Below are 57,671 nucleotides of genomic sequence, written 5' to 3' on the forward strand. Positions count from 1 at the left end.
TGTGAAGATGCAGTGTATCCGCGGCTAGACGGAAAGACCCCGTGAACCTTTACTATAGCTTTGCACTGGACTTTGAATTTGCTTGTGTAGGATAGGTGGGAGGCTTTGAAGTGGGGACGCCAGTTCTCATGGAGCCATCCTTGAAATACCACCCTGGCAACTTTGAGGTTCTAACTCAGGTCCGTTATCCGGATCGAGGACAGTGTATGGTGGGTAGTTTGACTGGGGCGGTCTCCTCCCAAAGAGTAACGGAGGAGTACGAAGGTGCGCTCAGACCGGTCGGAAATCGGTCGTAGAGTATAAAGGCAAAAGCGCGCTTGACTGCGAGACAAACACGTCGAGCAGGTACGAAAGTAGGTCTTAGTGATCCGGTGGTTCTGTATGGAAGGGCCATCGCTCAACGGATAAAAGGTACTCCGGGGATAACAGGCTGATACCGCCCAAGAGTTCATATCGACGGCGGTGTTTGGCACCTCGATGTCGGCTCATCACATCCTGGGGCTGAAGCCGGTCCCAAGGGTATGGCTGTTCGCCATTTAAAGTGGTACGCGAGCTGGGTTTAGAACGTCGTGAGACAGTTCGGTCCCTATCTGCCGTGGACGTTTGAGATTTGAGAGGGGCTGCTCCTAGTACGAGAGGACCGGAGTGGACGAACCTCTGGTGTTCCGGTTGTCACGCCAGTGGCATTGCCGGGTAGCTATGTTCGGAAGAGATAACCGCTGAAAGCATCTAAGCGGGAAACTTGCCTCAAGATGAGATCTCACTGGGATCTTGAATCCCCTGAAGGGCCGTCGAAGACTACGACGTTGATAGGTTGGGTGTGTAAGCGCTGTGAGGCGTTGAGCTAACCAATACTAATTGCCCGTGAGGCTTGACCATATAACACCCAAGCAATTTGCGCGTAAGAAGCCAAATTGTGGTGGTGAAGACGAAATAACCGAAAGTTCGTAAGACCACAAATTCACATATCCGAATTCGCTGGGCTGTCCATCTGGACATTCTGGCAACAGAATTTCTTGACGACCATAGAGCATTGGAACCACCTGATCCCATCCCGAACTCAGCAGTGAAACGATGCATCGCCGATGGTAGTGTGGGGTTTCCCCATGTGAGAGTAGGTCATCGTCAAGATTCATTTCGCAAAACCCCTATCTGCGCATGCAGGTAGGGGTTTTGTCTTTAAGTAGGAACTACAGAGATTCGCAGGTACGTCCGAGGGACGGGCCAGCACACAGAATTTCTTGACGACCATAGAGCATTGGAACCACCTGATCCCATCCCGAACTCAGCAGTGAAACGATGCATCGCCGATGGTAGTGTGGGGTTTCCCCATGTGAGAGTAGGTCATCGTCAAGATTCAAATCCAAAGCCCCTGTCTGCGATGCAGACAGGGGCTTTGTCTTTTCCGGGGGGCGCACTTTCAGGCGAGCGCGCTTCCCGTGTAGGAGCGGCCTTGTGTCGCGATCGGACGCGCAGCGACCACCCTAGAGTCAGAACTGATAGCTGACCGTGGCACTGATATTGCGCTCTTCACCCATGTAGCAGTAGTTCAGGCTTGCACACGAGGTGATGTAGCTTTCATTGGTGAGGTTATTGGCGTTCAGGCGTACATCCATCCCCCGGAGGCCGATCTTGCCAAGGTCATAGCCGATCGAGGCGTCGAACAGGGTATAGGAGGGCACCTTCATGCTGTTTTCCGCATCCACCCAGCTGTACCCCACATACCGCACCCCACCGCCCAAGCGCAGGCCATCCAGGGCCCCCTGGTGGAAGTTGTAGTCAGCCCAAAGCGAGAACATCTGTTTCGGTGCCTGGGTTGGCGAATTGCCCTTGTTATCCAGGTTGCCAGACACCAGGCTGGGCATCGACTTTGCGTACTCGATATCGGTAAAGGTATAGCCGCCCAGCAGCTTCAAGCTGTCGGTCAGTTGCACATGGGCCTCCAGCTCCAGCCCTTGTGAGCGCACTTGCCCTACAGGGCGATAGAAGTCCTCGTCAGGCTGCTTCGAGGCCAGGTTCTCCTGCTCGATGCGGAAAACCGATGCGGTGAACAGGTTGTCGCTACCCGGCGGCTGATACTTGATGCCAGCCTCCCATTGAGTGCCCTCGGTCGGTGCCAGAGGGCGGCCTTGCTGGTCGGATACGGTATTGGGGTTGAACGACTCCGAGTAGCTGACATAGGGCGCAATACCGTTCTCGAACAGGTAGAGCACACCTGCGCGGGTAGTGAACCTGGAGCGCTGGTCACTGACCTTGGTGTTGCTGTCGCGATTCTCCTCGGACACCTTCACCCAGTCCTGGCGCAGCCCCAACGAGAAGCGCCATTGGTTCAGCTCCACCAGGTCCTGCAGGTAAACGCCCGTTTGCTGCAAGCGCCGCTGGTAGCGGTTCTCGCCCAGCACCTGAAGGTTGCCGTTGCCGTACTGCGGGTTGCCTGCATCCAACGGATCGACTGTGCCATAACGCCAGGCCACGTCAGCCTTGCGTCGCTGGTAGTCGGCGCCCAGCAGCAAGGTGTGTTTGGCGGCCCCGGTGAAGAATTCCGCCTGCAGCATGTTGTCGATGATGTACGAATGCAGGCGTTCGTCGCCGCCGGTATAGGCGCGGTTGAGGATATTGCTGTCGGCATCCGCCCAACCGGCGGAATACACCTGGTCCATCGACACGTCGGAATCCTGATAGCGGAAGTTCTGGCGTGCCGTGAACACATCGTTGAAGCGATGCTCGAACTGGTAGCTGAAGGACTGTTGCGTACGCTCGTAGTTGTCGATACCCGGCTCGCCTTCGAAGAAGTGGTCCGACAGGCGCAAGCCGTTGCGTTTGTGCAGCATGCCATCTGCTGGGTTACCGCCGTGATAGCCGCCGTTGGGGTCGTGTTGCAGGTAGGCCTGCAGGGTCAGCGAAGTGTCTTCGCTGAAGTCGATGCTGACGGCCGGCGCGATGGCGTAGCGTTCTTCCTTGTTGTGGTCGAACTGCGTGTCGGAAGCATCCGCCAGGCCTGTCAGGCGATAAGCGATACGTTTGTCGTCATCCACGGGGCCGCTGAAGTCGAAACCCATGCCACGCTGGCCTTGGGTACCGATGGTGGCCTGGACTTGATGGTAGGGGGTAAACAGCGGCTTCTTGGTGGTCAGCGCCACCAGGCCTCCTGGCGAGCTACGGCCATACAGTACCGAAGACGGTCCCTTGAGAATATCGATGCGCTCCAGGAAGTATGGGTCCACCTGCATGGTGCTGTAGGTGCCGTTGTCTCCCATCGACTTGAGCCCGTCGACGTAGATGTTGTCCACCGAGCCGTCGTTGAAGCCACGCATGGCCCCATAGTCATAACGATGGGTCGCCCCGTAGGGGTTGGTCAGTACCCCAGGTGTGTAGCGCATGGCTTGGGCAACGGTTTGTGAGCCTTGGTCGTCCATCTGCTGTCGGGTAACCACCGAGACCGATTGTGATGTCTCGACCAGTGGCATGCTGGTCTTGGTCGCCACTTGGCTATGGGTAGCGTTGTAACCCTCCGTGCTGCCCAGTGCATTGCCGAGGGTGAAGCTACGGATATCGGTGTCTGGCAATGACAATGCAGCGCCTTGGGGTTGTGCCTGCAGCACGTAGCTCCGGCCGTCCTGGCTGACGGCTTCCAGGCCGCTGCCATTGAGCAACTGGTGCAGTGCCTGATCGGTTGGGTATTGCCCCTGCAGGCCGTTCGACTGCAAGCCTTGGGTGAGCTGGGGTGTGCTCGACAAGGTAATGCCAGCCTCGCGGGCGAACTGGTTGAGCACGTCATCCAACTGGCCGGCTGGGATCGCATAGTGGTGGCTCATCTGGGCCGTTTCAGCTGCCATGGAAAGTTGCGTGACGGCTGTAAGGCCCAAGGCGGTGCCAAACAGGGCAGCCCGGACTGCTTTGCGCAAAGGCGCTGAGTGCAAGATAGGTCGAAAATCATTCGCGTTGAAGGTGCGCGTGTGCACGGGGGCGGTAGGCATGAGGGGTCCGTTGAAGTATGAGGGCAGGAGGTGTCGCTTACTGTCCTAGCCGGACCGGCATTCAAAACCCGTCAAAAAAGTTATTGGGGCCGCTACGCGCCCCATCGCCGGCAAGCCAGCACCCACAGGTATTGCATAGCCCTCAGGCCTTGTGCGATCCCTGTGGGTGCTGGCTCGCCGGCGATGGGCTGCATAGCAGCCCTGAACGCAATAGCCCCATCAGTTCAGGCCAGCCCCTCCACGCGAACCCACCAGCGTGTACGTTGACGAAGCCGCACGGGCAGCGTCCGTGGTAGCAGTTGCAGCAGTTGCTCCGGGTCTTCGAGGCGGAATACACCCGACAAGCGCAAATCGGCAATATCGTCGCTGCAGCCCAGATAGCCATGGCGATAACGGCTGACCTGCGAGAGGAAGTCGAACAGGCGTATGTCCCGGGTGACGATCAGGCCCTCGGTCCAGGCCATCGCATCCATGTCCACCTGCTCGAGCCGGTGTGTACCCTGTGCATCCAGGCGCCAGTTCTGGCCGCTTTCGATCCATTGCAGCGGGCCAATGCCAGGCCGGTGTATCGCCACCCTGCCATGGCTGACACTGACCTGCGTGCAGTCGCTGTCCTGGCGCGCCACAAAGCGCCCTTCGAACCCTTCCAGTAGCGCGTCACGAGTTTGTACAAGCAAGGGACGCTGCGGGCTGCAGGCAATCATCAGTTCCCCCTGCTTCAGGCGGACCAGGCGCTGCTGGTCATTGAAGGCCAGGTCGACGGCACTGTGGGTATTGAGTTGCATAAGCGAGCCATCGGGAAGTGCAAAGCTGCGTCGTTCGCCCGTGCCGGTGGCGTAGTCCGATGTCCAGGCGTTGACCGCATCGAGGTCTTTTCCCAGCCATGCCGCCGTCCCCACCATGGCAACGCCACCAAGCAGCTTCAACGCCTGCCGACGGTGCAGCCGGCGCTGGCTGGTCTCCAGGGTCTGCAAAGCCAGCCCGGCGCCAGGGACGGCACGCAGGTCGAGGTCCTGATGCAGGTGAATCACCCGTTGCCAGGCCTGTTCGTGTTCGTGGTGGGCAGCGCGCCATTGCCTGCACTGTTGCTGCAAGGCAGGGTCATGCCCGCTCTCCCGCAGCCTCAGCATCCACTGGATGGCCTGTTTGACCGCTGTTGCGCCAGGCTGTGCGGCGGTCATCATGTCAGCACTCGTCGGTGTAGCGCAGCAGGTAGCAATGGTAGAGCGCGTCGGCGATGTAGCGCTCCACGGTACGTACCGAGATGCCCATCTGGTCGGCGATGGCCTGGTGCTTCAGCCCCTCGCATTGGGCCAGCAGGAATGCGCGGCGTACTTTGGGCTTGAGGCCTTCGAGCATGCGCGCGATGCGCTCCAGCAATTCCAGCAGCAGCTCACGGGTTTCGGCCGAGGGGGCCTGTGCTTCCGGCAACTGTGCCAATGCCTCGAGATAGGCCCTGTGCAGTTCCTCGCGCCGCCAGTGGTCGATCACCAGCCCGCGCGCGACCGTCCGCAGGAAGGCCCGTGGCGTGTTCAGTTGCAGGTTTTCGCGACGCTGCAACAGGCGCACGAAGGTGTCCTGGGCCAGGTCTGCGGCATCGGCGGCGTTGCCCAGCTTGCTGCGTAGCCAGGCATGCAACCAGCCGTGGTGGTCACTGTAGAGCGTTTGCACGGAATCGTTGCTGGGCATGGGTGAGGGCGCTGCCATCAATGGACATGAATGATAATTAGTCTCATTGTTGGCGGGGTCCGATCATTTTGCAACCCAGCCGACTGCACCATGCGTGCAGTCACTACCCGCTAGCGCCCCAGTTGCGTATCCAGATACTTGCGGATTACCCGCGATGCGTTATTCAGGTGCCGTTCCAGCACCGCTACCGCTTCGTCCACCAGCTTGTCGCCAGCCGCATCCGCCAGTGCGTTGTGATCGTCCTGGGTGAGCTTGCCCAGGCCCATGGACGAAAGATGAAACCGCAGGAAGCGCTCTTCCTCATTCAGTTCGTCCTCGATCAGGCGCAGAAGCTTCTTGTTCGGCGCCTTGTTGTACAACGACATGTGGAACAGGCGATTGAGGCGGCCGATTTCAGCGTGACGGGTTTCATTTTCCAGTTGCTGGATGTACCCGCGGGCGCTGGCGATGTCGCTGGCATCGAGCAGCGGAATGGACTGGCGCAGCGCCTCGGTCTCGAGCAGCACGCGCAGGGCATAGGTGTCCACCGCGTCCTCGCCGATCAGCGGCGCAACCACCGCACCCTTGTGCATCTCCACTTTCAGCAGCGATTGCGCTTCGAGCTGGCGCAGGGCCTCGCGCACGGGCATGCGGCTGACACCGAACAAGGTGGCGAGCTCTTGTTGTCTTACGGCAGTACCTGGAGGCAAGCGGCCATCAAGAATGGCACTGCGCAGGCGTTCTTCGATCACGCCACGGGCCTGGTGCGGCAACAGCTGCTCGCTGGCCAGCACATTGCTCAATTTGATTTTCTCGGCCACGCGACGTCTGCCTCAACGATGACTAAAGTTGGATCCAATGACACTAGTAACAGCTCTTTGGGGTGTCAAACCTTTACCGGTAATGGAACCGGCGCCCCAAAAGCGCGGCTATGGTGGATGAAGTCGCCGGGCAAAGGAAGCGGCCTATGGAAGGTTATAACCAGAAAGTGTAGGTCGGGTGACCGGCGGGTGCATGATTGCAGGGTGCCATTGTCTTTTGCCGTGGCAAGCCGCACCATCGCTGCTTTCGACTGGCCTGAACAGGGCTTCGCAGTGGCGATATCCTGGATGCTCAAAACCGTTGTGCAACGTGTCGGCCTTGCTGCGCTGCTTGGCAGCCTGCTGCTGGGCGGCTTGCACGCGGATTGGGACTTTTCCCAGATCAGCCGCAAGTCGCAGGCCCTTTATGGCCCCTTGGGTGCCGGACAGGGCCGGATCGATGCCTGGCAGAACCTGATGGCCACGCAGAAGCAGGGTACGGAGCTTGAGCGATTGCAGGTGGTCAACCGCTTCTTCAACCAGCAATTGCGCTATGTCGAGGATATCGACCTGTGGCATGAGGTCGATTATTGGGCCACGCCGGTGCAGGCGCTGATCAAGGGCGCAGGGGACTGCGAGGACTACGCCATCGCCAAGTATTTCAGTCTGCGGCGCATGGGCATCCCCAGCGAAAAGCTGCGCATCACCTACGTCAAGGCGCTGCGACAGAACCGGGCGCACATGGTCCTGACCTATTATTCAAGCCCACAGGCACAACCATTGGTGCTCGACAGCCTGATGGATGCCATCAAGCCGGCCAGCCAGCGTACCGACCTGCTGCCGGTGTACGCCTTCAATGGTGAGGGCTTGTGGCTGACGGGTGCCGCGGGCAACAAGAAGGTCGGCGATACCAAGCGGTTGTCACGCTGGCAGGATTTGCTGAAGAAAATGCAGGCCGAAGGGTTCCCGGCCGAGCCGGTCTACTGAAGGAGCACAGATGTCACTGTTCAAACAATTGCTGTTGGCCATTTGCCTGTTCCTGGTGGTCGCCTTCAGTGGCAGTTTCATGGTCAGCCTGGAAAGCTCGCGCAGCCAGTACGTCAACCAGTTGCGCTCGCACGCCCAGGATGCGGCGACCGCGTTGGCGCTGTCGCTGACGCCGAATATCGATGACCCGGCGATGGTCGAGCTGATGGTCAGTTCGATCTTCGACAGTGGTTACTACGCAAGCATCAAGGTTGTCGACCTGGGTTCCAATGCTGTGCTGGTGGAGCGCCACGCCGAGCCGGACCCCGGCGGTGTGCCGCGCTGGTTCGTGCACCTGATCGGCTTGGAAGCCGCCGGTGGCGATGCCATCGTCAGCCGCGGCTGGCAGCAGGCCGCACGCGTTGAAGTAATCAGCCACCCGATGTTCGCCATTGCCAAACTCTGGCAGAGCGCCCTGGGCAGCCTGGGTTGGCTGCTGCTGTGTGGCGCGGCCAGTGCGGTACTCGGCGCCTTGCTCTTGCGTCGCCAGTTGCGGCCGCTGGACTACATGGTCGAGCAGTCCCACGCCATTGCCCGCCGCGAATTCCTCAGCCTGCCCGAGTTGCCGCGCACGCCGGAGCTGCGCCGGGTGGTACAGGCGATGAACCAGATGGTCGAGAAGCTCAAGGCACTGTTTACCGAGCAAGCCGAGCGCAGTGAGCGGCTGCGTGCCGAGTCCTATCAGGACAGCCTGACCGGGCTGTCCAACCGCCGTTATTTCGAGATGCAGCTGAACACGCGGGTGAGCAATCTGGAAGAAGCGCGCGCCGGCTACCTGCTGTTGCTGCGGGTCCAGGGGCTGGCGGCGTTGAACGCCCGTCTTGGCGGCCAGCGTACCGACCAGTTGCTACAGGCCGTGGGTGAGCAGTTGCGTCGCACCTGTGCCAGCTACCCGGAAACCAACGACCTGATTTCCCGCAGCCGTGGGGGCGAGTTCGCCGTGCTGGCGCCGGGTATGGTGCATGAAGAGGCGGTACAGCTTGCCCAGGCCCTGGAAGCGACGCTGCACAGCCTGCACGAAACGGGCGCCAGTGATATCGACCCGGTGGCTTGTATCGGCCTGGCGCCGTTCAGCCCCGGTGATTCACCGCAGGCATTGCTGAAGCTTGCCGACGAGGCCCTGGCCCGCGCCGAGAACCAGCCAACACCGGGTTGGGTATGCCTTGAACAAGGCGTGGCTGCAGTTGCCGCGGATAGCCAGCATGTCTGGCACGAGCGGCTGGACCAGGCGTTCGACAATGGGCATTTCGAACTGTTCTTCCAGCCAGTGGTGGATTGCGCTTCTGCGCAACGGGTACTGCACCACAAAGTGATTTCGCGTTTGCAGGATGGCCAGGGCGAGGCGCTGCCGGCCGGCCGTTTCTTGCCCTGGCTGGAGCGCTTCGGCTGGATGCCGCGGCTTGATGTGCTGGTGTTGGAGAAGGTGCTGGCGCACCTTCGAGGGCATGACCAGGTGTTGGCACTGAACCTGTCTGCCGCCACCCTGGCCGACCCCAAGGCCCTTCAGCGTGTTTTCGAGCTTCTGGGCCAGAACACGGCGCTCGGCCCGCGGCTGGTTTTCGAAATTGGCGAGGAGCAGTTACCTGAGCAGGCGGCCCTGGAGCAACTCACCCGGCGCCTGCACGCGCTTGGCTTCGGCCTGGCGCTGCAACGCTTTGGTGGGCGTTTCAGCATGATTGGCAACCTGGCGCACCTGGGCCTGGCGTACCTGAAGATCGATGGCAGCTACATCCGCAACATTGATCAAGAGCAGCACAAGCGGCTGTTCATAGAAGCGGTCCAGCGCGCCGCGCACAGCATCGACCTGCCGCTGATTGCCGAGCGGGTCGAGACGGAAGGTGAGCGGTTGGTGTTGCGGGAGATGGGTGTAGGCGGGATTCAGGGGCAGTTGGTTGGTGAGCCTGCCCCCTGGCGCTGAGGGCATGCGGTCCCTTGTAGGAGCGGCCTTGTGTCGCGAAAGGGCTGCAGAGCGGCCCCAGGATTTCAGCAAAGATGCATAAATCGCTGGGGCTGCTGTGCAGCCCTTTCGCGACACAAGGCCGCTCCCACAGTGTGGGTCGCGGCGATGAGTGTGCTTTTTAACGCTCGCGCAACGCTTCCGAACGCGCCTTCATGATCGGCTTGAGCAGGTAGCTCATGATGGTCTTCTTGCCGGTCATGATATCGACCGTCGCCACCATCCCCGGAATGATCAGCAGCGGCTTCTCGTCAGTGCCCAGGTGACTGCGGTCGGTGCGCAGCTTGATGAGGTAGTAGGTGGTCTTCTTGTCTTCATCGGTGATGGTGTCGGCACCGATCTGCTCCAGCTTGGCCTTCAGCCCACCGTAGATGGTGTAGTCATAGGCCGTGAACTTGACCGTCGCCTCCTGCCCAGGGTGCAGGAAAGCGATGTCCTTGGGCAGGATCTTCGCCTCGATGACCAGTGAGTCGTCCAGCGGCACGATTTCTATGATGTCGCTGCCCGGCTGGATTACCCCGCCGATGGTATTCACCAGCAGTTGCTTGACGATACCGCGTACCGGTGAAGTAACCATGGTGCGGTGCACGCGATCATCCAGCGCCTTGCTGGTCGCCGTGGCCTTGTTCAGCTCGGTGCGCGCTTCGTTCAATTGGGTCAGCGCTTCGCTGCGGAATTTGCCACGGGTCTCTTCGATCTTGCTTTGCACCTCGCGAATGGCCGCCTCGGCACGCGGGATGGCCAGCGCCGTGGAGTCCAGCTGACCGCGGTTCTCCACTTCGGCGCGGCGCAGGCGCAGCACCTCAACCTGGGAGATCGCACCGGTGGCCACCAGGGGCTCGGACATGCTGATCTCCTTGCGCAACAATTGCAGGCTGTTGGCGTACTGGGCACGTTTCGAACTGTATTCGCGCAGTTCCTGCTGGCGCTGTACCAGCTGCTGTTGCAGGCCACCAATCTCGTCCTGCAGTTGCTGGCGCCGGCTCTGGTACAACGACTCTTCACTGGCCGCCTGGCTTGGCGCGGCCTTGCGCAGCGCTTCGTCGATCTTCAGCGGGCTGTCCTCGACCTCGGCACTCAGGCGCTCGACGCGCAAGGCCATGGCCAGGCGGTCGGCCTCGGTTTCACCCACGTTGGAGGCGAAGCGGGTTTCATCCAGGCGCAGCAATGGCTGGCCCACTTCGACGATCTGCCCTTCCTTGGCGAAGATCTCGGCGACGATGCCGCCCTCCAGGTTCTGGATCTTCTGCACCTTGGACGACGGAATGGCCTTGCCTTCACCCCGCGTAACTTCGTCGATGGGCGCTACGCTGGCCCACACGATCAGGAACACGAAGAACAGGATCACGCCCCAGATGGTCAGCCGCACGACCCGCGGCGCATCCTCGATCAGGGCCTTGTTGACCTCTGGCAGCGGCTGGCCGCCCAGTGAATCGGAACCCTTGAAATAGCGCCGCAGGCCGTCCTTGAATTGCCCCACATCCAGCTTATGCAACACTGATCTGCCCCTTCTTCAGTGCATCCATGACCGCGGCTTTCGGGCCGTCGGCGACAATCTGCCCGCGATCGATCACGATCAGCCGGTCCACCAGCGACAACAGCGAGGCACGGTGTGTGACCAGCAGCATCGTCTTGCCTTCCACCACCGCCTGCAGGCGCTGCTTGAGGCGTTCTTCGCCGGTGTTGTCCATGGCGCTGGTCGGTTCGTCCAGCAGCAGGATCTGCGGGTTGAGCAACAGCGCGCGGCCCAGGGCGACGTTCTGCCGCTGGCCACCGGACAGGTTCTGCCCGCGTTCACCCACCTGCAACTCGTAGCCGTCCGGGTGCAACCGGGCGAACTCATGCACACCTGCCAGTTCGGCAGCTTGCAGAATCAACTCATCCTCGATGTAGCGAGCCCCGCTGACCAGGTTATCGCGCAGAGTACCGGCCAGCAGCTGGATGTCCTGGGGCACGTAGCCGATGTTGTGGCGCAGTTCGCTGACGTCGATCTGGCGAATGTCCACGCCATCGACCAGCAGCGAGCCGCTATCGGCCTCGTACAGCCCGACGATGAGCTTGGCCAGCGAGCTCTTGCCCGAGCCACTACGGCCGATAATGCCCACCTTCTCGCCGGGGCGGATGGTGAGGTTGATGTTCTTCAAGGCCTGATTCTGTTGGTTCGGGTAGGTGAAATCGACCCCCCGGAACTCGACGCTGCCCTGCAGCACCTTGCGGCTCAGCGGGCGTTCTTCGAAGTTGCGTTCTTGCGGCAGTTCCATCATGTGGTCGGTGGAGACCATGGTCACCTTGGCTTGCTGGTAGCGGGCGAGCAGGCCGTTGAGCTGGCCCAGCGGGCCGAGGGCACGGCCGCTGAGCATGTAGCAGGCCACCAGGCCGCCCATGCTCAGGTTGCCGTCGATGATCAGGTACACGCCGACGCAGATCATCGCCACGCCTGCCAGTTGCTGGATCAGCAGGGTGATGTTCATCGCCAGGCTCGACAGCACCTTCACCCGCAGTTCCAGGCGGCTGAGGGTACCCAGGGTCTGCTCCCACATGTACTGGCGTTCGCTTTCGGCGTTGTTGACCTTTACCGCATCCAGGCCGGCAAGGGTCTCGATCAGGCTGGACTGGCGCTCCGAGGCCAGGGCCATGGTCCGTTCCATGGTCGCCATCAGTGGCCGTTGCAGGGCGTAACCGATGCCCAAGGCCAGCGGGAAGGCGATGATCGGGATCCACACCAGGTGCCCGCCAATGATGGCGATGACGATCAGGATCAGAACGGTGAACGGCAGGTCGATCAGGCTGGTCAGGGTCAGCGAGGCGAGGAAGTCACGCAGGCCCTGGAATTCGTGAATGTTCTGGGCAAAGCTGCCGACCCTGGCCGGGCGGTACTTCATCGACATGCCGACGATACGTTCGAACAGCGTTGCCGAAATGATCAGGTCGGTCTTCTTGCCAGCCAGGTCCAGGCACAAGCCGCGCAGGCCCTTGAGGATCAGGTCGAAGATGTAGGCACCGGCGATGCCGATGGCCAACACCCAGAGGGTCGAGGTGGCCTGGTTGGGCACCACCCGGTCATATACGTTCATCACGAACAGTGGCGCGGCCAGGGCGATCAGGTTGATCACCAGGCTGGCGGCGATGGCGTCGATATATAGCCACTTGCTGCGCAGCAAGGTATCGCGGAACCACGACTTCGCCCGCGGGATGAGGTTGCCGTGGTTGACGTCGAACTTGTGCTGCGGCTGGGCGAAGAATACCCGGCCACTGTAATCGCTTTGCAGGGCTTCGCGGCTGACATGCACCTCGCCGCCATCGCTCTCGCTGAGCAGCAGGCGCGCGGTGTCTTCGTTTTCCCAGCCCAGCAGCACGGCGCTGCGGCCTTCCTTGAGCAGCAACATGGCTGGCATTGCGATGCTCGGGATCTGCTCCAGCTTACGCTGCAGCAGTCGCCCCTGCAGGCCGGCCCTGGCAGCAGCGCGGGGCAGCAGCTCGGGGCTCAGGCGCTGGGCCGGCAGCGGCAGGCCGGTGGTCAGCATGACCCGGCTCGCGGGTTTCTGGTGCAGAACACACAGGCTCAACAGACTATCCAGCAGGGGATCGTCATGCTGACTGCGTGGATCGTGGCTGAGTTGGACTCGACTGACTTCGGATTCCACGCGGCTCTTCATCCTTGTGGTGGGTGGGGTGGGTGTGCCGCCGTTCAGGCTGGCTCACCCTGGCGTTCAATGGCGCTGCCAGGCAGTGGTCATGAGGCTACGGCACCCTGGCGCTTGGGCAACCGGCCAATGGTCGCCTTGAATCGGTATTGAGTAAACAATTCTACGGTCTTCATTCCTGGCAGACGATGCTGAGCGGTGGATGTTTCATTTTTGATCCAGTCAGCATCCAGCCCGAATTAATTTGCAGCATAGCCTGCCATCCGTCTGGCGGCAGAAGAGTTGTCGGTATCGACTTGTAGCTTGTCAATAAACAGGCGCTTATTTGTTGACGTCATTCAGTAACTAATTAGGCAAAATTTATTATTGGAAAGCAGGTCGCTGACAGGCTTTGGCTCGACAATCGACTACGTTTTCTCATTTTCGGGCTGGCAGTATTTGCGCAGTGGTTCGCTATCTCTTTGATCTACGGCAAATCGGGTGCCGGATTGTGCAGCAGGGCGGGCTGCTGGCGCCGTGAGCTATCGTATGGCCGTGTTTTTGCCTGGCTTCCCGATCACTATCTGGCTGCCTTCAGGCAAGGTTTGTGCTTGTAACCAAGCAATGATCCGAGCGAGCGAAAAGTGACTTGGTTATTGACGCATGAATCTTTGACAGCTACCGATGAGCGGTTGTCCTGTCGCATTCTTTGCGGTTACCTAGGCACGAGGAAAGCAGCTGAAAGTCCTCACTGAAGACGCTTTGGATGATGTACGACACTTATCCTCAAGAAACGCATGGTTAAGATTCGAATATCAATGTGACATTACATTGCTGATTGTTTAGGATGGCAATGTATAAGGTCAATAGTTTGGCATTTGGTCAATTCCAAAAAGTTATAGACGGGATATTGACGCCAGTAAGCGTCAAGAGATCATCGACATAGTTCCGCCTGAAGTGGTCTGCGAGTGCCGCTCTGGCAGGGAAGTACCCATCGGGTCACACGGAGAGTCCAATGAGCAGCGTTGTAGCCATCGTCAAAAGTATTGTCGGCCAGGTTATTGCGGTATCCCCAGAGGGCATTCGGCGTGTTCTGATTGAAGGGGACCGCCTGCTGGCCGGTGAAGAAGTGCTCACCGGCCCGGGTGGTGCAGTTACTTTGGAGCTGGCCGATGGCCGTCTGCTCGACCTGGGTCGTGATAGCCAGTGGAGCGCCGATGCGCCAGACAGCAGCACCGACCTGAGCCAGGCGACCGCACAGGCCGCGCCGTCGGTGGAGGAGCTGCAACAGGCGATCGCTGCCGGTGTCGACCCGACTACCGAGCTTGAAGCGACTGCGGCTGGCCCATCGTCGGCGGGCGGTGGTGGCGCACTGGGCGGTGGCCACAGCTTTGTCATGCTCGAAGAAACCGCGGGCCGGGTCGACCCTACCGTCGGCTTCCCGACTGACGGGCTGGGCTTTGCTGCCGTGCTCGATGGCGAAGAGGTTGGCGTGCTGGATACCACCAGCAACAACCAGGTAACTACGCCGACGACGGATACCAGCGTTGCTACCGACCTGGTTCTAGTCGCTACCCCGTCCATCAGCGAAGCGGGTGGCGTAATCGTTTATACCGCTACGGTTGGCCAGGCACCGAGCACCAACCTGGTGGTCACCCTTTCCAACGGGGCCGTAATCGTCATTCCGGCCGGGCAGACCTCGGGCAGCGTCAACGTCGTGGTTCCGGCAAACGATACCCCGTATATCGACGGGGACCAGATTTCGGCGACCGTAACGAGCACCACCGGGGGCGGTGGGCTGACGGTGACCGTGCCGCAAACGCCGGCGGTTACCCAGGTTACCGATACCATCGACACTACCACCGCGACCCTGACCGCTTCGCCAAGCGTGACTGAAGGTGGCGTCATCACCTACACCGTGACCCTGAGCAACCCAGCGCAGACCCCGGTGACCGTGACCCTGTCCAACGGCCAGACCATTACCATCGAAGCTGGCAAGACCCAGGGCAGCGTTGACTTCCAGACCCCGGCCAACGACGTCTATAACAACGGCTCGACCGTCAGCACCACGATTACCGGTGCGACCGGCGGTAACTTCGAGCAGTTGGTGCCGAACCCGACCCCGGCTCAGACCACCATCAACGACTCGGTCGACACCACCACCGCGACCCTGACGGCGAACCCGTCGGTGACCGAAGGCGGCGTCATCACCTACACCGTGACCCTGAGCAATCCGGCTCAAACCCCGGTGACCGTAACCCTGTCCAACGGCCAGACCATTACCGTCGAAGCCGGTAAAACCCAGGGCAGCGTCGATTTCCAGACTCCGGCTAACGACGTCTACAACAACGGCTCGACCGTCAGCGTCACCATCGAGGGCGCCACGGGCGGCAACTTCGAGCAACTGACCCCGAATCCGACACCAGCCTCGACTGTGATCGGTGACAGTATCGATACTGTCACCGTAAGCATCGTCAGCAATGGCAATGTGACCGAAGACCAGCAGCCTTCCTTCACCGTGAAAGTAAGCCAGGCACTGGACCGTCCTCTGACTGTCACTTTGTCCAACGGCGACACCGTGACCATCGAAGCTGGCAAGACCGAAGTCGAGTACAAGACCTCGGCCCAGGGTGATGACGTAATCAAGGACGCTGGCTCTGTCACCCTCAGCGTCACGGACGCTACCGTATCGGGTGCCACTTTCGAGAAGCTGGACCTTGGTGGGCCGGCGACCGTTGAAATCTCGGACACCATCAGTGAAGTCGTCGCTACTCTGACCGTCGACAAGGCCTCCGTAACCGAGGGTGGCCAGGTGACCTACACCGTCACCCTGACCAACACACAGGGCCTGCCGGTTACTCAACACGGCGTATTGACCTTCACTCTGAGTGATGGGACGAAAGTCACCATCCCGGCCAACAACGCGTCGGGTACCGCGACCATCACGGTCGCCGATGACGTTTATGTCGGTGGTCAGGCGGCTATCGCGAACAAGCTGGAATCCGTATCGGGTGCGGACAGCTTCGAGAAGCTGACGCTCAGCGGTGATACCGTCACCACCTCCGTAACCGACGAGCCAGGCTCCGGCATTCCGGGTACTGGTAACCAGGGCGATCTGGTACAGGTCACCATCACCGCCGACCAGCCCTCGGTGGCTGAGAACCTCAAGCCGACCTTCACCGTACGCATCAATGCCCCGTTGGAACACGACCTGGTCGTGACCCTGAGCAACAATGCCCAGGTCACCATCAAGGCTGGCGATACCAGCGCGCCGTATACTCACGACGCGCAGGGCGATGATGTCTATAACGACGCCGGCCAGATCAGTCTGGGCGTCGAGTCGGCGGCAGATGTCGACGGGCGAGTCTTCGAGAACCTGCAGCTGGGCGGTCCCGCTTCGGTCGAGGTGACCGATACCATCAGCGAAGTGGTGGCCAAGCTGACGGCCACCGAGTCCGTCACCGAAGGTGGCGAGATCACCTACACCGTCACGCTGACCAGCAAAGACGGCTTGCCGCTCAACAGCCACTCGACGCTGTACTTCACCCTCAGTGATGGCAAGACCGTTGTTGTGGTACCGGCCAACAGCACCACCGGTTCGATCACCGTGACCGCGCCGGACAACGTATACGTGGGCGCCAATGCGCCAGTGGTCAACGCGATCGACTCGGTCAGCGGTGCAGACGCGTGGAAGTTCGAAAAGCTGACCTTGGACAAGACCGAAGTCAGTACCACGGTGACTGACGAGCCCGGAACCCCAGGCCCTGGCGGCGATATCGTCAAGGTCACCATCGAGGCCAATCAGGATTCGGTCTTCGAGAACCAGAACCCGACCTTCACCGTGAAGATCAACACCGTTCTGGCGCACGACCTGGTCGTGACCCTGAGCAACAATGCCCAGGTCACTATCAAGGCGGGCGAAACCAGCGTGCAGTACACCCACGCCGAGCAGGGTGAAGATGTTTATCAGGATGCTGGCGAAATCAGCGTGGGCCTCAAGTCGGCGGCCGATACCGCAGGCAGCAGCTTCGAAAACCTGCAATTGGGCGGCGATGCGTCGGTGAAAGTAACCGACACCATCAACGAAGTGGTGGCCAAGCTGACGGCCTCCGAGTCCGTCACCGAAGGTGGCGAGATTACCTACACCGTCACACTGACCAGCAAAGACGGCCTGCCGATCAATAGCCACTCGACGCTGTACTTCACCCTCAGCGACGGCAAGACCGTTGTTGTAGTGCCGGCCAACAGCACCACCGGCTCGATCACTGTGACCGCGCCGAATGACATCTATGTAGGCGCTCAGCCTGTCGTCAATGCGATCGACTCGGTCAGCGGTGCCGACGCGTGGAAGTTTGAAAAGCTTACCCTGGACAAGACAGAGATCAGCACCACCGTCACAGACGGACCAGACTCTGAGGACACCACCTTCCTGACCCTGTCTGCTACGCCGACAGTGGCCGAAGGCGGCAAGATCACCTACACCGCCACCTTGACCAACAAGGCGGGCACCGACCTGGTGATCAAGCTGAGCAACGGTGAAACCATCACCATCGCCGCTGGCTCGAAAGAAGCCTCGATCACTATCGATGCACCAAGCGACGACGTCTACGTCGATGCCGAAGACTTGAGCGTAACCGTCACCGGCACCACCGGTGGCGACTTCGAGAAACTCGACGTCAGCAGTACTGCGGCCGTGACCAAGGTCACCGACACCATCGACACCACTACCGTCACCCTGACCGCCACGCAAAGCGTGGTCGAGGGCGGCGTGGTGACTTACACCGCGTCGGTCAACCACAAGGTCACCGGTTCCGATCTGGTGGTGAAGTTGGCCAACGGCCAGACCATCACCATTCCGGTGGGCGAGTCGTCGGCTTCGGTACCGTTCACCGCGCCGAACAACGTCCATAACACCAACCTGGACCTGACCAACAAGATCACCGACATCTCGGGCGGCAATTACGAGAAGACCGTGGCCGTTGGTGAACCGGTGACCACCGTCACCGACAACCCGGCGACCCCGGATGTCACCACGCTCACCCTGACCGCGACGGATACCGTGGCCGAAGGCGGCAAGATCACCTACACGGCCACCCTGACCAACAAGGCCGGTACTGACCTGGTGATCAAGCTGAGCAACGGCGAGAGCATCACCATTGCCGCGGGCTCGAAGGAAGCCTCGATCACCATCAATGCCCCAAGCGATGACGTGTACCTCGATGCCGAAAGCCTGAGCGTGACCGTTACCGGCACCACCGGTGGTGACTTCGAGAAACTGGACGTCAGCAGTACTGCGGCCGTGACCAAGGTGACCGATACCATCGACACCACCACGGTGACCCTGACCGCCACGCAAAGTGTGGTCGAGGGCGGCGTGGTGACTTACACCGCTTCGGTGAACCACAAAGTCACCGGTTCGGACCTGGTGGTGAAGTTGGCCAACGGCCAGACCATCACCATCCCGGTGGGCGAGTCGTCTGCTTCGGTACCGTTCACCGTGCCGAACAACGTCCACAACACCAACCTGGACCTGACCAACAAGATCACCGATATCTCGGGCGGCAACTACGAGAAGACCGTGGCCGTAGGTGAGCCGGTGACCACCGTCACCGACAATCCGGCGACTCCGGATGTCACCACGCTCATCCTGACCGCGACGGATACTGTGGCCGAAGGCGGCAAGATCACCTACACCGCCACCTTGACCAACAAGGCGGGCACTGACCTCGTGATCAAGCTGAGCAACGGCGAGACCATCACCATCGCCGCGGGCTCGAAGGAAGCGTCGATCACCGTCGATGCCCCAAGCGACGACGTCTACGTCGATGCCGAAGACCTGAGCGTAACCGTCACCGGCACCACCGGTGGCGACTTCGAGAAACTTGATGTCAGCAGCACCGCGGCTGTGACCAAGGTCACCGACACCATCGACACCACTACCGTCACCCTGACCGCGACTTCGACCGTCGCTGAAGGCGGCGTGGTGACTTACACCGCGTCGGTCAACCACAAAGTCACCGGTTCCGATCTGGTAGTGAAACTGGCCAACGGCCAGACCATCACCATTCCGGTGGGTGAGTCGTCGGCTTCGGTACCATTCACCGCACCGAACAACGTCCACAACACCAACCTGGACCTGACCAACAAGATCACCGATATCTCGGGCGGCAACTACGAGAAGACCGTGGCGGTTGGCGAGCCAGTGACCAATGTCACTGACAACCCGGCCACACCAGATGTAACGAACCTGAGCCTCAGCGCCACCAGCACTGTCGCTGAAGGCGGCAAGATCACCTACACCGCCACCCTGACCAACAAGGCTGGCACCGACCTGGTGATCAAGCTGAGCAACGGTGAGAGCATCACCATCGCGGCTGGCTCGAAAGAAGCCTCGATCACCATCGATGCGCCGAGCGACGATGTGTATGTCGATGCCGAAGACCTGAGCGTGACCATCACCGGCACCACTGGTGGCGACTTCGAGAAACTTGACGTCAGCAGCACCGCGGCTGTGACCAAGGTCACCGACACCATCGACACCACTACCGTCACCCTGACGGCGACTTCGACTGTCGCTGAAGGCGGCGTGGTGACTTACACCGCTTCGGTGAACCACAAAGTCACCGGTTCCGATCTGGTAGTGAAACTGGCCAACGGCCAGACCATCACCATCCCGGTAGGCGAGTCGTCTGCTTCTGTGCCATTCACCGCACCGAACAACGTCCACAACACCAACCTGGACCTGACCAACAAGATCACCAATATCTCGGGCGGCAATTACGAGAAGACCGTGGCCGTTGGTGAACCGGTGACCACCGTCACCGACAACCCGGCGACTCCGGATGTCACCACGCTCACCCTGACCGCAACGGACACCGTGGCCGAAGGTGGCAAGATCACCTACACCGCTACCTTGACCAACAAGGCCGGTACCGACCTGGTGATCAAGCTGAGCAACGGTGAAACCATCACCATCGCAGCCGGCTCGAAGGAAGCGTCGATCACCATCGATGCCCCAAGCGATGACGTGTACGTCGATGCCGAAAACCTGAGCGTGACTGTCACCGGCACCACCGGTGGCGACTTCGAGAAGCTCGACGTCAGCAGCACTGCGGCCGTGACCAAGGTCACCGACACCATCGACACCACTACGGTCACCCTGACCGCGACTTCGACCGTCGCTGAAGGCGGCGTGGTGACCTACACCGCGTCGGTCAACCACAAGGTCACCGGTTCCGATCTGGTAGTGAAGTTGGCCAACGGCCAGACCATTACCATCCCGGTGGGCGAGTCGTCGGCATCGGTACCGTTCACCGCACCGAACAACGTCCACAACACCAATCTGGACCTGACCAACAAGATCACCGACATCTCGGGCGGCAATTACGAGAAGACCGTGGCGGTTGGCGAGCCAGTGACCACGGTCACCGACAACCCGGCCACTCCGGACATCACTACGCTCACCCTGACCGCGACGGATACCGTGGCTGAAGGCGGGGCGATCACCTATACCGCTACCCTGACCAACAAGGCCGGCACTGACCTGGTGATCAAACTGAGCAACGGTGAAACCATCACCATCGCGGCCGGCTCGAAGGAAGCCTCGATCACCATCGATGCCCCAAGCGACGATGTGTATGTCGATGCCGAAGACCTGAGCGTGACCGTTACCGGCACCACCGGTGGTGACTTCGAGAAGCTGGACGTCAGCAGTACTGCGGCTGTGACCAAGGTGACCGACACCATCGACACCACCACCGTGACCCTGACCGCCACGCAAAGCGTGGTCGAGGGCGGCGTGGTGACCTACACCGCATCGGTCAACCACAAGGTCACCGGTTCCGATTTGGTGGTGAAACTGGCCAACGGCCAGACCATCACCATTCCAGTGGGCGAGTCGTCGGCATCGGTGCCGTTCACCGCGCCGAACAACGTCCACAACACCAACCTGGACTTGACCAACAAGATCACCGACATCTCGGGCGGCAATTACGAGAAGACCGTGGCCGTTGGTGAACCGGTGACCACCGTCACCGACAACCCGGCGACTCCGGACGTCACCACGCTCACCCTGACCGCGACGGATACCGTGGCTGAAGGCGGGGCGATCACCTATACCGCCAGCCTGACCAACAAGGCTGGCACCGACCTAGTGATCAAGCTGAGCAACGGTGAGACGATCACCATCGCCGCCGGCTCGAAAGAAGCCTCGATCACTATCGACGCCCCAAGCGACGACGTCTACGTCGATGCCGAAGACCTGAGCGTGACTGTCACCGGCACCACCGGTGGCGACTTCGAGAAGCTGAACATCAGCAGCACTGCAGCCGTGACCAAGGTCACCGACACCATCGACTCCACTACCGTCACCCTGACCGCGACTTCGACCGTCGCTGAAGGCGGCGTGGTGACCTACACCGCGTCGGTTAACCACAAGGTCACCGGTTCGGACCTGGTGGTGAAGTTGGCCAACGGCCAGACCATCACCATCCCGGTGGGCGAGTCGTCGGCTTCGGTACCGTTCACTGCACCGAACAACGTGCACAACACCAACCTGGACCTGACCAACAAGATCACCAATATCTCGGGCGGCAATTACGAGAAGACCGTGGCCGTAGGCGAGCCGGTGACCACTGTCACTGACAATCCGGCCACTCCGGACATAACCACGCTCACCCTGACCGCAACGGACACCGTGGCCGAAGGTGGCAAGATCACCTATACAGCTACCTTGACCAACAAGGCCGGTACCGACTTGGTGATCAAGCTGAGCAACGGTGAGACGATCACCATCGCCGCCGGTTCGAAAGAAGCGTCGATCACCATCAATGCCCCAAGCGATGACGTGTACCTCGATGCCGAAAACCTGAGCGTGACCGTCACCGGTACCACCGGTGGTGATTTCGAGAAGCTGGACGTCAGCAGCACCGCAGCTGTGACCAAGGTCACCGACACCATCGACACCACCACCGTGACCCTGACCGCCACGCAAAGTGTGGTCGAGGGCGGCGTGGTGACTTACACCGCGTCGGTCAACCACAAAGTCACCGGTTCCGATCTGGTAGTGAAGTTGGCCAACGGCCAGACCATCACCATCCCGGTGGGCGATTCGTCGGCTTCGGTACCGTTCACTGCACCGAACAACGTCCACAACACCAACCTGGACCTGACCAACAAGATCACCAATATCTCGGGTGGCAACTACGAGAAGACCGTGGCCGTTGGCGAGCCGGTGACCACTGTCACTGACAATCCGGCCACTCCGGACATCACCACGCTCACCCTGACCGCAACGGACACCGTGGCCGAAGGTGGCAAGATCACCTACACCGCTACCTTGACCAACAAGGCCGGTACCGACTTGGTGATCAAGCTGAGCAACGGTGAAACCATCACCATCGCAGCCGGCTCGAAGGAAGCGTCGATCACCATCAATGCGCCAAGCGACGACGTGTACCTCGATGCCGAAAACCTGAGCGTGACTGTCACCGGCACCACCGGTGGCGACTTCGAGAAGCTGAACATCAGCAACTCTGCAGCTGTGACCAAAGTCACCGATACCCTCGATAACACCGGTCTGACCCTGACTGCCACTCCTACCGTCCAGGAAGGTGGCCAGATCACCTACACCGCCACCTTGACCAACAAGGCCGGCACCGACATGACCATCAAGCTCAGCAACGGTGCCGTCATCAGCATCGAAGCGGGCAAGCTCTCCGGTAGCGTTACCGTTCCGGCGCCTACCGATGACGTCTATATCGATGCAGGCAACGTTTCGGCGAAGATCACCGAAACCAGCGGTGGCAACTTCGAGAAACTGAATGTCAGCGATACGGCGGCGGTCACTGCGGTAACGGATACCATCCAGACCACCACCCTCAGCATCAGCGGCACCTCCGCGGTCGCCGAAGGTGGCGATGCCACGTACGTCCTGAACCTGACCAACAAGGCCGAGAGCGACGTCACCGTCAAACTGACCTACACCGGCACCGCGGCCGATGGCACGGACTACACCGGCGTGGCCACCGTGGTGATCAAGGCCAACAGCACGCAGGCAACGTTCACCATCCCGACCCTCAAGGACAACTTCACCGAGGGCACCGAGCATTTCACCGTCAAGATCGATTCGGCCACTGGCGGCAACTTCGAGAAGCTCGACATCAGCTCCAGCGCCGGCAGCGTGACCACCCAGATCTTCGAGCCAGCCCCGGTTCTGGACCTGGATGGCAACGACTCCAGCGGCAAGACCGGTGCCGACTACCAGACCACCTTCACCGAGAACCAGCCAGGCAGTGGTGTGTCGATCGGCGATGTGGACGTCACCATCACCGACTTCGACAGCTCGAAGCTGACTGGCGCGACGGTCACCCTGACCAACCGCCAGCCGGGTGACGCGCTGAACCTGGGCAACAGTGTCAACGGCATCACGATCAACGCCAACAGCACCGACGGCAAGGTAGTCCTGACCCTGAGCGGCACCGCATCGCTGGCCGACTATATCCAGGCGATCAAGAACATCACCTTCATCAACAGCAGCGAGAACCCGAGCACCACGCCTCGTATCATTACCGTGACGGTGACCGACGGCGTTAATACCTCGAACACCGCCACGACCACGGTGAATGTGATCGCCGTCAACGACGCACCGGTCGCCACTGGCGGCGCTGTCACTGGCGTCGAAGACACGCCGCTGGTGCTGACCTGGAACGACTTCAACATTTCCGACGTCGACAGCGCCCTGTCGAGCCTGGGTGTGACCTTCACCCAGCTGCCAGCGGGTTCCCTGCAGCTCTTCAACGGCACCGCCTGGGGCAACGTCGCCCAGAACCAGACCGTCAGCCAGGCCGACATCGCTGCCGGCAACCTGCGGTTCGTGCCGAAACCCAACGAGTCGGGTATCGACGGATATGGCGGAACGGGCGTCGGCAACAAGCAGGCCGACTATGCCCAGATCAAGTACAAGCCTACCGACGGTACCGCTGCTGGTGGCGAGGCCACGCTGAAGGTCGATATTGCACCTGTAGCCGACAAGCCTGGCCTGAACATCGGCAGCAACACCCCCGATTCGCTTGGCCTGACCAAGGAAACCTGGAACAGCCTCACGGGCCTGGGCACCAACGGCAACGGCATCAGCGGTACTGCGCTGAAGAACGTGTTCGCCAACTCTGGCAGTGCCAGCAAGACCGAGCAGGTTACCAGCGCCGATTCGGGTGGCAGCGTTGCCGCCGGCACTGGCTCCAAGACCTCCGGCCTGATCTACCTGGAAGCCGGCCAGACCTACACCTTCAGCGGCACCGCCGATGACAGCCTGCAGGTCTACATCGGCAAAACCAGCGTGGTCGGCGCCACCTGGGGGGCGGGCGGTACGATCTCCGGCAGCTTCTCGCCGCCTGTCAGCGGCTACTACACCCTGGAGATCTACCACGCCAACCAGTCCGGCCCGGGCAGCTTGGATATCAACGTCAAGGTCGGTAACGGCCCAGTGACCGACCTGAGCAGCTCGGCCATCCCGATGTACCCGAACGTTGCGGCGATGGGTAACGCCGGGCTTTCCGTGTCCGATTTCCATGGCAGTGACGGCCAGGGTTACTACGACGGCTACAAGCTCAACGAAGGGCCGGAGAACGGCACCGTCAAGCTGGTTGGCATTTCCACCAACCTGACCGACACCGACGGCTCCGAGAGCCTGAGCGTCAAGCTGGACGGCATTCCGGCAGGTTCGGTGCTCAGCGATGGCGCCGGTCATACCGTAACCGTCGGCGCCACTTCGGTTGACGTCACCGGCTGGAGCCTCAACGGCCTGAGCATCAAGCCGCCGGCGTACTACCAGGGCAGTTTCGATGTGAAGGTCACCTCGACCGCTACCGAAAGCGTGGGCGGCAGCAAAGCCTCCACCGAAGGCACGATCAAGGTAACTGTCTATCCGGACACCTACACCGCCAACAACCTGACCACCGACAGCGACAGTTTCACCGGCACCGCCACCAGCGACATCATCGTTGCCGACATCAGTGGCCTGCATGTGACGCCGGGTCAGGACTACAACATTGCGTTCATCGTCGATACCTCAGGCAGCATGGGCAGCGCGGTCGATGCCGCGCGCAACTCGCTGAAGTCGGTGTTCGATACCTTGGCCAACAGCGTCAAGGGCGCGCAGTCCGGTACAGTGAACATCCTGCTGGTGGACTTCTCCACCCAGGTGAACAGCACGGTTTCGGTCAACCTGGGCGACAAGAACGCGTTGAGCACGCTCTACACTGCGCTCAATACGCTCTATTCCAACGGCTCGACCAACTACGAGGATGCCTTCAAGACCACCGCTAACTGGTTCAAGCAATTGATGGACGCGGGCAACACCGGCAGCCGCCAGACGTTCTTCATCACCGACGGCCAGCCGAACGTGTACCAGACCGGCGAGTATGACCCCACGCTCATGAACTCAAGCTACACACTGGATGCAGTGCTGAAGTCGATCAACTACAAATTGGGTGATGTGGTCACTAACAAGCTCGTGGGGAACAACAACCGATTCAGCATCGACGCCGCTGGCAACATGACCGCCGAGTACAAAACCGGAAGCGGCAACAACTGGAAGACCGACAGTTATGCAAGCGGACAGTTGCATGCTCAGGGAGATGGTACTTATGAGTTTTCCTACGCCACTTCCGACCGCTGGACCGACTACTATGCGGACCTCAATTCCCAGCAGAGCTTCCTGTTGTTGTCCAAGCTGTCTGGCGTGGAGGCCATTGGCCTCAACAGCGCGGTCAACGTCAACGACCTGAAGCCTTACGACACCGATAGCAAGCCGCAGACCAATATCGACCCGAGCAAACTGGCGGAAGCGATCCTGGGCCACACCGAAGCCACCGTGCCAGGCAATGACACCGTCAACGGTGGTGATGGCAACGACATCATCTTCGGTGACCTGGTGAGCTTCGGTTCGGTCGCCGGCAACGGTGTCGAAGCCATACAGGGATATGTCGCAGGCCAGCTGGGTGTGGCCCTGGGTGATGTCGACGGTCGCGTGCTGCACAAGTACATCGTCGAGCACATCAGCGAATTCGATGTCTCGCGCAGCAACGATGGCAATGACATTCTCAACGGTGGCGCGGGCAATGACCTCCTGTTCGGCCAGGGCGGCGACGACACCCTCGACGGTGGCAAGGGCAATGACATCCTGATCGGTGGCCTGGGCAAGGACACCCTGCTCGGTGGTGAAGGCAATGACATCCTGCTTGGCGGCAAGGGCGATGACACCATGACTGGTGGCAGCGGTGCCGACACCTTCGTATGGAAGGCTGGCGATACCGGCAAAGACGTGATCAAGGATTTCAAGGTGGCCGAAGGCGACCGCATCGACCTCAAGGACCTGCTCCAGGGCGAGAAGGGCAGCACCATCGACAACTACCTGAAGCTCACCACGGTGGAAGGCACGACGACGCTGCAGGTCAGCAGCGAAGGCAAGCTCAATGCCGCCGGTGGTATCGCCAATGCCGACGTGACCATCAAGCTGGAAGGGGTGAACTGGTCCAACACCACGATCAACTCGTTGATCAGCGGTGCTGACCCGACCATCATCGTCCACAACAAGGACAGCTGATGCGCCAATGGGCTGCTCTGCAGCCCATAGCCATCACCGGCTTCAGGCTGGCGCTGTCCCTGTAGGAGCGGCCTTGTGTCGCGATGGGCTGCAGAGCAGCCCCCAGGTCTCCGAGGCATTGTTGCCGAAACCGTGGGGCCGCTTTGCGGCCCTATCGCGACACAAGGCCGCTCCTACAGGGCGCGTGCCAGGGCCTTTCCCGCAACTCCATGACAGCGCATACTCTGGCGCCGGGCCTGCGTGCCCGGTGATCTTTGCCTATGCTGCTGTCTACCACCCAGGAACCAATGTGACGAGGGGCACCGCCATGTTCTACGTGCAACGCGACGCCGCTGGCCAGTTGCAGCGGGTCGAAGCAGCCGCTTTTGACCAGTTCACCGAAATGCTCCCCGCCGACCATGCCGATATCCAGGAATGGTTTGCCGATGACGCGGTGGAAAACAGCCTCAACCAGCTCAAGCAAAGCGACCTCGACATGATCCGCGTGCTCGAGGACCTGATCGATGTACTGACCGCCAAGGGTGTGTTCAAGATCACCGACCTGCCCCCCGGTGCGCAGGCCAAGCTGCTCAACCGTTCTACAGCGCGCAAGGCGCTCAGCAGCCTGAACAACCTCATCGATGAAGAAGAGCAGGGCGGCTTGATCTGATTGCGTAGCGCCCCTGACAGCAGTGCTATGGTTATTCTTTAACGGTATTTAAAATAAAGCTCTTATGACTTTATAGTTACTTCCACTGCGTACCCGTCGACCAATCGATGCGCCGCACGACTTGAACCCACACGGGAAATCCCCGTGCGTTTCTGATCGTTGCGCGCCATTGAAGTCGCGCACTGCGTGGGAGTGAAAAATGTCAGCCGCCTCGAACGCCTTGTCGATCATCGACAGCGCCCAGCCGCAACGCTTCGAAATCCGCCCGTTCTCCGGTGCCGTAGGCGCCGAGATCATCGGCCTGGACCTGGCCAAACCGGTCAACGCCGAGGATTTCGCCCGTATCCATCGCGCCCACCTCGACCACCATGTGCTGGTGTTCCGCGACCAGCGCATCAGCCCCGACCAGCAGATCGCCTTCAGCCGCCGCTTCGGCCCATTGCAGATCCATGTGCTCAAGCAGTTCCTGCTCGCCGGCCACCCCGAGATCCTGATCGTTTCCAACATCATCGAAAACGGCCAGAACATCGGCCTGGGTGATGCCGGCAAGTTCTGGCACTCGGACCTGTCGTACAAGGAACTGCCCAGCCTTGGCTCCATGCTGCATGCCCAGGAACTGCCCGACGAGGGCGGCGATACCCTGTTCGCCGACATGCACAAGGCCTGGGACGCCGTACCCGCGGCCCTGCGCAACGTGGTCGAGGGCCGCAGTGCCGCTCACTCCTACACCGCCCGTTATGCCGAGACCAAGTTCGAAGGCAACTGGCGCCCGACCCTGAGCGCCGAGCAGCTGGCGCAGGTACAGGAAGTCATCCACCCGGTGGTGCGTACCCACCCGGAAAACGGCCGCAAGGCGCTGTTCGTCAGCGAAGGCTTCACCACCCGTATCGTCGGCCTGCCAAGTGACGAAAGCCGCGACGTGCTGCAACAGCTGTATGCCCTGAGCGTGCTTGAGCAGAACATCTACCGCCACCAGTGGCAGCCCCACGACCTGGTGTTCTGGGACAACCGCTCGCTGATCCACCTGGCCACCGGCTGCCCCGCACACCTGCGGCGCAAGCTTTACCGCACCACCATCCAGGGCGATGCCCCGTTCTGACGACTGAGGAAACCCATCATGCGTAAATCCATCAGCCGCCTGGCGGCAAGCATCGGCTTGGGCGCAAGCCTGGTCGTCGGCAGCCTGGCGGCCCCCGCCGCGGCGCAAGCAGAAGGCAAGATTCGCATCGCCGAACAGTTCGGTATCGTCTACCTGCTGCTGAACGTAGTGCGTGACCAGCATCTGATCGAAAAACATGGCAAGGAGCAGGGCATCGACATCGAAGTCGATTGGGCACAGCTGTCGGGTGGTTCGGCCATCAACGACGCACTGCTGTCCGGTTCGGTGGACATCGCCGGTGCCGGCGTCGGCCCACTGTTGACCGTGTGGGACCGCACCAAGGGCCGACAGAACGTCAAGGCCGTGGCCTCGCTGGGCAACTTCCCGTACTACCTGGTCAGCAGCAACCCCAACGTGAAGACCATTGCCGACCTCTCCGACAAGGACCGCATCGCCGTGCCGGCGGTAGGCGTTTCGGTGCAGTCGCGCTTCCTGCAATACGCCGCCGCCCAGCAATGGGGCGACAAGGAATACAACCGCCTCGACAAGTACACCCTGGCCGTGCCGCACCCGGATGCCACTGCCGCGCTGCTGGCCGGCGGCACCGAACTCAACGGGCACTTCTCCAACCCGCCGTTCCAGGACCAGGTGCTGGCCAACAAGAACGTGCACGTGATGCTCAACAGCTACGACCTGCTCGGCCCCAACTCGCCGACCTTGCTGTTCGCCACCGAAAAATTCCGCAAGGACAACCCCAAGACCTACAAGGCCTTCGTCGATGCGTTGGCCGAAGCCGCGGACTTCGCCCAGAAGGACAAGGCGGCCGCCGCCGACACCTACATCCGCGTGACCAAGGCCAAGATCGACCGCGACACACTGATCAAGCTGATCGACAACCCGCAGTACGAATTCACCGTCACGCCAAAGAACACCTACAAGCTGGCCGACTTCCTCTATCGGGTAGGCGCCATCAAGCACAAGCCGGAATCGTGGAAGGACTACTTCTTCCAGGATGAACGCCCACTGCAGGGGAGCTGACCGATCATGACCGCCCCATTGCCAGGCCACACGGCCAGCAACCTGAGCCGTGTCGCAACGCCGCCTTTGCTCAAGGTGGATAACCTCAGCCTCGAATACCGCACCGCGCAACGCGTGGTGCGGGCCACCCACCAGGTCAGCTTCGAAGTCGACCGTGCCGACCGCTTCGTGCTGCTCGGCCCCTCCGGCTGCGGCAAGTCCACCTTGCTCAAGGCCGTGGCCGGGTTCATCTCGCCCCAGGAAGGGCAGATTCTGCTGCAAGGTCAGCCAGTCAGCGGCCCAGGCCCCGACCGCATCGTGGTGTTCCAGGAGTTCGACCAGCTGCCGCCATGGAAGACGGTGAAACAGAACGTCATGTTCCCTCTGCTGGTGTCGGGCCAGCTGAAACGCGCCGAGGCCGAGGAGCGGGCGCTGCACTACCTGGAAAAAGTCGGCCTGGCCGCCTTCGCCGATGCCTACCCACACACCCTGTCGGGCGGTATGAAAGCGCGCGTGGCGATTGCCCGGGCCTTGGCCACGCAGCCGAAGATCCTGCTGATGGACGAACCGTTCGCGGCACTTGATGCGCTGACCCGGCGCAAGATGCAGGAAGAACTGCTGCTGCTGTGGGAGGAGGTGCGTTTTACCCTGCTGTTCGTTACCCACTCCATCGAAGAGGCTCTGGTGGTCGGCAACCGCATCCTGCTGCTGTCGCCCCACCCAGGGCGGGTGCGCGCCGAAGTGCACAGCCACCAGTACGACTTGGGCAGCCTGGGTGGCAGCGACTTCCAGGCCAGTGCCCGGCGCATCCATCGTTTGCTGTTCGATGAGGTGGATGCCCCCGAACAGCCCGACGATCTTGGTTTCAACGATATCCGTATCGCCTACTGACAGGAGCTTCAGCCATGACCACTACACCTGTACGCCAGGAATACGAGGTGCAGCTGGAGCCTTTGCTCAGTGTGCCTGTGGAACGCAACCTGCCATTGGCTCAGCGCCTGTGGCAGCACGGCTGGTTGCGCAAGGCGGTCATCCTGCTGGTGATCGCCGTACTGTGGGAGGCCATTGCCCGCTACCAGGGCAACGATCTGCTGCTACCAACCTTCCTGCAGACGGCCACGGCGCTGTGGGACGGCCTGGTCAGCGGTGAGCTGCCGGCCAAGGTTGGCGTGTCGCTGGTGATTCTGCTCAAGGGTTACCTGCTGGGGATCATCCTGGCCTTCGGCCTCACCAGCTTGGCGGTGTCGACCCAGCTTGGGCGCGATCTGCTGGGCACCCTGACCTCGATGTTCAACCCGTTGCCGGCGATTGCCTTGTTGCCCCTGGCCTTGCTGTGGTTCGGGCTGGGCGACAACAGCCTGATCTTCGTGCTGGTGCACTCGGTGCTATGGGCGCTGGCGCTGAACACCTATGCGGGCTTTCTCGGCGTGTCGGAAACCCTGCGCATGGCCGGGCGCAATTACGGCCTGAAAGGGCTGCGGCTGGTGCTGCATATCCTGGTGCCGGCGGCGTTGCCGTCGATCCTCTCGGGGCTGAAGATCGGCTGGGCATTCGCCTGGCGCACACTGATCGCTGCCGAACTGGTGTTCGGGGCCAGCAGTGGCAAAGGCGGGTTGGGTTGGTACATCTTCCAGAACCGCAACGAGCTGTACACCGACAAGGTGTTTGCCGGGTTGGCGGTGGTGATCCTGATCGGCTTGCTGGTGGAAGGGCTGGTGTTCAATACCCTCGAGCGGCTGACGGTACGGCGCTGGGGCATGCAGCTCTAACTGGTATGCCTGTGCCGGCCTCTTCGCGGGCTTGCCCGCTCCCACAGGAAAACCACACACTTCAGAATCTGTAGAGTACCTGTGGGAGCGGGCAAGCCCGCGAAGAGGCCAGCACAGGCTAAAAATTCTGGTACTGCGCCGCCGCATTGCTCAGGATCTTGCCAATCTCCTCCCGCAAGCCGCCCGGCTGCTCAACCACCACCCCATCGCCATGGCTCAACAGCCACCAGCGCAGTGGCCAGCCGTCACTCACCGTGGCCTGCAACCGATGCCCGTGCTCCAACGCCGTCAGCTGCATGTCGCTACTCAACGGCGCAACCCGCAACTGCCGCGCGAGCGTATCGCTGATCCGCGCCACCAACTCCACCCCCTCACCCCGAGCCGGTTGCAGCGCATCACCGCGCAGGTGCGTCAACAAGTCGAAATTGCCGCGCAAGTCGCCCACTGCGCTCGCCGACCAATGCCAGCCAAACGGGATGCTCTTGTCATTGCGCTCCAGCGGAAATATCAGCGACAGCTCATTGAGATCACGCTCGACAGTGCGTTTGCTGACAGTGAAGCCCACGTCACGCAGGCGCCAGACCAATTCGGCGCTGGTAATGCCTGGGGAGCGGCTGGGCAACTGGCGCAGCAGCGCCCACTGTCGGCTGAGGGTGGCGCGAGTTGTGGCGAACGGCAAAAGATAACGTCCTTGTCTAGGCTTGCCGCAATAGGATGGCGGCAGGCGTGGGGCATGGCAATTGGCCACAGCCTGCTCAGATCAAGGAAGTCGCATTTGGTTGCCTGGCGCCGAATCGTTCGCGACAGGTTTTGACGTTACGTCACGCAGAATCACGCCTCATCACAGCCGAAGGTTGGGGTTGTGTGTCGTTCAATGAGGATGAACATGTCTGCTGCCAGCAATATCCATTCGCTGCTTGCCCGCCTTTTGCCCGAGCGGGTCATTGCCCCACCGGCCGCTGTCGGGAGGCGACAGCGACTGTTTGCCGGGATAGGGTTGCCCAGCCAGCGCTCGCTGCTGGTCAGCCGCCTGGACGAAGCCAGCGACCTGCAGGCGGTGTACGTCGACCTGCGCCGCCAGGCCTTGCAAGGCAGCGTGGCGGCGCTCAACGACCTTGGCTGGATCTGGCTCAACGGCAAATACTGGCGTGCTGACACAGTGTTGGCCGGCCACCTGTTGCGCATGGCGGCCCTGCAAGGCAATGCCGCGGCATGGTTCAACCTTGGGCAGCAACATTACTTCGGCAAAGGCATCGAGCCCTCTTACATGCAGGCGGCGGAGTGCTACCGGCAGGCTTTCGAGCGGGGCATGCTGCATGCCGCTGCCGCGCTGGGTGACCTGTACGAGGAAGAGGTGTGTGATGGCGGCCTGCAGTGGCAGGTCGACCTGGTACAGGCCTACCAGTGGTTCCTGCGCGGGGCCGAGCAGGGCGAGGCACGCTGCCGTTTCGAGGTGGGCTACCGGCTGATGCATGGGCTGTACGTGGAGGCTGATCTCAAGGCCGCGCTGTACTGGCTGGAGCTGGCGGCAGCTGCGGGGGTGGTACAGGCGGCCGAAGAGCTGGCGGTGCACTTCAGCAGCCGTGACGAGGGCCGCTACCAGGAGTGGCGTGACCGGGCGGTGCAGATGGGCAGTACATTGGCCTTGACCATGAAGCTGGAAGACCAGATACAGCCCTGAATTTGCTGCTGCTTGTCCGGGCCCTTTCGCGGGCTCGCCCGCTCCCACAGGAATTGCACAAATTTCAGGTCCTGTGAGGTCCCTGTGGGAGCGGGCAAGCCCGCGAAAGGGCCAGTAAGACAAAAGCATGAACAACATTTCACCCAGGCTATCCGTCACCCCCGGTTGACGACAGGGGGAGGCACAGGCGTATATTGATAGTTAGCAAACTATGAATATCCTTGGTTCCTGTCATGTCCCTTGATCTCCTGCGCCTGCAAGTCAGCAGTGGCATGGTGGTTGCCGCGCGCCATTGGCGGCGCATCTGCCATACCGCCCTGACCGGTTACGGCATTTCCGAGGCCTGCGCCGCGCCGTTGCTGATGATCGTGCGCCTGGGTGACGGCGTGCATCAGGTGGCCGTGGCCCAGGCCGCCGGCCTGGAAAGCCCATCGCTGGTGCGCCTGCTCGACCAACTGTGCAAGGCTGGCCTGGTATGCCGCAGCGAAGACCCGCTGGACCGCCGCGCCAAGGCCCTGAGCCTGACCGCCGAAGGCCGCACCCTGGCCGAGTCCATCGAAGCCGAGCTGGTGCGCCTGCGCCGCGAGGTGCTGCATGGCATCGACCAGGCCGACCTGGAAGCCGCCTTGCGCGTGCTGCGTGCCTTCGAAGCCGCCGGCCTGGGCAACACAGGCGGGGCAGCATGAACGGTTTTTTCAGCTCGGTGCCCCCGGCCCGCGACTGGTTCTATGGCGTGCGTACCTTTGCCGCCTCCATGATCGCCCTGTACATCGCCCTGCTCATGCAGTTGCCGCGCCCCTATTGGGCCATGGCCACGGTGTACATCGTCTCCAGCCCGTTCCTTGGCCCCACCAGCTCCAAGGCCCTGTACCGTGCCGTGGGCACGCTGCTCGGTGCCGGCGGGGCGATTTTCCTGGTACCACCGCTGGTGCAGTCGCCGTTGCTGCTGAGCATCGCCATCGCCCTGTGGACCGGCACCTTGCTGTTCCTTTCGCTGAACCTGCGCACCGCCAACAACTATGTGCTGATGCTGGCCGGCTACACCTTGCCGATGATTGCCCTGGCGGTGGTCGACAACCCGCTTGCTGTGTTCGATGTGGCGTCTTCCCGCGCCCAGGAAATCTGCCTGGGGATCGTCTGTGCGGCGGTGGTCGGGGCGATCTTCTGGCCACGGCGGCTGGCGCCAGTTGTAGTCGGTGCCACTGGTAGCTGGTTCACCGAAGCGATCCGCTACAGCGACACCTACCTGGCCCGCCAGGCCAGCGCAGACCAGGTTGGCGGCATGCGCGGGGCGATGGTCGCCACCTTCAACTCGCTGGAGCTGATGATCGGCCAGCTCGGCCATGAAGGCGCCGGTCCGCACACCCTGAAGAATGCCCGCGAGTTGCGCGGGCGCATGATCCACCTGCTGCCCGTGATCGATGCCCTCGACGACGCCCTGGTCGCCCTCGAAGGCCGCGCCCCGGCACAGTTCGCCCAGTTGCAACCGTTGCTCGATGCCGCCCGCGAATGGCTCAAGGGCACCGTCGACAGCGCCTCCGTCGCCCGCTGGACCGCCCTGCACGAACAGATCGAGCGCCTGCAGCCCGGCGCCGCTGCCCTCGACCAGCGCGCCGAACTGCTGCTGTCCAACGCCCTGTATCGCCTGACCGAATGGGCCGACCTGTGGCAGGACTGCTGCAGCCTGCAACATGCCCTGCGCAGCGACGATTCCAAACCCTGGCGCGCGGTGTACCGCCACTGGCGCCTGGGTCGCCTGACGGCGTTCTTCGACCGTGGCCTGATGCTGTATTCGGTGGCCTCAACCGTGCTGGCGATCGTTGTCGCCTGCGGCTTATGGATTGGCCTGGGTTGGAACGACGGCGCCAGCGCAGTGATCCTCGCCGCCGTGTCGTGCAGCTTCTTCGCCGCCATGGACGACCCGGCGCCGCAGATCTACAGGTTCTTCTTCTGGACGCTGATGTCGGTCATCTTCTCCAGCCTGTACCTGTTCCTGGTGCTGCCCAACCTGCACGACTTCCCGATGCTGGTGCTGGCCTTCGCCGTGCCATTCATCTGCGTTGGCACCCTGACCGTGCAGCCGCGCTTCTACCTGGGTACCTTGCTGACCATCGTCAACACCTCGACCTTCATCAGCATCCAGGGCGCCTACGATGCTGACTTCTTCACCTTCCTCAATTCCAACCTGGCCGGCCCCGTGGGGCTGCTGTTCGCCTTCATCTGGACCTTGGTGATGCGCCCGTTCGGCGTGGAGCTGGCAGCCAAGCGCATGACCCGCTTCGCCTGGCGCGACATCGTCGAAATGACCGAGCCGGCCACCCTGGCCGAGCACCGCCAGGTCGGTGTGCAGATGCTCGACCGCCTGATGCAGCACCTGCCGCGCTTGTCGCAAACCGGGCAGGACAGCGGCGTGGCACTGCGCGACCTGCGCGTGGGGTTGAACCTGCTCGACCTGCTGGCCTACATGCCGCGTGCCGGGCAGCAGGCTCGTGAGCGCCTGAACACGGTAGTCGAGGAAGTCGGCGCGCACTATGCCGCCTGCCTGCGCGCCGGCGAGCGCCTGCACGCCCCGGCCGCGCTGCTGCGCAACATGGAGCGCGCGCGCCTGGCGCTGAACCTGGATGAGCTGTACGAGCGCGGCGATGCCCGTACCCACCTGCTGCACGCGCTGAGCGGCCTGCGCCTGGCGCTGCTGCCGGGCGTGGAGGTGATGCTCGAGCCAGCCGAACAACCGCAACTGCCCCCCGGCCTCGACGGAGCGCCCCTGTGATTGGTGAACTGGATATCAGCGGGGTATTCCTGCCCACGCTGCTGGTGATGATGTTTGGCACCTACCTGCTGTTCCTCGGGGTGCACGCGGTGCTGGTGCGCCTGCATTTCTACCGCCTGGTCTGGCACCGGGCGTTGTTCAACGTTGCTCTGTATGCCGTGCTGCTTGGTGCGGTGGACCACTTTTGCCGAAACCTGATGCTGCCATGAAAAAACCTTTGCTGACCCTGGGCCGTGTGGTCCTGACCTTGCTGGTAGTGACCTTCGCCGCCGTGCTCGTGTGGCAGATGGTGGTGTACTACATGTTCGCCCCCTGGACCCGCGACGGCCACATCCGCGCCGACGTGATCCAGATTGCCCCGGACGTGTCCGGGCTGATCCAGAAGGTCGAGGTGCGTGACAACCAGACCGTCAAGCGCGGCGATGTGCTGTTCACCATCGACCAGGACCGCTTCACCCTGGCCCTGCGCCAGGCCAAGGCGACCCTGGGTGAGCGCCAGGAAACCCTGGCCCAGGCCTCCCGCGAAGCGCAGCGCAACCGCAAGCTGGGCAACCTGGTGGCCGCCGAACAGCTGGAAGAAAGCCAGTCCCGCGAGGCCCGTGCCCGTTCCGCCGTCAGCGAAGCGCAGGTGGCCGTCGATACCGCCCAGCTCAACCTCGACCGCTCGGTGGTGCGCAGCCCGGTGGACGGTTACCTGAACGACCGAGCACCGCGTAATCACGAATTCGTCACCGCCGGCCGCCCGGTGCTGTCGGTGGTCGACAGCGCCTCGTACCACGTCGATGGCTACTTCGAGGAAACCAAGCTTGGCGGTATCCACATCGGCGATGCCGTGGACATTCGCGTCATGGGCGACAACACCCGCCTGCGTGGCCACGTGCAAAGCTTTGCCGCCGGCATCGAAGACCGCGACCGCAGCAGTGGTGCCAACCTGTTGCCCAACGTCAACCCCGCATTCAGCTGGGTGCGCCTGGCCCAGCGTATTCCGGTGCGCATCGCCTTTGATGAAGTGCCGCAAGACTTCCGCATGATTGCCGGGCGAACCGCCACGGTGTCGATCATCGAGGGCCAGCGCCCATGAAGCAGCTGATCCTGGCGGGGCTGTGCCTGTCGTTGGGGGCCTGCATGATGGTCGGCCCCGACTATGAGGTGCCGAAGGACGCGGCGGTGCAACGCAGCGACCTCAACGGCCCGCTGCGCCAGGATGCCGACAGCGTGGTATCGGCACCGGTGCCTGAGGACTGGTGGCAGCTGTATCAGGATCAACGGCTGAACGAGCTGGTGCGCCAGGCCCTGAGTGCCAACACCGACCTGCGCGTGGCTGCCGCCAACATTGCCAAGGCGCGCGCCCAGGTCGAAGTGGCTGAGTCGCAAGGTGGCTTCAACGGCGGCGTCAAACTTGGCGCCCAGCGCCTGCAGGAATCGGGCGAGGCCTTCCTGCTGCCAGAGAAAGTGCCGGTGGCCAACATCGGCGAAGCCATCATCAGTGCTTCGTACCAGTTCGACCTGTGGGGTACTTTCAAGCGTGGCACCGAGGCGGCCAAGGCCAATGCCGACGCAGTGCAGGCCGCCGCCGATACCGCCCGCATCACCCTGGTGGCGGATGTGGTCAAGGCCTACACCCAGGTGTGCTCGGCCAACGAGGAATACCACATTGCCCGCGAGTCGCTCGACCTGCAGGAGCAGAGCGTGAAGCTTAACCAGCGCCTGCGTGATGCCGGGCGTGGCGACGAAACCCAGGTCACCCGCTCGCAGACCCAGTTCAAATCCTTGCGTGCCGAACTGCCACGCTTCAAGGCAGAGCGCGAGACTGGCATGTACACACTGGCCGCTTTGTTGGCCAAACCGGTCGATCAGCTGCCTGCCGGCACTGCCGATTGTGCCGAGCTGCCGCACCTGAGCCAGCTGGTCCCGGTGGGCGATGGAGCGGCGTTGCTCAAGCGCCGTCCAGACGTGCGCCAGGCCGAACGGCAGCTGGCCGCTGCCACTGCCTACATCGGCGTGGCCACCGGCGCCCTGTACCCCGACATCAGCATCGGCGCCCAGGTTGGCACCATTGGTATCCTCGAGAACCTTGGCGAGCCGGCGACCAACCGCTGGGGCTTCGGCCCGCAGATCAGCTGGACCATCCCCACCAATGGCACCCGTGCCCGCATTCGCATGGCCGAAGCCTCGACCCAGGCAGCCCTGGCGAATTTTGATGGGGTAGTGCTGAACGCCATTCGCGAGACCCAGACCCGCCTGGCGCAGTACAGCGCCCTGCTGGACCGGCGTGACGCGCTGGCCGAGGCGGAGAAGTCGGCCAAGGAAGCGGCGGACCAAACGCACCGGTATTACCAGGCGGGGCGTGAATCGTTCCTGGCCGACCTGCAGGCGACGCGGACCTATACCGACATGCGCGCGCAGCTGGCAGCGGCCAATAGCCAAGTGGCTCAAGGGCAGATTGGTGTGTTCCTGGCGTTGGGTGGGGGGTGGAAGGGCACCGCCAAGCCTTGAGGCCCAATCGCCGGCAAGCCAGCTCCCACAGGTACTCCACCGCTTTTGAGACCTGTGGTCCACCTGTGATAGCCGGCTTGTGCATGCCTTGAAATTGGTACGGACCATGTGGAAGCTGGCTTGTGCATGCCTCGAAGTTGGTGCGGACCATGTGGGAGCTGGCTTGCCGGCGATCGAGGGCAAAGCCCTCGCCTAGGTTCTAGAGCTGTAAGACATTTCCGAACTAGAAACCAAATGCTTCAGTTCGGACGCCCTGTCGAATTATCCTACAGCACCTGTCGGAAGGTGCTGTCTTGGCTGGAAAGTGTTCCCGGAATACTGTCGCGGGGTCGCCTCGCAAGGCGATCGGGCGTGAGACACCCGGATTTCATTCGGTAGCACCGCTTTATGGCGGTCGTGTGCGGACAGGCTTCGGCCTGGCCGGGGTTACCGTATGTCCCGTGTCTCACACCGTACACGACTGCCACCCAACTTCGTGAGACAAGGAGGAGAGCAGTTCAATCCCCCATACGGAGTTCCGCCATGAACAAGCTCGTCCCCGATCCACCAGTTACCGATCTGCTTCTACTCGACCCTCCCGCGCTCTCACTAATCGATCCACTCAGCCCCAAAGACTGCGAAGTGCTGATCAGCGCCATCACCCTGACCATCGACCACACCACCACAGTCCTGCTCGACAACCCTCCTGGCGACATGCGCAATGCCATGGGCATGAATATTCGATTGCTCTGCCGCCTGATCAATGCCGTGTGCGACCGCACCCATGCAACCCGCCACGATCAAGGAGCGACCCGATGAGCGATGATCCAAGAGACTCTGCAACCGCAGGTGTGGAAACCTTCGACTTGTTCCGCCTGCAGCCAAATGTGCCGTTCAGCCATGCTTTCTCGCAGCTATCTGTGCTGCTGGGCTGTATTCGCCACCTGACCACCGAAGCGGAAATGGAAAACGACCGCATTGCCGGTAGCGCTGCGCGGATACTAAGCGAGATGGCCAAGGCTTTGATTGATGATATGGAGCGGGGGATGAACAAGGTTCTTCAATAACCCTAAAGACCCCGGGGCCGCTGTGCGGCCCATCGCCGGCAAGCCAGCTCCCACACCTGTACGCCACTGCTATCGAGTCCTGTGACTTACCTGTGTGGCTTGCCGGCGATGAGGCCCAGGCAGGTCAGCGCCTGCCACAGGCCTGATGAGTACTCTGTGGGAGCTGGCTTGCCGGCGATGAGGCCCAGGCAGGTCAGCGCCTGCCACAGGCCTGATGAGTACTCTGTGGGAGCTGGCTTGCCGGCGATGAGGCCCAGTCAGGTCAGCGCCTGCCACAGGCTTGATGAGTACTCTGTGGGAGCTGGCTTGCCGGCGATGAGGCTCAGGCAGGTCAGCGCCTGCCACAGGCCTGATGTGTACCCTGTGGGAGCTGGCTTGCCGGCGATAGGGCCCTGACAGGCAAAGCCCCATCAAAGCCAAATTGCATCCCAATGCGGATAATCCCCCACCCTCGCGACCAATCCTGCCCGCTTCGGATTCATGACGATGTACCGCGCCATCGCCTGCACATCATCCTCCCGGCGCAATGCCCGGTCATGAAATCCCTTCTGCCAGAGCTGGCCGCTTCGCCCTTGATGCCTGTTGATCATCATGGTGCTGCGAGATTTCACCCTGCGCATCAAGCGCTTCAGGCTGCCCGGTCCAAGCTCGACCAGCCAATGAAAATGATCTGGCATCACCACCCAGGCCAGCGATCTGACGGCACCTTCCTCTTCAGCCTGGCGCAACTCGGCAACCAGCAAGCGGGCCGAGCGAAAGTCATTGAATATTGGGGCCCGGTCAAGGGTTGTGCTGGTAAGCAGATACAATCGACTGGTTTCCGAAAAACGGCCAAGCCGTAACTGGTCTGAGTGGGGGCGATCCATGTTCCCTGTCTCCTGATGGTTTGCTCCTCAGGCTAGTGGCTATGGATCTGCGAATAACCAATCAATTGGTACCCGGTGTTTCCAGTGACATCGGCGCAACCTTTATCGCCGGCAAGCCAGCTCCCACCTCAACCGCATCTCCCTCAAGCCATGTGCAATACCTGTGGGCAGGCAACACAAGACAGAATCTCCCACAGGTTCAGCGCATCCCCCCTCTTCATCTGATTTGTACCAAGATTTTTCATGAAATCCGCCCGGCGCCCTTGAGTGAAGCAAAGTGGGAGTGAACAATGTTCTCTTTCGCATTCCCTTCGAGACTGGCCATGAAAACCCGTTCCCGTCTGCTTGCCTGGCTGCCGGTTATATTGCTCGGCCCGGTGCTGGCGCTGTGCAGCACCCTGGCGTTGGCCGAAGCCCCCGCCGAGGCCACCAAGGCCCTGCACCTGCTGGACTACATTGGCGCCGACTACCCGCCCACCGTGCAAGGCGGCAAGGTGATCGACGATGGTGAATACCGCGAGCAGCAGGAGTTCAGCGCGGTATTGGCCGACCTGGTCAAGGGCCTGCCTGCGCATGCTGAACAAGCAGCCCTGGAGCAGGGCGTCCAGGCGCTGCGCCAAGCCATCGACCAGCGCCAGGACGGCCCGGCTGTTGCCAGGCAGGCCCGCCAGCTGGGCGCACGCCTGGCGGTGGCCTACGAGGTCAGCCAGGCTCCAGTGATTACCCCGGACCCGGCCCGCGGCGCTTCGCTGTATGCGCAAAACTGCTCGATCTGCCATGGCGACACTGGCGCCGGCGACGGCCCGGCCGGCGTGGGCCTGGAGCCTGCACCCGCCAACCTGCGCGATGTTTCGCGCCTCGACCAGTTGAGCCTGTTCGACCTCTACAACACCCTGGCCCTGGGCATCGATGGCACCGAGATGCCTTCCTTTGCCGACCAGCTGGACGACCGCCAGCGTTGGGATGTGGCTGCCTATATCGCCAGCTTCACCGCCAAGCCAGAAGCCGGCAAAGGCGACAAGGCCTGGAACATCGCCGACCTGGCCCGCCAGACCCCGGCCGAAGTTGCCGCCAGCGAAGGTGCCACGGCCGTGGAGGCGTTCCGCGCCCAGCGCGCCCAGCCGCCACAGGTCAAGCGTGGCCCGGCGCAATTGCTCGAATACACTGCGAGCACCTTGGACAAGAGCCTGGCGGCCTACCGCGCAGGTGATCACGACCAAGCCTATGACCTGTCAGTGGCGGCCTACCTGGAAGGCTTCGAGCTGGTGGAAAGCTCGCTGGACAACATCGACACCCAGGCGCGCAAGGACACCGAAAAATCGCTGATGGCCTACCGTCAGTCGCTGCAGGACGGCTTGCCCGTGGCCCAGGCCGAGCAACGCCTGAGCGAAGCCAAGGCCAAGCTCGAGCAGGCTTCCAAACTGCTGGGCAGCGATGGCCTGAGCTGGTCGCTGAGCTTTGTATCCGGCTTGCTGATCCTACTGCGCGAAGGCCTGGAGGCGATTCTGGTGCTGGCGGCGATCCTGGCCTTCCTGCGCAATACCGGCCAGCAGTCGGCGGTGCGCAGCGTCAACATCGGCTGGGGCCTGGCGTTGGTGGCTGGTTTCGCAACCTGGGCGCTGGCAGCCTACGTGATCGATGTCGGTGGCGCCCAGCGCGAACTGCTGGAAGGCTGCACGGCGCTTTTCGCCGCGGTGATGGTGCTGTGGCTTGGCGTGTGGATGCACGACCGCCGCCATGCCGCCGCCTGGCAGGACTACATCAAGAGCAGCCTGGTCAGTGGTGGCGGACGCTTCGGTTTTGCCGTGCTGGCGTTCTTCTCGGTTTACCGCGAACTGTTCGAAGTGATCCTGTTCTACGAAACCCTGTGGCTGCAGGCCGGCCCAGCCGGGCACCAGGCGGTGCTGGCGGGTGGTGCCACGGCGCTGGTGCTGCTGGTGGGGTTGGCCTGGGTGATCCTGCGTGGCTCGGCCAAGCTGCCGCTGTCGCTGTTCTTCAGCATCAACGCCGCGCTGCTATGTGCCTTGTCGGTGGTGTTCGCCGGGCATGGTGTGAAGGCGTTGCAAGAGGCCGGGGTACTTGGAACGCGGCCGGTGGCGTTCTTCGAGTTCGACTGGCTGGGGATTCACGCTGACGCCTACTCGCTTTCGGCGCAGGCGCTGGCCTTGCTGGCCATCGTGTTCCTGTACGGGCGCTCGCGCCTGGCGGAAAGGCGCAGGGCCGCGGCCAACTGATTGGGGCCGCGCTGCGGCCCATCGCCGGCAAGCCAGCTCCCACCCCGACCGCATCTGCTTCAAGCCATTTGCAGTACCTGTGGGAGCCGGCTTGCCGGCGATGGGCTGCAAGGCAGCCCTTGGCATTATGAGTTCAGGCCGGCTGTGGCGCCTTGAGAATGTTCTGCAGCAACTGGACACTTTCGACAGCGTCATGACCCAGGCTGGTCAGGTAGCCGCCATCAGGTTGATCGGTCAGCCCCTTTTCATGCAGGCGTTGCGCGGCGGCTACCAGGTCGGGGGAAGCGTTCTTGTGAATCTTGATGCCTTCCTGGCTGCTGTCGTGCTTGAACAGCGAAAGGACTTCCAGTTCAGCGATCAGATCGGGGGTAAAAGGCATGGCGACTCCTGACTTCCAGACAAGGATGACGGCACCGTTCTACGGTGCCTGACCTTCGAGTGTAGCCGGGTTATTCGTCCTCGCCTTGATCCATCTCAGGCGGCAGTTCCGGCAGCGCGCGCAGGGCATTTTCGTACCACTCGCGGTCGAACTCGCGGTCGTCCATCAGCATGTTGTCAATTTCGAAGGCCAGTACATGGGCCATCAGGTTGAGAATGTCTTCGCGCTCGTAACCGACCAGGGTCAGTTTGTTGAACGTGGCTTTCGCCGCCGCCGGGTCGCCGCTTTCGATCTGGTTCTCGATGGCCTGGGTCAGCGTTGCCTCGGCGAAGGCTTCGTCGTCGTCATTGTCGATGTCGGTGGGCTCGCTCATGGCGGTACTCCTGTGATGGGATGCACAGTGTGCCACGCCTGTGGCGGCAATGCCCGGGCATTGACGGGGCGCATGACGCTGGTCAGGAACGGGCGTACGGTCTATAAAAGCCGGGCCAACCCCTTACGGCCTGGAGGCTGTTACCTCATGCTCAAGCTTCATGGATTCTCGGTCAGCAACTACTACAACATGGTCAAGCTGGCCCTGCTGGAAAAAGGCCTGCCCTTCGAGGAAGTCACCTTCTATGGCGGCCAGGCGCCACAGGCGCTGGAAGTGAGCCCGCGAGGCAAGGTGCCGGTGCTGCAGACCGAACACGGCTTCCTCAGCGAAACCAGCGTGATCCTCGACTATATCGAGCAGACCCAGGGCGGCAAGGCGCTGCTGCCGGCCGACCCGTTCGGGCAGGCCAAGGTGCGTGAGCTGCTCAAGGAAATCGAGCTGTACATCGAGCTGCCGGCGCGTACCTGCTATGCCGAGTCTTTCTTTGGTATGCAGGTCGAGCCGCTGATAAAGGAAAAAGCCCGCGCCGACCTGCTGGCCGGTTTTGCCACGCTCAAGCGTAACGGCCGCTTCGCACCCTATGTGGCGGGTGAGCAACTGACCCTGGCAGACCTGATGTTCTGCTTCTCGGTCGACCTGGCCTGCGCGGTGGGCAAGAAGGTGCTGAACATCGACTTCCTGGCGGACTTCCCGCAGGCCAAGGCGTTGCTGCAGCTGATGGGCGACAACCCGCACATGGCGCGGATCGTGGCGGACAAGGAGGCGGCGATGCCGGCCTTCATGGAGATGATTCGCAGCGGCAAGCGCTGAGTCTGGTGTTGGACCCTTCGCGGGCACGCCCGCTCCCACAGGGAAACGATGTACCTGTGGGAGCGGGCGTGCCCGCGAACGAGGGCGAAGCCCTCGCAATGGGCCTTAACGCGAAGCCAGCAGCGCCTTGCCGCGGGCGACGGCCGCACGCACCTGCGCCGGTGCGGTACCACCAATGTGGTTACGGGCATTCACCGAGCCTTCCAGGGTCAGCACGGCAAACACGTCCTGCTCGATCTGGTCGCTGAACTGGCGCAGTTCGTCCAGGCTCATTTCGGCCAGGTCCTTGCCGGTGTCCACGCCATACTTCACTGCGTGACCCACGATCTCGTGGCAGTCACGGAACGGCAGGCCACGGCGTACCAGGTAGTCGGCCAGGTCGGTGGCGGTGGAGAAACCGCGCAGGGCCGCTTCACGCATGATGGCGTGCTTGGGCTTGATTGCCGGGATCATGTCGGCAAAGGCACGCAGCGAGTCGCGCAGGGTGTCGGCGGCGTCGAACAGCGGTTCCTTGTCTTCCTGGTTGTCCTTGTTGTAGGCCAGCGGCTGGCCTTTCATCAGGGTCAGCAGGCCGGTCAGGGCGCCGAACACACGGCCGCTCTTGCCACGTACCAGTTCCGGCACGTCCGGGTTCTTTTTCTGCGGCATGATCGAGCTGCCGGTGCAGAAGCGGTCTGGCAGGTCGATGAACTGGAACTGCGCGCTTGTCCACAGCACCAGCTCTTCGGAGAAGCGCGACAGGTGCATCATCGCCACGCTGGCGGCGGCGCAGAATTCGATGGCGAAGTCGCGGTCCGACACGCCGTCCAGCGAGTTGCCGGCCACGGCTTCGAAGCCCAGCAGCTTGCAGGTGAGCTCACGGTCGATCGGGTAAGTGGTGCCTGCCAGCGCGGCGCTGCCCAGGGGCATGCGGTTGGCACGCTTGCGGCAGTCGACCAGGCGCTCGTAGTCGCGGCTGAGCATTTCGAACCAGGCCAGCAGGTGGTGGCCGAAGGTGACCGGCTGGGCCGTCTGCAGGTGGGTGAAGCCGGGCATGATGGTCTCGGCTTCACGCTCGGCCTGCTCCAGCAGACCCTGCTGCAGGCGGGTGATTTCGGCCAGGATCAGGTCGATTTCGTCGCGCAGCCAAAGGCGAATGTCGGTGGCCACCTGGTCGTTGCGGCTACGGCCGGTGTGCAGCTTCTTGCCAGTGATGCCGATACGGTCGGTCAGGCGTGCCTCGATGTTCATGTGCACGTCTTCGAGGTCGACACGCCAGTCGAAGGTGCCAGCCTCGATCTCGCCCTGGATGGTCTTCAGGCCATCGATGATGGTGTCGCGCTCGGCATCGCTGAGCACGCCGACCTGCGCCAGCATGGTGGCATGGGCGATCGAACCCATGATGTCGTGACGGTACAGGCGCTTGTCGAAATCGACCGAGGCGGTGAAACGGGCGACGAATGCGTCGACGGGCTCACTGAAGCGGCCGCCCCAGGACTGATTGGTCTTGTCGGTGCTCATGGATTCACTCATTGCAGGCGTGAACGAAAAAGTGGCGCCGATGATAGCAGGGTTTGGGCTGGCCGCCGCAGGGCGCTGGTCGAGAGAAATGCGCGGAAAACGATAGAGAAGGATTTGCAGGAATGAACGGCAGTGTTCCACGGACCGTCTACAGTTGGACAGAGGACTGGCAGTGAATCTGCCGGCCGAGTGAATCTTTGGCCATCGCACCGGTCTAGAGCGTGACCTTAGTGTCGCTCGAACCATACCTGTCTACGCTATACCTGTGCGAGACTCATTCAGGAATCCAGCGCAATTATGAATGTCCTGATCGTTGATGACGAACCCCAAGGCCGTGAGCGCCTTAGCCGGCTGCTCGGCGAACTGGAGGGTTACACCGTGCTGGAGCCTAGCGCCACCAACGGCGAGGAGGCCTTGGCGCTGATCGAAAGCCTCAAGCCCGATGTGGTCCTGCTGGACATCGGCATGCCAGGCCTGGACGGCCTGCAGGTTGCTGCTCGCCTGTGCGAGCGCGAGGCGCCGCCGGCGGTGGTGTTTTGCACCGGGGACGATGAATACGGTGCCGAGGCTTTCAAGGACAGTACCCTCAGCCATGTGACCAAACCTTTCCAGGCCCAGGCCTTGCGCGATGCCTTGCGCAAGGCTGAAAAGCCCAACCGCGCCCAATTGGCGGCGCTCACCAGGCCGGCCAATGAAGGCGGCGGCCCGCGTAGCCACATCAGTGCCCGCACGCGCAAAGGCATCGAGCTGATCCCTTTGCCCCAGGTGATCTATTTCATTGCCGATCACAAATACGTGACCTTGCGCCACGAGGCCGGGGAAGTACTGCTCGACGAGCCGCTCAAGGCCCTGGAAGACGAGTTTGGCGAACGCTTCGTGCGTATCCACCGCAATGCGCTGGTCGCCCGCGAGCGTATCGAACGCCTGCAGCGCACGCCGCTGGGGCATTTCCAGCTATACCTGAAAGGCCTGGACGGTGACGCCCTGACCGTCAGCCGGCGCCATGTGGCCGGTGTGCGCAAGATGATGCAAACCCTCTGAGCCTGTACCGGCCCAATCGCCGGCAAGCCAGCTCCCACAGGTATAGCGTCAGCCTTGAGCCTTGCACGGCTTCTGTGGGAGCTGGCTTGCCGGCGATTGGGCGGTACAGGTAAGCACAGGATCCTGATCCACATCTGCTAGCGATACCGGCGATGCTGTTATCATCGACAGCATTTCTCTGGATCGGGGCGTTCCATGTCCACTCGCGAAATCCGCATTGCCACCCGTAAAAGTGCCTTGGCCCTGTGGCAGGCCGAATACGTCAAAGCCCGCCTCGAGCAGGCCCACCCCGGTCTGCTGGTGACCCTGGTGCCCATGGTCAGCCGTGGCGACAAGCTGCTCGACGCGCCGCTGGCAAAGATTGGTGGCAAGGGCCTGTTCGTCAAGGAACTGGAAACCGCCCTGCTGGACAACGAAGCCGACATCGCCGTGCATTCGATGAAGGACGTGCCCATGGACTTCCCCGAAGGCCTGGGCCTGTATTGCATCTGCGAGCGCGAAGACCCGCGGGATGCCTTTGTTTCCAATACCTTTGACAGCCTTGATGCGCTGCCTGCCGGCAGCATCGTCGGTACCTCCAGCCTGCGTCGCCAGGCCCAGTTGCTGGCGCGTCGCCCGGACCTGCAAATCCGCTTCCTGCGCGGCAACGTCAACACCCGCCTGGCCAAGCTGGATGCCGGTGAGTACGACGCCATCATCCTCGCCGCCGCCGGCTTGATCCGCCTGGGCTTCGAAGACCGCATCACCTCCACCATCAGCGTCGATGACAGCCTGCCGGCTGGCGGCCAGGGCGCGGTGGGCATCGAATGCCGCAGCGCCGACCAGCAAATCCACGCGCTGCTGGCGCCGCTGCACCATGCCGATACTGCCGACCGGGTGGTGGCCGAACGCGCCCTGAACAAACGCCTGAATGGTGGCTGCCAAGTACCGATTGCCTGCTATGCGGTGCTGGAAGGTGACCAGCTGTGGCTACGTGGCCTGGTCGGCCAGCCCAGCGGCGGTACCCTGCTGGTGGCCGATGCCCGCGCCCCACGTACTGCCGCCGAAACCCTGGGCATGCAGGTGGCCGAGGACCTGCTGGGGCAGGGCGCCGAGGCCATTCTCAAGGAAGTCTACGGCGAGGCCGGCCACCCGTGAGCCAATGGCGCCTGTTGCTGACCCGGCCTGCCGAGGACTGTGCGGCACTGGCGCAAAGCCTAGCAGCGGCGGGGGTAGCCAGCAGCTGCCTGCCGCTGTTGGCAATCGAGCCCGTCGCTGTGGATAACCAGCAACGCCTGTTGCTGGAAGGCCTGCAGGGCTTCCAGGCGATCATCGTGGTCAGCAAGCCGGCAGCCCGGTTGTTGCTTGAGCAACTGGCCGATGCCGGCCTGCAGCCACCCGTGCAAGGCTGGTTCACTGTGGGCGAGGCAACCGCCGCCGTGCTGCAGGGTGCGGGCCTGGCGGTGAGCTTCCCCCCACGTGGCGATGACAGCGAAGCGTTGCTGGCGCTGCCAGCCCTGCGCCAGGCAGTTGCCGTGCCGGCACCGCGGGTCTTGATCGTTCGTGGCGTCGGAGGTCGCGAACTGCTGGCAGAGCGTCTTGCAGAGCAAGGTGCTAGTGTCGATTATCTGGAACTGTATCGTCGCTGCCTGCCGGCTTACCCGGCGGGCACCCTGATGCGCCGCATCGAAGCGGAACGCCTCAATGGCCTGGTGGTCAGCAGTGGGCAGGGTTTTGAACACTTGCAGCAGATGGCCGGCGCCGATTGGCCGCAGCTGGCGCGTCTGCCGCTGTTCGTGCCCAGCCCTCGGGTTGCCGAGCAGGCCAGGGCCGCCGGGGCCCAACAGGTTGTGGATTGCCGTGGCGCCAGTGCCACGGCCTTGCTGGCAGCCGTGCAGCGCAGCGCTGCACCTGCCTCTTAAGGCGCTAAGCTGAATGCGATGCGCCCCCATGCAAAGGATGGATACGTGAGCGAGACTGTCTTGTCCAATAACGATCAGCCGTCGGCACAGGCGCCGGCGGAACCCGTCACCACCCCACCTGCCAAGCGCTCCGGCAGTGGCCTGGCAACGCTGGCCCTGCTGTTGGGCGCGGCCGGGGTGGCGGTAGGTGGCTGGGGTGTCTGGCAGGTGCGTCAACTGCAAGGCAGCGAATTCAACCAGGGCCAGCACATCGAGGCGCTGAACCAGCGCGCCGAGGCCCTGCAGCAGCGTGAACAGCAGATCAGCGCGCAACTGGCCAGCCTGCCGGCGGCCAGCGAGCTGGAAGACCGCCGCCGCCTGGTGGCACAGTTGCAAGGCGACCAGCAACGCCTCAGCCAGCGCCTGGAAACCGTACTGGGCGAAAGCCGCAAGGAATGGCGCCTGGCCGAGGCCGAGCACCTGCTGCGCCTGGCCACCCTGCGCCTGTCGGCGCTGCAGGACATCACCAGTGCCAAGGCCTTGGTCGAGGGGGCGGACGAGATCCTGCGCGAGCAGAGCGATCCGGGTGCCTTCGCCGCCCGTGAGCAACTGGCGCGCAGCCTGGCCACGCTCAACAGCACCCAGCAACCGGACCGTACCGGCCTGTTCCTGAAACTGGCCGCGCAGCGCGAGCTGGTGCAGCAACTCAGCGCCCAGTCGCCGGAGTTCGACACCAATGCCGATGCCTTGGGCGCGCTCACCGCCGATGGTGACGGCGCCAGTCGCCTGTCCCAGTGGTGGGCCGAGATCTCCAAGTACTTCCAGATCGACTTCAACGCCGATGACAACGTGCGTCCGCTGCTGGCCGGGCAGCAACTGAACCAGCTGCGCCTGGCCCTGAGCCTGACCATCGAGCAGGCCCAGTGGGCAGCGCTCAATGGCGATAGCAAGGTGTACACCCAGGCGCTGGATGACGCCCGCAGCGTGCTGCTGGCCAACTTCAACGCCGACAACCCGCAAAGCAAGGCCATGCTTGACAGCCTCAATGCCCTGGCCGAGCAGCCGGTGTCGGTGGTTACCCCCGACCTCAGCGAAAGCCTGGCCGCAGTGCAGGCCTATATACAGCGCCGCCACCTGCCGGCCGAGGCTGAGGGGGGCAAGCCATGAAGCGTGTCTACCTGCTGGCCGTGCTGGCGATCGTGGTCGCCGCGGCGCTGGGTATCGCGGTCGCCAAGCACAGCGGCTACGTGCTGATCTCCTATGGCAGCTTCCGCTACCAGTCGGGGCTGTGGGCGGCCCTGGCCGGCTTGCTGGCTGTGGTGCTGCTGCTGTGGCTGGTGCGCTACCTGGTCGGCCTGGTGCTGACTTCCAGCGGCGTGGTCAACCCGTGGTCGCGGCGTAATCGCAGCCGGCGCGTTCGTCTGGCCATCGAGCAGGGCCAGCTGGACCTCGCCGAGGGCCGTTGGGCCAGTGCCCAGCGCCACCTGCACCGTGCCGCCGAGGCCGAGCGCCAGCCGTTGCTGTACTACCTCGGTGCCGCGCGTGCCGCCAACGAGCAAGGCCGAACCGAAGACAGCGACAACCTGCTGGAACGAGCCCTGGAGCGCCAGCCGCAAGCGGAACTGGCTATCGCCCTGACCCATGCACAGTTGCAGATGGACCGTGGCGAAAGCGACGGCGCCTTGGAAACCCTGCTGGCCATGCAGGAGCGCCACCCGCACAACGGCCAGGTGCTGCGCCTGCTGCAGCGCCTGCACCTGGAGCGCGGCGATTGGTCTGCACTGATCCGCCTGCTGCCCGACCTGCGCAAGGGCAAGGTGCTGCCGGCCGCCGAGCTGGCTGCCCTGGAGCAACGTGCCTGGGGCCAGAACCTGAGCCTGGCCACCACCCGTGGCGAGGATGCGCAAAGTGCCCGTCAGGCCCTGGAGCGCGCCTGGCAGCAACTGACCGCGGCCCAGCGCCAGGAGCCACAGCTGGTGCTGGCCTATGCCGAGCAATTGCGCCAGGTGGGTGCCCAGAGCGAAGCCGAACAAGTGCTGCGTACCGCCCTCAAGCGTGAATACGAAAGTCACCTGGCCCGCCTGTACGGCCTGGTGCGCGGCGATGACCCGGCGCGCCAGCTGCAAACAGCCGAAGGTTGGCTCAAGGCCCACCCGCAAGATGCCAGCCTGCTGCTTACCCTGGGCCGTCTTAGCCTGCAGAACCGCCTGTGGGGCAAGGCGCGCGACTACCTGGAAAGCAGCCTGCGCATGGAGCGCAACCCCGAGGCTTGTGCCGAGCTGGCGCGCCTGCTCGCTGGCCTTGGCGAGACCGAGCGCAGCAACCAGCTGTTCCAGGAGGGCCTCGGCCTGCTGGACGAGCGCCTGCTGGCCCTGCCTTTGCCCGAAGGCGTACGCGCCTGACCTACCCCAGGGCCCGCGCAAAGGTGCGGGCCTTGGGGGTGGGTAACCTTTCTCTCGATGTAAGTTAGATCTGCAATCCATTTCTTCAGACGTTTCCTACTGCATAGTTGGAAATTTCCTTCGCGATTCAGCGACTTGTCGTTGCTGTCGCGCCTTGAAACAAAGCGCGTCTTTCCTCTACCGTTTCAGGCCACTTCATTATCCCGGGACCTTCACCGCCCATGCTGCCGGCCCGTTTGCGCACTTTTTTCCTACCTGCCTGCCTTGCTGCACTGGCGGTACTGGCCGCGTCCTTCCACCTGGAAACCGTCCTCGGGCTGGTGCCCTGCCCGTTGTGTTTCAGCCAGCGGCTGCTGCTTGGCGTGTACGCGCTGCTGTGCCTGGCGGCAGTGGTGCAGGCACCGGGTACGGCGGGCATTCGCTGTTACGCGCGGGCGACGCTGGGCTGTTCGCTGGCCGGGGCGTTGCTGGCAGCGCGACATGTCTGGTTGCAAGGGGATGACGGGGCCATCCCGGTCTGCCCGGTGCCGCTCGGGCGGCTGTTCGAGCAATCCTGGGGCGAGGCGGCACGGCAATTGTTGTTCGGCGGCCCGGATTGCAACTCGCTGGCCTGGAGCTTTCTCGACCTGACCCTGCCCGAGTGGAGCCTGCTGGCCTTCCTGCTGCTGGCGGTGCTGCCCTTGAGTTGCCTGCTGGCGTATCGTTTCCGCACCCTGGCGAGAACATGACCTGGCGCAAGGTTGCACCATTGGCACGACCAATGGCCGTGTAACAGGGTATTAAACACTTGTATGAACTTTGTCCGCTGCGTACCTTGAAGGGCAGCACGCGCGGGAATAATCTCCCAGCACGCATACCGAAAACACAACTGCTCGATGCCGCTTGCTGATGTCACCTTTGTGCTGCACGGTCGTGGTGCGAGGTGCAGCGGCATCTACCCAGAAGGGAAGAGATCGCCATGCTCGATAGTTGTCAGAACGCTCAGGAACGCTGGGGTGGGGTTCACAAACTGATCGACCGCTGGCTGGAGGAGCGCCAGGAACTGGTGCAGGCTTTCCGCGCGCTGCGCGATGCCAAGCCGGCCTTCGCCGACAAGGACACGAACGGGGAGTTTTGCGCGCTCCTTGTCGACTACGTTTCGGCGTGGCATTTCGAAGTCTGCGAGCAGCTGGTCAGTGAGGCCAAGGCCTTCGGCGACGAGAAGGCGCTGAAGTTGGCCGAAGATATCAACCCACGGATCAACGACAGTACTCAGATCGCACTGGCCTTCAATGACCATTGCGCCAAGGGTGAATGCAAGGACACCGAACGCTTTGCCGAAAAGCTGGGCAAGCTGGGTGGCCTGCTGCACGAGCGCTTCGAACTGGAAGACTGCCTGATCGAAGTGTTGCACAACGCGCACAAGGAAGAAGGCGCGGTCCAGGCCTGAGAGTTGGCGTCAGTCGCCAACCGCCAGCAGTTCGATCTCGAACACCAGGGGTGTATAGGGTTCGATCAGGTCGCCCGCGCCCTCGGCGCCATAAGCTTGCGCTGAGGGAATCACCAGGCGCCATTTGGCGCCGGTGTGCATCTTTGGCAAGGCCACCTGCCACCCTTCGATTACCGAGTCCAGGCTGAACCACTGGGGCGTCTGGTTCTGGTCGAACACCGAGCCGTCTGGCAGCCTGCCCACGTAGCGCACTTGCACTTTGCCACCGGCTTTGGGCTGCGCACCCGTACCTGCTTGCAGTTCGCTGTAGAGCACGCCCTCCGGTAGTTCGTGCACGCCATAACGACCACGCTCGTTGGCCATGAAACGTGTTTCGGCAGCTTGAAGTTTCTGCATGGCGGCATCGCCTTCCTGCGCTTCCTGCTGCTGGAGCAAGGCCTGCATGCGTGCCTTGTCGAGTTTCAGCGGTTGCCCCTGGTAGGACTGGCGCAGGCCTTCTACCAGCGCATCCAGTTGCAGGCCCGGCATATCCTGGCGCAGCCGCTCACCCAGGCTGGCGCCGATGCTGTAGGCGAGGTCATGTTCTTCGCTGTCAGCCAGGGCGAGGGGTGCCAGCAGGCATAAACCTAAAACAAGATATCGAGGCATGGTCAGTTCCTGCGCCAATGAGCGGGGAAGTATGCCAGTGTTCGTTATTTGTATTTGCCTTTTTACGCCCGCTGTAGGAGCGGCCTTGTGTCGCGAAAGGGCTGCGGAGCAGCCCCGGCGATATTTACCCTGGCGCTGAAACCGGGGCCGCTCCGCGCCCCATCGCGACACAAGGCCGCTCCTACAGAGGGGCTGTGCAGTACAGATAACTGCCAAATATCAGCAATGATTTATTCAGCAACTACACTTGCTCGGAGCTGCAAGATAACAACTTTGCCCAGGCATGCAACGCGGCGTAAATAATACTGTCAACATGCCCTAGCGGCGGTAGCAGCAGAAGCATAGTATGAGCCGCAATCTCGTCAGCCAGGAGGTAAACCATGTCGGCTAAAAAGAAGCCAGTAAGCACGCCGTTACACCTGCTCCAGCAACTTTCGGGCAGCTTGCTCGAACACTTGGAAGATGCCTGCTCGCAAGCGCTGGCTGATGCGGAAAAACTGCTGGCCAAGTTGGAAAAGCAGCGTGGCAAGGCCCAGGAAAAACTGCACAACGGTCGCCTGAAACTGCAAGACGCGGCCAAGGCAGGTAAAGCCAAGGCGCAGACCAAGGCGCAAAAAGCCATTGGAGAACTTGAAGAACTGCTCGACTCCCTCAAGGAACGTCAAACCCAGACCCGTTCTTATATCCAGCAACTCAAGCGCGATGCCCAGGACAGCCTCAAGCTGGCCCAAGGTGTAGGCAAGGTTCGCGAAGCTGCAGCCAAGGCGCTTGACCAGCGTGCTGCCAAGACCTCCAAACCGGCAGCCGCCAAACCCGTCACCAAGGCTGCTGCGGCCAAACCTGCAGCCAAGCCGGCCGTCAAGGCCACTGCTGCTGGCAAACCTGCGGCCAAGCCAGCCGCCAAGGCCACTGCTGCTGCCAAACCTGCGGCCAAGCCGGCTGCCAAGGCCACTGCTGCTGCCAAACCTGCGGCCAAGCCGGCTGCCAAGGCCACTGCTGCTGCCAAACCTGCGGCTAAGCCAGCCGCCAAGGCCACTGCTGCTGCCAAACCTGCGGCCAAGCCGGCTGCCAAGGCCACTGCTGCTGCCAAACCTGCGGCTAAACCAGCCGCCAAGGCCACTGCTGCTGCCAAACCTGCGGCCAAGCCAGCCGCCAAGGCCACTGCTGCTGCCAAACCTGCAGCCAAGCCGGCTGCCAAGGCCACTGCTGCTGCCAAACCTGCAGCCAAGCCTGCAGCCAAAGCCACCGCAGCCGCTAAACCTGCAGCCAAGCCAGCGGCGGCCAAAACGCCAGCCAAAGCCGCTGCTGCCAAGCCGGCCGCGAAACCAGCTGCCGCCAAGGCCCCAGCACGTACGGCTGCCAAACCCGCCGCCAAGCCAGCAGCTGCCAAGCCTGTTGCCAGCAAGCCAGCCGAAGCCAAACCGGCTACGCCAGCCGCCAGCACTCCGGCCGCCGCGACCAACTCGGCCACCCCGGCAGCTTCGGTAGCGCCATCGGCACCTGCCAGCACCCCGGCTCAGGCACCGTCTTCGGCGTCCTGAAGCGCTGCCGCCGCGACGCGCAACCGAACCAGCGCGTCGTGGTGGCGGGCCTGGGCCGGCGCCAGCTGGTCCAGCCAGTTTTCCATGGGCTCATGGGCGCCCACCGGCCACTGTCGCGAACGCTCCTGCAAGCGTTCCAGCAAGGCTTTCTCGGCCTGTAACTCCAACCCTTTCACCTGCTCACGCAACGCCGCCAGCTGCGCATCACCTTGCGCTGCTGCTCGCCATTGTTGGCGCAAGCTACGTAACGGGTTGACCACTTCGCGCTGCCAAGGCTCGGTAACCTCGCGCAATGCCTGCACGCGTTCGTCCCGCACGGCCACGCCATGCGCCTGCAGCCAGGTTGCGCACAGCAGCAGACAGACATCGCCACCCAGCGCCTGCAAGTCTAGGCAGGCGGCTTCTACGCCGGGCCTGGCGTACAGGGCCAGGGCGTGATTCCACAGGTCGGTGTGCATGGTTCCACTCGCGCTATGGGCCGAGGAAGCTGGTAGACTCCGCGACCATCATGATCAGACTATCCAACCTCACTTTACAGCGTGGTCCGCAGCGCTTGCTAGAAGGCGCCGAGATGACCCTGCACACCGGTCACAAGGCCGGCCTGATCGGCGCCAACGGCGCCGGAAAATCCAGCCTGTTCGCCTTGCTGCGCGGTGAGCTGTCGCCTGATGCCGGCGATTGCCAGCTGCCCGGTGACTGGCGCATCGCCCACATGCGCCAGGAAGTCGATACCCTCGACCGCCTGGCCGTGGACTATGTGCTCGACGGTGACGTGCGCCTGCGCAAGGTCCAGGCCGAACTGGCCGCGGCCGAGCAGGCCCACGACGGTACTGCCCTGGCGCGCCTGCACATTGAGCTGGATAGCGCCGACGGCTATACCGCCGACGCCCGCGCACGCAAGTTGCTGGCCGGCCTTGGTTTCACCAACGAACAGATGGACCGCCGCGTCGGCGACTTCTCCGGTGGCTGGCGGATGCGCCTGAACCTGGCCCAGGCCCTGATGTGCCCGTCCGACCTGCTGCTGCTCGACGAGCCCACCAACCACCTGGACCTGGACGCTATCCTGTGGCTGGAGGACTGGCTCAAGGGCTACCCCGGCACGTTGTTGCTGATCTCCCACGACCGCGACTTCCTCGATGCCGTGGTCGACCATGTGCTGCACGTCGAGCAGCGCAAGCTGAACCTGTACAAAGGCGGCTACACCGCCTTCGAGCGCACCCGGGCCGAGCGCCTGGCGCAACAGCAGCAGGCCTACGAGAAACAGCAGGCCCAGCGTGCGCACATGGAAAAGTACATTGCCCGCTTCAAGGCCCAGGCCACCAAGGCCCGCCAGGCACAGAGCCGGATCAAGGCCCTGGAACGCATGGAGGAGCTGTCGGCGGCGCATGTCGATTCGCCGTTCGACTTCGTTTTCCGCGAGTCGCAGAAAATCTCCAGCCCGCTGCTCAGCCTGTCCGAAGGCCGCCTGGGCTACGGTGACAAGGCGATCCTCGACAAGGTCAAGCTGCAACTCACCCCCGGTGCGCGCATTGGCCTGCTCGGCCCCAACGGCGCTGGCAAGTCGACCCTGATCAAGAACCTCGCAGGCGAGCTCGAGCCATTGTCGGGCCGCCTGGTGCGGGGTGAGAACCTGGCTGTGGGCTACTTTGCCCAGCACCAGCTGGATTCGCTGGACGACAAGGCCAGCCCGCTGCTGCACCTGCAACGCATTGCCCCCACCGAGCGTGAGCAGACCCTGCGCGACTTCCTGGGTGGCTTCGACTTCCATGGCGATCGCGTCGACGAGCCGGTGGTGAACTTCTCCGGTGGTGAGAAGGCCCGCCTGGCGCTGGCCCTGATCGCCTGGGAGCGACCGAACCTGCTGCTGCTCGACGAACCGACCAACCACCTCGACTTGGAAATGCGCCTGGCGCTGACCATGGCCCTGCAGGAGTTTGCCGGTGCCGTGGTGGTGGTATCGCACGACCGTCATCTGCTCAAGAGCACAACCGACGACTTCCTGTTGGTGGCTGACGGCAAGGTCGACATCTTCGATGGTGACCTGGACGACTACAGCCGCTGGCTGGTCGAGTACCGCCAGCGCAGCGCGCCGGCCAGTACCGCCCCGGTCAACCCGGACAAGACCGACAAGAAGGCCCAACGCCAGGCTGCCGCAGCCTTGCGCCAGCAACTGGCCCCGCACAAGAAGGCTGCTGACAAGCTGGAAGCCGAGCTCAACCAGGTGCACGCGCAACTGGCCGAGATCGAGACCGCGCTGGGTGATGGTGGCCTCTACGACGCGTCGCGCAAGGACGAGTTGCGTGACCTGCTGGCGCGCCAGACCAAGCTGAAGCAGCGCGAAGGCGAACTGGAAGAGGCCTGGATGGAAGCGCTGGAAACCCTCGAAAGCATGCAGGCCGAGCTCGAGGCGCTGTCCTGATGGAGGAACTGCGTTCGCTGCTGCCAGGGCAATGGATGGACACCTTCTGGCTGGGCTTGCAGATCCTGTTGATCCTGGTAGCGGCCTTCGTCCTGCAGCGCATCGTTGCACGCGGGCTGAGCCGCCTGGGCCAGCGTTACCCATTGCCGCCGGAACTGCTGGTGCCGGTGCGTGGCGGCCTGCGCTGGCTGATCATGGGCAGCGCGTTGCTGTTTGTGCTGGAGCGCCTGGGTGTGTCGGCGACTGTGCTGTGGACAGCACTGTCCGGCTTCGTCGCGGTGGCGGCGGTGGCCTTCTTCGCCATGTGGAGCGTGCTGTCCAATCTGCTGTGCGCAGTGCTGATCTTCACCGTCGGGCCGTTTCGTATTGGTGACGTGGTCGAGCTGGTCGACACCCTGGACAAGCCGGGCGTCAAGGGCCGGGTGATTGCCATCAACCTGCTGTTCACCACCCTGATGGAAATGCCCGAGGCGGGCGGGGCGCTGGTGCAGGTGCCCAATAGCCAGTTCTTCCAGAAGTCGGTACGGCGCTGGCGCGGGGCAGAGGTGCAGGTTATGCACAAAGAGTCGTCCGCCGAGGTGGATTGATTAATCCTGTACGGCCCTCTTCGCGGGCTTGCCCGCTCCCACAGGAAATCCATAGCCTTTGAGGGCAGCGCAATACCTGTGGGAGCGGGCAAGCCCGCGAAGAGGCCGGTACAGGCAGAACAAATCCTGCAAAATTTACTGGTTATTTTTTCACCAACACCTTAGCTTAACGTTTTGCAACATATGTTCGAGCGAGGTGTGTGATGTCGATGGAAGTGTGGTTGGGCTTCTTTGCCGCCTGTTGGGTGATCAGTCTTTCACCCGGTGCCGGGGCGATTGCCTCGATGTCCAGCGGCCTGCAATACGGCTTCTGGCGTGGTTACTGGAACGCCCTGGGCCTGCAACTGGGCCTGATCGTGCAGATCGCCATCATCGCCGCCG

At 62.3% G+C, this 57,671-nt stretch carries 42 protein-coding genes and 3 rRNA genes (2 of these 45 running past the window's edge); 32 read left to right on the forward strand and 13 right to left on the reverse strand.

Annotated elements, in window-relative coordinates:
- From ABX298_RS11295 to rrf (ABX298_RS11305), 3 genes are all read left to right on the forward strand, one after another.
- Positions 1–879: ribosomal RNA gene (locus tag ABX298_RS11295) — 23S ribosomal RNA — on the forward strand (it extends 2,012 nt beyond the left edge of the window).
- A 136-nt stretch (positions 880–1,015) separates the two neighbouring features.
- Positions 1,016–1,131: ribosomal RNA gene (rrf, locus tag ABX298_RS11300) — 5S ribosomal RNA — on the forward strand.
- Between the two features lie 109 nt (positions 1,132–1,240).
- A 5S ribosomal RNA gene (gene rrf, locus ABX298_RS11305) occupies positions 1,241–1,356 on the forward strand.
- Positions 1,357–1,490: 134 nt separating this feature from the next.
- Here rrf (ABX298_RS11305) and ABX298_RS11310 read toward each other — a convergent pair.
- The 4 genes from ABX298_RS11310 to ABX298_RS11325 all read right to left on the reverse strand — a co-directional run bounded on the left by ABX298_RS11310 (position 1,491) and on the right by ABX298_RS11325 (position 6,466).
- A complete protein-coding gene (locus ABX298_RS11310) occupies positions 1,491–3,905 on the reverse strand; it encodes a TonB-dependent siderophore receptor (protein ID WP_367394392.1) in 2,415 nt (804 codons plus the stop codon).
- 296 nt (positions 3,906–4,201) lie between these two features.
- Positions 4,202–5,158, reverse strand: a complete 957-nt coding sequence (locus tag ABX298_RS11315; protein WP_317410543.1) for a FecR family protein — start codon at positions 5,156–5,158, stop codon at positions 4,202–4,204.
- A 4-nt stretch (positions 5,159–5,162) separates the two neighbouring features.
- The gene (locus ABX298_RS11320; RefSeq protein WP_084785104.1) at positions 5,163–5,666 is read right to left on the reverse strand and encodes a sigma-70 family RNA polymerase sigma factor; all 504 of its coding nucleotides are present in this window, start codon (positions 5,664–5,666) and stop codon (positions 5,163–5,165) included.
- Positions 5,667–5,776: 110 nt separating this feature from the next.
- On the reverse strand, positions 5,777–6,466 hold the full coding sequence (locus tag ABX298_RS11325) for a GntR family transcriptional regulator (protein ID WP_025337254.1): 690 nt from the start codon (positions 6,464–6,466) through the stop codon (positions 5,777–5,779).
- A 204-nt stretch (positions 6,467–6,670) separates the two neighbouring features.
- Between ABX298_RS11325 and lapG the strand changes: the two genes are divergently transcribed.
- On the forward strand, positions 6,671–7,432 hold the full coding sequence (gene lapG / locus ABX298_RS11330) for a cysteine protease LapG (RefSeq protein WP_204249928.1): 762 nt from the start codon (positions 6,671–6,673) through the stop codon (positions 7,430–7,432).
- A gap of 10 nt (positions 7,433–7,442) precedes the next feature.
- The gene (gene lapD / locus ABX298_RS11335) at positions 7,443–9,389 is read left to right on the forward strand and encodes a cyclic di-GMP receptor LapD (RefSeq protein ID WP_367394393.1); all 1,947 of its coding nucleotides are present in this window, start codon (positions 7,443–7,445) and stop codon (positions 9,387–9,389) included.
- Between the two features lie 160 nt (positions 9,390–9,549).
- Here lapD and ABX298_RS11340 read toward each other — a convergent pair whose 3' ends face one another.
- On the reverse strand, positions 9,550–10,926 hold the full coding sequence (locus ABX298_RS11340) for an HlyD family type I secretion periplasmic adaptor subunit (RefSeq protein ID WP_038407794.1): 1,377 nt from the start codon (positions 10,924–10,926) through the stop codon (positions 9,550–9,552).
- Entirely contained in the window at positions 10,916–13,072 is a 2,157-nt protein-coding gene (locus ABX298_RS11345; RefSeq protein ID WP_025337258.1) for a type I secretion system permease/ATPase, read from the reverse strand. Before ABX298_RS11345 ends, ABX298_RS11340 begins: the two co-directional genes overlap by 11 nt.
- Positions 13,073–14,066: 994 nt before the next feature.
- On the opposite strand from ABX298_RS11345, the gene ABX298_RS11350 reads away from it, so the two are divergent.
- From ABX298_RS11350 to ABX298_RS11375, 6 genes are all read left to right on the forward strand, one after another.
- Positions 14,067–26,654: a retention module-containing protein gene (locus tag ABX298_RS11350; protein WP_367394394.1), complete on the forward strand. Its 12,588-nt coding sequence runs from the start codon at positions 14,067–14,069 to the stop codon at positions 26,652–26,654.
- Between the two features lie 307 nt (positions 26,655–26,961).
- On the forward strand, positions 26,962–27,303 hold the full coding sequence (locus ABX298_RS11355; protein ID WP_367394395.1) for a tryptophan synthase subunit beta: 342 nt from the start codon (positions 26,962–26,964) through the stop codon (positions 27,301–27,303).
- Positions 27,304–27,502: 199 nt separating this feature from the next.
- Positions 27,503–28,402: a TauD/TfdA dioxygenase family protein gene (locus tag ABX298_RS11360; protein WP_367394396.1), complete on the forward strand. Its 900-nt coding sequence runs from the start codon at positions 27,503–27,505 to the stop codon at positions 28,400–28,402.
- Positions 28,403–28,420: 18 nt separating this feature from the next.
- Entirely contained in the window at positions 28,421–29,440 is a 1,020-nt protein-coding gene (locus ABX298_RS11365; RefSeq protein ID WP_367394397.1) for an ABC transporter substrate-binding protein, read from the forward strand.
- A gap of 6 nt (positions 29,441–29,446) precedes the next feature.
- Complete coding sequence (locus ABX298_RS11370) at positions 29,447–30,310, forward strand: ABC transporter ATP-binding protein (RefSeq protein ID WP_025337263.1); 864 nt, start codon at positions 29,447–29,449, stop codon at positions 30,308–30,310.
- A 14-nt stretch (positions 30,311–30,324) separates the two neighbouring features.
- Positions 30,325–31,188 carry an ABC transporter permease gene (locus ABX298_RS11375; protein WP_367394398.1) on the forward strand — a complete coding sequence of 288 codons (864 nt, stop codon included), beginning with the start codon at positions 30,325–30,327 and terminating at the stop codon, positions 31,186–31,188.
- A gap of 118 nt (positions 31,189–31,306) precedes the next feature.
- Here ABX298_RS11375 and ABX298_RS11380 read toward each other — a convergent pair whose 3' ends face one another.
- On the reverse strand, positions 31,307–31,867 hold the full coding sequence (locus ABX298_RS11380; RefSeq protein ID WP_025337264.1) for a WYL domain-containing protein: 561 nt from the start codon (positions 31,865–31,867) through the stop codon (positions 31,307–31,309).
- A 207-nt stretch (positions 31,868–32,074) separates the two neighbouring features.
- On the opposite strand from ABX298_RS11380, the gene ABX298_RS11385 reads away from it, so the two are divergent.
- The 8 genes from ABX298_RS11385 to ABX298_RS11420 all read left to right on the forward strand — a co-directional run bounded on the left by ABX298_RS11385 (position 32,075) and on the right by ABX298_RS11420 (position 39,181).
- Positions 32,075–32,869 carry a tetratricopeptide repeat protein gene (locus ABX298_RS11385; protein ID WP_025337265.1) on the forward strand — a complete coding sequence of 265 codons (795 nt, stop codon included), beginning with the start codon at positions 32,075–32,077 and terminating at the stop codon, positions 32,867–32,869.
- 233 nt (positions 32,870–33,102) lie between these two features.
- Positions 33,103–33,555, forward strand: a complete 453-nt coding sequence (locus ABX298_RS11390; protein ID WP_025337266.1) for a MarR family winged helix-turn-helix transcriptional regulator — start codon at positions 33,103–33,105, stop codon at positions 33,553–33,555.
- Positions 33,552–35,639 carry an FUSC family protein gene (locus ABX298_RS11395; RefSeq protein WP_025337267.1) on the forward strand — a complete coding sequence of 696 codons (2,088 nt, stop codon included), beginning with the start codon at positions 33,552–33,554 and terminating at the stop codon, positions 35,637–35,639. The genes ABX298_RS11390 and ABX298_RS11395 overlap by 4 nt, the downstream gene beginning before the upstream one ends.
- Positions 35,636–35,848 carry a DUF1656 domain-containing protein gene (locus ABX298_RS11400; RefSeq protein ID WP_003255905.1) on the forward strand — a complete coding sequence of 71 codons (213 nt, stop codon included), beginning with the start codon at positions 35,636–35,638 and terminating at the stop codon, positions 35,846–35,848. Before ABX298_RS11395 ends, ABX298_RS11400 begins: the two co-directional genes overlap by 4 nt.
- Positions 35,845–36,720: an HlyD family secretion protein gene (locus ABX298_RS11405; RefSeq protein WP_010951565.1), complete on the forward strand. Its 876-nt coding sequence runs from the start codon at positions 35,845–35,847 to the stop codon at positions 36,718–36,720. Before ABX298_RS11400 ends, ABX298_RS11405 begins: the two co-directional genes overlap by 4 nt.
- A complete protein-coding gene (locus ABX298_RS11410; RefSeq protein WP_317409541.1) occupies positions 36,717–38,135 on the forward strand; it encodes a TolC family protein in 1,419 nt (472 codons plus the stop codon). The genes ABX298_RS11405 and ABX298_RS11410 overlap by 4 nt, the downstream gene beginning before the upstream one ends.
- A 522-nt stretch (positions 38,136–38,657) precedes the next feature.
- The gene (locus ABX298_RS11415) at positions 38,658–38,933 is read left to right on the forward strand and encodes a hypothetical protein (protein ID WP_075044274.1); all 276 of its coding nucleotides are present in this window, start codon (positions 38,658–38,660) and stop codon (positions 38,931–38,933) included.
- Positions 38,930–39,181, forward strand: coding sequence for a DUF3077 domain-containing protein (locus tag ABX298_RS11420; RefSeq protein ID WP_023662451.1), 252 nt, complete (start codon positions 38,930–38,932; stop codon positions 39,179–39,181). Before ABX298_RS11415 ends, ABX298_RS11420 begins: the two co-directional genes overlap by 4 nt.
- A 410-nt stretch (positions 39,182–39,591) precedes the next feature.
- On the opposite strand, the gene ABX298_RS11425 is transcribed toward ABX298_RS11420, so the two are convergent.
- The gene (locus ABX298_RS11425; RefSeq protein WP_075044275.1) at positions 39,592–40,047 is read right to left on the reverse strand and encodes a transposase; all 456 of its coding nucleotides are present in this window, start codon (positions 40,045–40,047) and stop codon (positions 39,592–39,594) included.
- 290 nt (positions 40,048–40,337) lie between these two features.
- On the opposite strand from ABX298_RS11425, the gene ABX298_RS11430 reads away from it, so the two are divergent.
- Positions 40,338–42,281: an FTR1 family protein gene (locus ABX298_RS11430; RefSeq protein WP_367394399.1), complete on the forward strand. Its 1,944-nt coding sequence runs from the start codon at positions 40,338–40,340 to the stop codon at positions 42,279–42,281.
- 133 nt (positions 42,282–42,414) lie between these two features.
- On the opposite strand, the gene ABX298_RS11435 is transcribed toward ABX298_RS11430, so the two are convergent.
- Both ABX298_RS11435 and ABX298_RS11440 read right to left on the reverse strand, forming a co-directional pair.
- Positions 42,415–42,660: a TIGR02647 family protein gene (locus ABX298_RS11435; RefSeq protein ID WP_075044277.1), complete on the reverse strand. Its 246-nt coding sequence runs from the start codon at positions 42,658–42,660 to the stop codon at positions 42,415–42,417.
- A gap of 70 nt (positions 42,661–42,730) precedes the next feature.
- Entirely contained in the window at positions 42,731–43,033 is a 303-nt protein-coding gene (locus tag ABX298_RS11440) for a hypothetical protein (protein ID WP_075044278.1), read from the reverse strand.
- 147 nt (positions 43,034–43,180) lie between these two features.
- Between ABX298_RS11440 and ABX298_RS11445 the strand changes: the two genes are divergently transcribed.
- On the forward strand, positions 43,181–43,843 hold the full coding sequence (locus ABX298_RS11445) for a glutathione S-transferase (protein WP_025337273.1): 663 nt from the start codon (positions 43,181–43,183) through the stop codon (positions 43,841–43,843).
- A 105-nt stretch (positions 43,844–43,948) separates the two neighbouring features.
- Here the strand turns inward: ABX298_RS11445 and argH are convergent, their stop codons facing one another.
- Positions 43,949–45,343: an argininosuccinate lyase gene (argH, locus tag ABX298_RS11450; protein ID WP_025337274.1), complete on the reverse strand. Its 1,395-nt coding sequence runs from the start codon at positions 45,341–45,343 to the stop codon at positions 43,949–43,951.
- Between the two features lie 297 nt (positions 45,344–45,640).
- Between argH and ABX298_RS11455 the strand changes: the two genes are divergently transcribed.
- The 7 genes from ABX298_RS11455 (at position 45,641) to rsd (ending at position 52,095) form a co-directional block, all read left to right on the forward strand.
- Positions 45,641–46,384 (forward strand): LytTR family DNA-binding domain-containing protein, encoded by a 744-nt coding sequence (locus ABX298_RS11455; protein ID WP_015268539.1) that lies wholly within the window; start codon positions 45,641–45,643, stop codon positions 46,382–46,384.
- 195 nt (positions 46,385–46,579) lie between these two features.
- On the forward strand, positions 46,580–47,521 hold the full coding sequence (gene hemC / locus ABX298_RS11460) for a hydroxymethylbilane synthase (RefSeq protein ID WP_367394400.1): 942 nt from the start codon (positions 46,580–46,582) through the stop codon (positions 47,519–47,521).
- Positions 47,518–48,285 carry a uroporphyrinogen-III synthase gene (locus tag ABX298_RS11465; protein WP_317409547.1) on the forward strand — a complete coding sequence of 256 codons (768 nt, stop codon included), beginning with the start codon at positions 47,518–47,520 and terminating at the stop codon, positions 48,283–48,285. The genes hemC and ABX298_RS11465 overlap by 4 nt, the downstream gene beginning before the upstream one ends.
- Before the next feature lie 45 nt (positions 48,286–48,330).
- Positions 48,331–49,431 carry a uroporphyrinogen-III C-methyltransferase gene (locus ABX298_RS11470; protein WP_084785108.1) on the forward strand — a complete coding sequence of 367 codons (1,101 nt, stop codon included), beginning with the start codon at positions 48,331–48,333 and terminating at the stop codon, positions 49,429–49,431.
- Positions 49,428–50,666: a heme biosynthesis protein HemY gene (locus ABX298_RS11475; RefSeq protein WP_075044282.1), complete on the forward strand. Its 1,239-nt coding sequence runs from the start codon at positions 49,428–49,430 to the stop codon at positions 50,664–50,666. Before ABX298_RS11470 ends, ABX298_RS11475 begins: the two co-directional genes overlap by 4 nt.
- A gap of 221 nt (positions 50,667–50,887) precedes the next feature.
- On the forward strand, positions 50,888–51,394 hold the full coding sequence (locus tag ABX298_RS11480; protein ID WP_367394401.1) for a disulfide bond formation protein B: 507 nt from the start codon (positions 50,888–50,890) through the stop codon (positions 51,392–51,394).
- A 230-nt stretch (positions 51,395–51,624) separates the two neighbouring features.
- Positions 51,625–52,095 (forward strand): sigma D regulator, encoded by a 471-nt coding sequence (gene rsd, locus ABX298_RS11485; RefSeq protein WP_085691938.1) that lies wholly within the window; start codon positions 51,625–51,627, stop codon positions 52,093–52,095.
- A 9-nt stretch (positions 52,096–52,104) separates the two neighbouring features.
- Here rsd and ABX298_RS11490 read toward each other — a convergent pair whose 3' ends face one another.
- Complete coding sequence (locus ABX298_RS11490) at positions 52,105–52,743, reverse strand: FKBP-type peptidyl-prolyl cis-trans isomerase (protein WP_367394402.1); 639 nt, start codon at positions 52,741–52,743, stop codon at positions 52,105–52,107.
- Between the two features lie 380 nt (positions 52,744–53,123).
- On the opposite strand from ABX298_RS11490, the gene ABX298_RS11495 reads away from it, so the two are divergent.
- Positions 53,124–54,284: an AlgP family protein gene (locus ABX298_RS11495; protein WP_367394403.1), complete on the forward strand. Its 1,161-nt coding sequence runs from the start codon at positions 53,124–53,126 to the stop codon at positions 54,282–54,284.
- On the opposite strand, the gene ABX298_RS11500 is transcribed toward ABX298_RS11495, so the two are convergent.
- Positions 54,260–54,742 (reverse strand): TIGR02444 family protein, encoded by a 483-nt coding sequence (locus ABX298_RS11500; protein ID WP_085664196.1) that lies wholly within the window; start codon positions 54,740–54,742, stop codon positions 54,260–54,262. The two genes, ABX298_RS11495 and ABX298_RS11500, sit on opposite strands and share 25 nt — an antisense overlap.
- A 50-nt stretch (positions 54,743–54,792) precedes the next feature.
- Here ABX298_RS11500 and abc-f point away from each other — a divergent pair, with 50 nt between their 5' ends.
- The 3 genes from abc-f to ABX298_RS11515 all read left to right on the forward strand — a co-directional run.
- The gene (gene abc-f / locus ABX298_RS11505; RefSeq protein ID WP_085664195.1) at positions 54,793–56,703 is read left to right on the forward strand and encodes a ribosomal protection-like ABC-F family protein; all 1,911 of its coding nucleotides are present in this window, start codon (positions 54,793–54,795) and stop codon (positions 56,701–56,703) included.
- A complete protein-coding gene (locus ABX298_RS11510; protein WP_317409551.1) occupies positions 56,703–57,290 on the forward strand; it encodes a mechanosensitive ion channel family protein in 588 nt (195 codons plus the stop codon). Before abc-f ends, ABX298_RS11510 begins: the two co-directional genes overlap by 1 nt.
- A gap of 203 nt (positions 57,291–57,493) precedes the next feature.
- On the forward strand, positions 57,494–57,671 hold the 5' end (the start) of the coding sequence (locus tag ABX298_RS11515) for a LysE family transporter (RefSeq protein WP_046616418.1). Its footprint extends 455 nt past the window's final position; 178 of the gene's 633 nt are visible here — the first part of the coding sequence; its start codon is at positions 57,494–57,496; its stop codon lies off the right edge, out of view.

It is taken from the genome of Pseudomonas sp. X4, from assembly GCF_040784925.1.
Taxonomy (GTDB): domain Bacteria; phylum Pseudomonadota; class Gammaproteobacteria; order Pseudomonadales; family Pseudomonadaceae; genus Aquipseudomonas; species Aquipseudomonas putida_Z.

Coding starts and splice junctions, on each gene's coding strand:
- ABX298_RS11315 (WP_317410543.1), bottom strand. CDS start 5,158: ATGACCGCCGCACAGCCTGGCGCAACAGCGGTCAAACAGGCCATCCAG.
- ABX298_RS11320 (WP_084785104.1), bottom strand. CDS start 5,666: ATGCCCAGCAACGATTCCGTGCAAACGCTCTACAGTGACCACCACGGC.
- lapD (WP_367394393.1), top strand. CDS start 7,443: ATGTCACTGTTCAAACAATTGCTGTTGGCCATTTGCCTGTTCCTGGTG.
- ABX298_RS11350 (WP_367394394.1), top strand. CDS start 14,067: ATGAGCAGCGTTGTAGCCATCGTCAAAAGTATTGTCGGCCAGGTTATT.
- ABX298_RS11355 (WP_367394395.1), top strand. CDS start 26,962: ATGTTCTACGTGCAACGCGACGCCGCTGGCCAGTTGCAGCGGGTCGAA.
- ABX298_RS11360 (WP_367394396.1), top strand. CDS start 27,503: ATGTCAGCCGCCTCGAACGCCTTGTCGATCATCGACAGCGCCCAGCCG.
- ABX298_RS11365 (WP_367394397.1), top strand. CDS start 28,421: ATGCGTAAATCCATCAGCCGCCTGGCGGCAAGCATCGGCTTGGGCGCA.
- ABX298_RS11370 (WP_025337263.1), top strand. CDS start 29,447: ATGACCGCCCCATTGCCAGGCCACACGGCCAGCAACCTGAGCCGTGTC.
- ABX298_RS11375 (WP_367394398.1), top strand. CDS start 30,325: ATGACCACTACACCTGTACGCCAGGAATACGAGGTGCAGCTGGAGCCT.
- ABX298_RS11385 (WP_025337265.1), top strand. CDS start 32,075: ATGTCTGCTGCCAGCAATATCCATTCGCTGCTTGCCCGCCTTTTGCCC.
- ABX298_RS11390 (WP_025337266.1), top strand. CDS start 33,103: ATGTCCCTTGATCTCCTGCGCCTGCAAGTCAGCAGTGGCATGGTGGTT.
- ABX298_RS11395 (WP_025337267.1), top strand. CDS start 33,552: ATGAACGGTTTTTTCAGCTCGGTGCCCCCGGCCCGCGACTGGTTCTAT.
- ABX298_RS11405 (WP_010951565.1), top strand. CDS start 35,845: ATGAAAAAACCTTTGCTGACCCTGGGCCGTGTGGTCCTGACCTTGCTG.
- ABX298_RS11410 (WP_317409541.1), top strand. CDS start 36,717: ATGAAGCAGCTGATCCTGGCGGGGCTGTGCCTGTCGTTGGGGGCCTGC.
- ABX298_RS11415 (WP_075044274.1), top strand. CDS start 38,658: ATGAACAAGCTCGTCCCCGATCCACCAGTTACCGATCTGCTTCTACTC.
- ABX298_RS11420 (WP_023662451.1), top strand. CDS start 38,930: ATGAGCGATGATCCAAGAGACTCTGCAACCGCAGGTGTGGAAACCTTC.
- ABX298_RS11425 (WP_075044275.1), bottom strand. CDS start 40,047: ATGGATCGCCCCCACTCAGACCAGTTACGGCTTGGCCGTTTTTCGGAA.
- ABX298_RS11430 (WP_367394399.1), top strand. CDS start 40,338: ATGTTCTCTTTCGCATTCCCTTCGAGACTGGCCATGAAAACCCGTTCC.
- ABX298_RS11435 (WP_075044277.1), bottom strand. CDS start 42,660: ATGCCTTTTACCCCCGATCTGATCGCTGAACTGGAAGTCCTTTCGCTG.
- ABX298_RS11440 (WP_075044278.1), bottom strand. CDS start 43,033: ATGAGCGAGCCCACCGACATCGACAATGACGACGACGAAGCCTTCGCC.
- ABX298_RS11445 (WP_025337273.1), top strand. CDS start 43,181: ATGCTCAAGCTTCATGGATTCTCGGTCAGCAACTACTACAACATGGTC.
- argH (WP_025337274.1), bottom strand. CDS start 45,343: ATGAGCACCGACAAGACCAATCAGTCCTGGGGCGGCCGCTTCAGTGAG.
- ABX298_RS11455 (WP_015268539.1), top strand. CDS start 45,641: ATGAATGTCCTGATCGTTGATGACGAACCCCAAGGCCGTGAGCGCCTT.
- hemC (WP_367394400.1), top strand. CDS start 46,580: ATGTCCACTCGCGAAATCCGCATTGCCACCCGTAAAAGTGCCTTGGCC.
- ABX298_RS11475 (WP_075044282.1), top strand. CDS start 49,428: ATGAAGCGTGTCTACCTGCTGGCCGTGCTGGCGATCGTGGTCGCCGCG.
- ABX298_RS11480 (WP_367394401.1), top strand. CDS start 50,888: ATGCTGCCGGCCCGTTTGCGCACTTTTTTCCTACCTGCCTGCCTTGCT.
- rsd (WP_085691938.1), top strand. CDS start 51,625: ATGCTCGATAGTTGTCAGAACGCTCAGGAACGCTGGGGTGGGGTTCAC.
- ABX298_RS11490 (WP_367394402.1), bottom strand. CDS start 52,743: ATGCCTCGATATCTTGTTTTAGGTTTATGCCTGCTGGCACCCCTCGCC.
- ABX298_RS11495 (WP_367394403.1), top strand. CDS start 53,124: ATGTCGGCTAAAAAGAAGCCAGTAAGCACGCCGTTACACCTGCTCCAG.
- ABX298_RS11500 (WP_085664196.1), bottom strand. CDS start 54,742: ATGCACACCGACCTGTGGAATCACGCCCTGGCCCTGTACGCCAGGCCC.
- abc-f (WP_085664195.1), top strand. CDS start 54,793: ATGATCAGACTATCCAACCTCACTTTACAGCGTGGTCCGCAGCGCTTG.
- ABX298_RS11510 (WP_317409551.1), top strand. CDS start 56,703: ATGGAGGAACTGCGTTCGCTGCTGCCAGGGCAATGGATGGACACCTTC.